This window comes from Microbacterium sp. Z11_20 (assembly GCF_057197605.1).
The window spans coordinates 223,598-278,740 of sequence record NZ_JBXVOQ010000002.1; the positions used below are offsets into that span (position 1 = coordinate 223,598).

General features: G+C 70.5%; 55 protein-coding genes, 1 tRNA gene and 1 pseudogene (2 of these 57 only partly in view). 36 read left to right on the forward strand and 21 right to left on the reverse strand.

Annotated features, from left to right (window positions below; all coding sequences use genetic code 11):
- Window positions 1-138, reverse strand: the 5' end (the start) of a protein-coding gene (locus AC2DFQ_RS06045) for a TrkH family potassium uptake protein (RefSeq protein ID WP_484509969.1). The gene continues 1,257 nt to the left of window position 1, outside the view; the window shows 138 of its 1,395 coding nt (coding positions 1-138); the start codon lies at window positions 136-138; its stop codon lies off the left edge, out of view.
- 117 nt (window positions 139-255) lie between these two features.
- On the opposite strand from AC2DFQ_RS06045, the gene AC2DFQ_RS06050 reads away from it, so the two are divergent.
- Window positions 256-651 carry an ArsR/SmtB family transcription factor gene (locus AC2DFQ_RS06050; protein WP_484533266.1) on the forward strand — a complete coding sequence of 132 codons (396 nt, stop codon included), beginning with the start codon at window positions 256-258 and terminating at the stop codon, window positions 649-651.
- Window positions 652-655: 4 nt separating this feature from the next.
- Here the strand turns inward: AC2DFQ_RS06050 and AC2DFQ_RS06055 are convergent, their stop codons facing one another.
- Entirely contained in the window at window positions 656-1,252 is a 597-nt protein-coding gene (locus AC2DFQ_RS06055) for a hypothetical protein (RefSeq protein ID WP_484533267.1), read from the reverse strand.
- Window positions 1,253-1,449: 197 nt separating this feature from the next.
- On the opposite strand from AC2DFQ_RS06055, the gene AC2DFQ_RS06060 reads away from it, so the two are divergent.
- The 5 genes from AC2DFQ_RS06060 to AC2DFQ_RS06080 all read left to right on the forward strand — a co-directional run bounded on the left by AC2DFQ_RS06060 (window position 1,450) and on the right by AC2DFQ_RS06080 (window position 3,415).
- Window positions 1,450-1,641 carry a helix-turn-helix domain-containing protein gene (locus AC2DFQ_RS06060; protein ID WP_484508295.1) on the forward strand — a complete coding sequence of 64 codons (192 nt, stop codon included), beginning with the start codon at window positions 1,450-1,452 and terminating at the stop codon, window positions 1,639-1,641.
- An 83-nt stretch (window positions 1,642-1,724) separates the two neighbouring features.
- Window positions 1,725-1,823 carry a 30S ribosomal protein bS22 gene (locus tag AC2DFQ_RS06065; RefSeq protein WP_003792170.1) on the forward strand — a complete coding sequence of 33 codons (99 nt, stop codon included), beginning with the start codon at window positions 1,725-1,727 and terminating at the stop codon, window positions 1,821-1,823.
- An 87-nt stretch (window positions 1,824-1,910) separates the two neighbouring features.
- A complete protein-coding gene (locus tag AC2DFQ_RS06070; RefSeq protein ID WP_484508296.1) occupies window positions 1,911-2,204 on the forward strand; it encodes a rhodanese-like domain-containing protein in 294 nt (97 codons plus the stop codon).
- Window positions 2,205-2,255: 51 nt separating this feature from the next.
- Window positions 2,256-2,537, forward strand: coding sequence for a glutaredoxin family protein (locus AC2DFQ_RS06075; RefSeq protein ID WP_484508297.1), 282 nt, complete (start codon window positions 2,256-2,258; stop codon window positions 2,535-2,537).
- Between the two features lie 191 nt (window positions 2,538-2,728).
- Window positions 2,729-3,415 (forward strand): YoaK family protein, encoded by a 687-nt coding sequence (locus tag AC2DFQ_RS06080; protein ID WP_484533268.1) that lies wholly within the window; start codon window positions 2,729-2,731, stop codon window positions 3,413-3,415.
- 39 nt (window positions 3,416-3,454) lie between these two features.
- Here the strand turns inward: AC2DFQ_RS06080 and AC2DFQ_RS06085 are convergent, their stop codons facing one another.
- The 6 genes and pseudogenes from AC2DFQ_RS06085 to AC2DFQ_RS06110 form a co-directional block, all read right to left on the reverse strand.
- The gene (locus AC2DFQ_RS06085; protein ID WP_484533269.1) at window positions 3,455-4,642 is read right to left on the reverse strand and encodes a mechanosensitive ion channel family protein; all 1,188 of its coding nucleotides are present in this window, start codon (window positions 4,640-4,642) and stop codon (window positions 3,455-3,457) included.
- Between the two features lie 252 nt (window positions 4,643-4,894).
- Window positions 4,895-5,761 (reverse strand): annotated as a pseudogene (locus tag AC2DFQ_RS06090) (ABC transporter substrate-binding protein); the annotation flags it as partial.
- 141 nt (window positions 5,762-5,902) lie between these two features.
- On the reverse strand, window positions 5,903-6,697 hold the full coding sequence (locus tag AC2DFQ_RS06095) for a tyrosine-protein phosphatase (protein WP_484533270.1): 795 nt from the start codon (window positions 6,695-6,697) through the stop codon (window positions 5,903-5,905).
- 130 nt (window positions 6,698-6,827) lie between these two features.
- Window positions 6,828-8,186 (reverse strand): aspartate--tRNA(Asn) ligase, encoded by a 1,359-nt coding sequence (gene aspS, locus AC2DFQ_RS06100; protein WP_484533271.1) that lies wholly within the window; start codon window positions 8,184-8,186, stop codon window positions 6,828-6,830.
- An 11-nt stretch (window positions 8,187-8,197) separates the two neighbouring features.
- Entirely contained in the window at window positions 8,198-8,830 is a 633-nt protein-coding gene (locus AC2DFQ_RS06105; protein WP_484533272.1) for a YdcF family protein, read from the reverse strand.
- Between the two features lie 110 nt (window positions 8,831-8,940).
- Complete coding sequence (locus tag AC2DFQ_RS06110) at window positions 8,941-10,371, reverse strand: HNH endonuclease signature motif containing protein (protein ID WP_484508305.1); 1,431 nt, start codon at window positions 10,369-10,371, stop codon at window positions 8,941-8,943.
- A gap of 101 nt (window positions 10,372-10,472) precedes the next feature.
- Between AC2DFQ_RS06110 and AC2DFQ_RS06115 the strand changes: the two genes are divergently transcribed.
- The 10 genes from AC2DFQ_RS06115 (at window position 10,473) to ccsB (ending at window position 20,865) form a co-directional block, all read left to right on the forward strand.
- Complete coding sequence (locus tag AC2DFQ_RS06115; RefSeq protein ID WP_484533273.1) at window positions 10,473-10,856, forward strand: DUF6264 family protein; 384 nt, start codon at window positions 10,473-10,475, stop codon at window positions 10,854-10,856.
- 109 nt (window positions 10,857-10,965) lie between these two features.
- Window positions 10,966-12,105 (forward strand): alanine racemase, encoded by a 1,140-nt coding sequence (gene alr, locus AC2DFQ_RS06120; RefSeq protein WP_484508307.1) that lies wholly within the window; start codon window positions 10,966-10,968, stop codon window positions 12,103-12,105.
- Window positions 12,102-13,085, forward strand: a complete 984-nt coding sequence (locus tag AC2DFQ_RS06125) for a D-alanine--D-alanine ligase family protein (RefSeq protein ID WP_484533274.1) — start codon at window positions 12,102-12,104, stop codon at window positions 13,083-13,085. Before alr ends, AC2DFQ_RS06125 begins: the two co-directional genes overlap by 4 nt.
- Window positions 13,082-15,250 (forward strand): CapA family protein, encoded by a 2,169-nt coding sequence (locus AC2DFQ_RS06130; protein ID WP_484533275.1) that lies wholly within the window; start codon window positions 13,082-13,084, stop codon window positions 15,248-15,250. The genes AC2DFQ_RS06125 and AC2DFQ_RS06130 overlap by 4 nt, the downstream gene beginning before the upstream one ends.
- A 136-nt stretch (window positions 15,251-15,386) precedes the next feature.
- Entirely contained in the window at window positions 15,387-16,067 is a 681-nt protein-coding gene (locus AC2DFQ_RS06135; protein WP_484508310.1) for a DedA family protein, read from the forward strand.
- Between the two features lie 52 nt (window positions 16,068-16,119).
- A complete protein-coding gene (locus AC2DFQ_RS06140; protein ID WP_484508311.1) occupies window positions 16,120-16,764 on the forward strand; it encodes a histidine phosphatase family protein in 645 nt (214 codons plus the stop codon).
- The gene (locus AC2DFQ_RS06145) at window positions 16,764-17,375 is read left to right on the forward strand and encodes a TlpA family protein disulfide reductase (protein ID WP_484533276.1); all 612 of its coding nucleotides are present in this window, start codon (window positions 16,764-16,766) and stop codon (window positions 17,373-17,375) included. The genes AC2DFQ_RS06140 and AC2DFQ_RS06145 overlap by 1 nt, the downstream gene beginning before the upstream one ends.
- Complete coding sequence (locus tag AC2DFQ_RS06150; protein ID WP_484508313.1) at window positions 17,372-18,121, forward strand: cytochrome c biogenesis CcdA family protein; 750 nt, start codon at window positions 17,372-17,374, stop codon at window positions 18,119-18,121. Before AC2DFQ_RS06145 ends, AC2DFQ_RS06150 begins: the two co-directional genes overlap by 4 nt.
- Entirely contained in the window at window positions 18,102-19,829 is a 1,728-nt protein-coding gene (resB, locus tag AC2DFQ_RS06155; protein WP_484533277.1) for a cytochrome c biogenesis protein ResB, read from the forward strand. Before AC2DFQ_RS06150 ends, resB begins: the two co-directional genes overlap by 20 nt.
- Window positions 19,830-19,833: 4 nt before the next feature.
- A complete protein-coding gene (ccsB, locus tag AC2DFQ_RS06160; RefSeq protein WP_484508315.1) occupies window positions 19,834-20,865 on the forward strand; it encodes a c-type cytochrome biogenesis protein CcsB in 1,032 nt (343 codons plus the stop codon).
- A 122-nt stretch (window positions 20,866-20,987) separates the two neighbouring features.
- Here ccsB and AC2DFQ_RS06165 read toward each other — a convergent pair whose 3' ends face one another.
- The gene (locus AC2DFQ_RS06165) at window positions 20,988-23,042 is read right to left on the reverse strand and encodes a YhgE/Pip family protein (protein ID WP_484533278.1); all 2,055 of its coding nucleotides are present in this window, start codon (window positions 23,040-23,042) and stop codon (window positions 20,988-20,990) included.
- A complete protein-coding gene (locus tag AC2DFQ_RS06170) occupies window positions 23,039-25,858 on the reverse strand; it encodes an MMPL family transporter (protein WP_484533279.1) in 2,820 nt (939 codons plus the stop codon). Before AC2DFQ_RS06170 ends, AC2DFQ_RS06165 begins: the two co-directional genes overlap by 4 nt.
- Before the next feature lie 113 nt (window positions 25,859-25,971).
- Here AC2DFQ_RS06170 and AC2DFQ_RS06175 point away from each other — a divergent pair, with 113 nt between their 5' ends.
- Window positions 25,972-26,610, forward strand: coding sequence for a TetR/AcrR family transcriptional regulator (locus AC2DFQ_RS06175; protein WP_484508318.1), 639 nt, complete (start codon window positions 25,972-25,974; stop codon window positions 26,608-26,610).
- A 6-nt stretch (window positions 26,611-26,616) separates the two neighbouring features.
- On the opposite strand, the gene AC2DFQ_RS06180 is transcribed toward AC2DFQ_RS06175, so the two are convergent.
- Window positions 26,617-27,609: an o-succinylbenzoate synthase gene (locus AC2DFQ_RS06180; RefSeq protein WP_484533280.1), complete on the reverse strand. Its 993-nt coding sequence runs from the start codon at window positions 27,607-27,609 to the stop codon at window positions 26,617-26,619.
- Window positions 27,610-27,642: 33 nt separating this feature from the next.
- On the opposite strand from AC2DFQ_RS06180, the gene AC2DFQ_RS06185 reads away from it, so the two are divergent.
- From AC2DFQ_RS06185 to AC2DFQ_RS06195, 3 genes are read left to right on the forward strand one after another with little or no spacing between them, the layout of a single operon-like run.
- A complete protein-coding gene (locus AC2DFQ_RS06185) occupies window positions 27,643-28,428 on the forward strand; it encodes an LLM class F420-dependent oxidoreductase (RefSeq protein WP_484533281.1) in 786 nt (261 codons plus the stop codon).
- Window positions 28,428-29,342, forward strand: a complete 915-nt coding sequence (locus AC2DFQ_RS06190; protein WP_484509970.1) for a 1,4-dihydroxy-2-naphthoyl-CoA synthase — start codon at window positions 28,428-28,430, stop codon at window positions 29,340-29,342. Before AC2DFQ_RS06185 ends, AC2DFQ_RS06190 begins: the two co-directional genes overlap by 1 nt.
- Window positions 29,343-29,387: 45 nt before the next feature.
- A complete protein-coding gene (locus AC2DFQ_RS06195) occupies window positions 29,388-30,560 on the forward strand; it encodes an AMP-binding protein (RefSeq protein ID WP_484533282.1) in 1,173 nt (390 codons plus the stop codon).
- On the opposite strand, the gene AC2DFQ_RS06200 is transcribed toward AC2DFQ_RS06195, so the two are convergent.
- Window positions 30,557-30,940: a VOC family protein gene (locus tag AC2DFQ_RS06200; RefSeq protein ID WP_484533283.1), complete on the reverse strand. Its 384-nt coding sequence runs from the start codon at window positions 30,938-30,940 to the stop codon at window positions 30,557-30,559. The two genes, AC2DFQ_RS06195 and AC2DFQ_RS06200, sit on opposite strands and share 4 nt — an antisense overlap.
- Before the next feature lie 66 nt (window positions 30,941-31,006).
- Between AC2DFQ_RS06200 and AC2DFQ_RS06205 the strand changes: the two genes are divergently transcribed.
- Window positions 31,007-31,981 carry a 1,4-dihydroxy-2-naphthoate polyprenyltransferase gene (locus tag AC2DFQ_RS06205; protein WP_484533284.1) on the forward strand — a complete coding sequence of 325 codons (975 nt, stop codon included), beginning with the start codon at window positions 31,007-31,009 and terminating at the stop codon, window positions 31,979-31,981.
- A gap of 65 nt (window positions 31,982-32,046) precedes the next feature.
- Here the strand turns inward: AC2DFQ_RS06205 and AC2DFQ_RS06210 are convergent, their stop codons facing one another.
- Window positions 32,047-32,322, reverse strand: a complete 276-nt coding sequence (locus AC2DFQ_RS06210) for a DUF4229 domain-containing protein (protein ID WP_484533285.1) — start codon at window positions 32,320-32,322, stop codon at window positions 32,047-32,049.
- Between the two features lie 76 nt (window positions 32,323-32,398).
- On the opposite strand from AC2DFQ_RS06210, the gene AC2DFQ_RS06215 reads away from it, so the two are divergent.
- From AC2DFQ_RS06215 to AC2DFQ_RS06225, 3 genes are all read left to right on the forward strand, one after another.
- Window positions 32,399-32,836: a PLDc N-terminal domain-containing protein gene (locus tag AC2DFQ_RS06215; RefSeq protein WP_484508324.1), complete on the forward strand. Its 438-nt coding sequence runs from the start codon at window positions 32,399-32,401 to the stop codon at window positions 32,834-32,836.
- 2 nt (window positions 32,837-32,838) lie between these two features.
- Window positions 32,839-34,674 (forward strand): 2-succinyl-5-enolpyruvyl-6-hydroxy-3-cyclohexene-1-carboxylic-acid synthase, encoded by a 1,836-nt coding sequence (gene menD / locus AC2DFQ_RS06220; RefSeq protein ID WP_484533286.1) that lies wholly within the window; start codon window positions 32,839-32,841, stop codon window positions 34,672-34,674.
- 61 nt (window positions 34,675-34,735) lie between these two features.
- Complete coding sequence (locus tag AC2DFQ_RS06225; protein ID WP_484533287.1) at window positions 34,736-35,593, forward strand: PPK2 family polyphosphate kinase; 858 nt, start codon at window positions 34,736-34,738, stop codon at window positions 35,591-35,593.
- Window positions 35,594-35,612: 19 nt separating this feature from the next.
- On the opposite strand, the gene AC2DFQ_RS06230 is transcribed toward AC2DFQ_RS06225, so the two are convergent.
- Entirely contained in the window at window positions 35,613-36,926 is a 1,314-nt protein-coding gene (locus tag AC2DFQ_RS06230; RefSeq protein ID WP_484533288.1) for an isochorismate synthase, read from the reverse strand.
- 41 nt (window positions 36,927-36,967) lie between these two features.
- Between AC2DFQ_RS06230 and AC2DFQ_RS06235 the strand changes: the two genes are divergently transcribed.
- The 5 genes from AC2DFQ_RS06235 to AC2DFQ_RS06255 all read left to right on the forward strand — a co-directional run bounded on the left by AC2DFQ_RS06235 (window position 36,968) and on the right by AC2DFQ_RS06255 (window position 42,317).
- On the forward strand, window positions 36,968-37,498 hold the full coding sequence (locus tag AC2DFQ_RS06235) for a DUF402 domain-containing protein (protein ID WP_484533289.1): 531 nt from the start codon (window positions 36,968-36,970) through the stop codon (window positions 37,496-37,498).
- Window positions 37,499-37,583: 85 nt separating this feature from the next.
- Entirely contained in the window at window positions 37,584-38,324 is a 741-nt protein-coding gene (locus AC2DFQ_RS06240) for a demethylmenaquinone methyltransferase (RefSeq protein WP_484533290.1), read from the forward strand.
- Window positions 38,325-38,333: 9 nt separating this feature from the next.
- The gene (locus AC2DFQ_RS06245; RefSeq protein WP_484533291.1) at window positions 38,334-39,395 is read left to right on the forward strand and encodes a polyprenyl synthetase family protein; all 1,062 of its coding nucleotides are present in this window, start codon (window positions 38,334-38,336) and stop codon (window positions 39,393-39,395) included.
- 64 nt (window positions 39,396-39,459) lie between these two features.
- Window positions 39,460-40,833, forward strand: coding sequence for an FAD-dependent oxidoreductase (locus AC2DFQ_RS06250; RefSeq protein WP_484508335.1), 1,374 nt, complete (start codon window positions 39,460-39,462; stop codon window positions 40,831-40,833).
- A gap of 515 nt (window positions 40,834-41,348) precedes the next feature.
- The gene (locus AC2DFQ_RS06255; protein WP_484533292.1) at window positions 41,349-42,317 is read left to right on the forward strand and encodes an alpha/beta hydrolase; all 969 of its coding nucleotides are present in this window, start codon (window positions 41,349-41,351) and stop codon (window positions 42,315-42,317) included.
- Between the two features lie 31 nt (window positions 42,318-42,348).
- Here AC2DFQ_RS06255 and AC2DFQ_RS06260 read toward each other — a convergent pair whose 3' ends face one another.
- Window positions 42,349-43,437, reverse strand: a complete 1,089-nt coding sequence (locus AC2DFQ_RS06260) for a fatty acid desaturase family protein (RefSeq protein ID WP_484533293.1) — start codon at window positions 43,435-43,437, stop codon at window positions 42,349-42,351.
- A gap of 142 nt (window positions 43,438-43,579) precedes the next feature.
- On the reverse strand, window positions 43,580-44,068 hold the full coding sequence (locus AC2DFQ_RS06265) for a YajQ family cyclic di-GMP-binding protein (RefSeq protein WP_484508338.1): 489 nt from the start codon (window positions 44,066-44,068) through the stop codon (window positions 43,580-43,582).
- A gap of 226 nt (window positions 44,069-44,294) precedes the next feature.
- On the opposite strand from AC2DFQ_RS06265, the gene AC2DFQ_RS06270 reads away from it, so the two are divergent.
- From AC2DFQ_RS06270 to AC2DFQ_RS06300, 7 genes are all read left to right on the forward strand, one after another.
- A complete protein-coding gene (locus tag AC2DFQ_RS06270; protein ID WP_484508339.1) occupies window positions 44,295-45,533 on the forward strand; it encodes a sugar ABC transporter substrate-binding protein in 1,239 nt (412 codons plus the stop codon).
- Window positions 45,534-45,622: 89 nt separating this feature from the next.
- Window positions 45,623-47,251, forward strand: coding sequence for an ABC transporter permease subunit (locus tag AC2DFQ_RS06275; protein ID WP_484533294.1), 1,629 nt, complete (start codon window positions 45,623-45,625; stop codon window positions 47,249-47,251).
- Window position 47,252: 1 nt separating this feature from the next.
- A complete protein-coding gene (locus tag AC2DFQ_RS06280) occupies window positions 47,253-48,170 on the forward strand; it encodes a sugar ABC transporter permease (RefSeq protein WP_484533295.1) in 918 nt (305 codons plus the stop codon).
- A gap of 51 nt (window positions 48,171-48,221) precedes the next feature.
- Entirely contained in the window at window positions 48,222-48,716 is a 495-nt protein-coding gene (locus tag AC2DFQ_RS06285) for an FBP domain-containing protein (protein WP_484508342.1), read from the forward strand.
- The gene (locus tag AC2DFQ_RS06290; RefSeq protein WP_484533296.1) at window positions 48,713-49,630 is read left to right on the forward strand and encodes a PfkB family carbohydrate kinase; all 918 of its coding nucleotides are present in this window, start codon (window positions 48,713-48,715) and stop codon (window positions 49,628-49,630) included. Before AC2DFQ_RS06285 ends, AC2DFQ_RS06290 begins: the two co-directional genes overlap by 4 nt.
- A gap of 111 nt (window positions 49,631-49,741) precedes the next feature.
- Complete coding sequence (locus tag AC2DFQ_RS06295) at window positions 49,742-50,140, forward strand: GlcG/HbpS family heme-binding protein (protein ID WP_484508344.1); 399 nt, start codon at window positions 49,742-49,744, stop codon at window positions 50,138-50,140.
- Window positions 50,141-50,248: 108 nt separating this feature from the next.
- Window positions 50,249-50,333 (forward strand) — tRNA-Tyr (locus tag AC2DFQ_RS06300).
- Window positions 50,334-50,388: 55 nt separating this feature from the next.
- On the opposite strand, the gene AC2DFQ_RS06305 is transcribed toward AC2DFQ_RS06300, so the two are convergent.
- The 5 genes in view from AC2DFQ_RS06305 to AC2DFQ_RS06325 are tightly spaced (at most 45 nt apart) and all read right to left on the reverse strand, a layout consistent with a single transcriptional unit that may run on beyond the window.
- Window positions 50,389-51,252: an alpha/beta fold hydrolase gene (locus tag AC2DFQ_RS06305; protein ID WP_484508345.1), complete on the reverse strand. Its 864-nt coding sequence runs from the start codon at window positions 51,250-51,252 to the stop codon at window positions 50,389-50,391.
- Window positions 51,253-51,297: 45 nt separating this feature from the next.
- Window positions 51,298-52,446 (reverse strand): N-methyl-L-tryptophan oxidase, encoded by a 1,149-nt coding sequence (gene solA, locus AC2DFQ_RS06310; protein WP_484533297.1) that lies wholly within the window; start codon window positions 52,444-52,446, stop codon window positions 51,298-51,300.
- Between the two features lie 34 nt (window positions 52,447-52,480).
- Window positions 52,481-53,257, reverse strand: coding sequence for an amino acid ABC transporter ATP-binding protein (locus tag AC2DFQ_RS06315; RefSeq protein WP_484508347.1), 777 nt, complete (start codon window positions 53,255-53,257; stop codon window positions 52,481-52,483).
- Window positions 53,254-54,252, reverse strand: a complete 999-nt coding sequence (locus AC2DFQ_RS06320; RefSeq protein ID WP_484508348.1) for an amino acid ABC transporter permease — start codon at window positions 54,250-54,252, stop codon at window positions 53,254-53,256. The genes AC2DFQ_RS06315 and AC2DFQ_RS06320 overlap by 4 nt, the downstream gene beginning before the upstream one ends.
- Window positions 54,239-55,143, reverse strand: the 3' portion of a protein-coding gene (locus AC2DFQ_RS06325; RefSeq protein WP_484533298.1) for an ABC transporter substrate-binding protein. 43 nt of this gene lie beyond the right edge of the window; only the last 905 of its 948 coding nucleotides appear in the window; its start codon lies off the right edge, out of view — the gene reads right to left on this strand; it ends in the stop codon at window positions 54,239-54,241. Before AC2DFQ_RS06325 ends, AC2DFQ_RS06320 begins: the two co-directional genes overlap by 14 nt.

Here is a 55,143-nt window from a genome sequence, read left to right on the forward strand (position 1 = left end):
CCGCCCGTCCGCGGCGGCTGCCGGCAGGGAGAGCATGAGCGTGAACAGGAGGATCAGGATCGCGAACACCACGACGGCGAATCGCGCGGGCGACGACGTCGTGATGTTGCGCAGGCGATCCCAGCCCTGTTCGAGCATCGGGAGCCATCCGCGGCGTCCGCGAGACCGCGCCAGCGCTGACGCCATCACGTCGCCCCCTTCGCTCCGTGGACCTCGCTCATGGTACTCCGGCGCGAGCGCGACTAATCTGAAGCCATGGTGGACATCTTCGACGTGATCGCAGACCGCACGCGTCGCGACATCCTCCAGCTTCTCCTCGACCGATCACTGGCCGGTGAGGACGGCACCAGCGTGTCGCACATCGTGCAGGCGCTCGGGGTGAGCCAGCCCACGGTCTCCAAGCACCTGAAGGTGCTGCGCGATGTCGAGCTCGTGTCGGTGCGCGAGGAAGGGCAGCACCGCTACTACAGCATCCAGACTGCGCCGCTGGATGAGATCGACGATTGGCTCGTGCCTTTCTTCACGATCGACCCGCCGGCCGCCGTGGCACTGCCGGAGACGGCGGCGTACGCGGCCGACGTGGTCGGGCGCGCCGCCGCCTCGGCGAAACACGCGGTGGCTGCGGCCCTGCGCAAGCTGCCGGGCCGCTGACGCCTCAGGCGGCCGCGTCGGTGGAGTCGCCCTCGTCGTCCGGGTCGGTTCCGTCCTGCTCGTCCGTGGGAGCGTCCTCGTGCGAGTCGGTCCCGTCGCGCGGGCCGTCGCCGTCGCGCGGGCCGTCGCCGTCGCGCGGGCCGTCGCCGTCGCGCGGACCGGACCCGTCACGCGGTCCTGGGCCGTCGCCTCGTCCGCCACCGTCGCGCGGGCCCGGCCGGGAGTCGTTCCCCTCATCGGATTCGCCGGAGCGGGGACCGGCCTCCTGATCGCTCGGGCCCTCCTGGCCGGGGCCGGGTCGCTGCTCGGTGTCGGCGCCGCCGTCGCTGAGTTCGAAGCCGGAGGTCTGGGCCGGGCCGAGATTCCACCCGGTCGCGACGCCGCCGCCGAAGGCGAGTCCGGCGACGACCAGACCGCCCGCGACCGCGGCGGTGATGACGGGCCACGAACGGCTCTTGGCCTCGCGGTTCTCCTCGGCGCGTCCCTCAGCGCGCCCTTCGGCGCGTTCTTCGGCGAGGAAAGCGGCCGGGGGGGTGGGGGTGCTGTCTTCGGGGGTGCGGGAAGGGGCCGGATTGTGTCCGGCTGCATTCTTGTCGTTCATGCCGCCACTATGCCGGGGCGGATTATGCGCACGGCATGACACCGTTCAGCGTCCGCTGAGAATGGTTCAGCATCCGCTGAGAACGCCGGCGTGCCTTCGCGCGCGCAATCCCAGCGGCCACAGCAGCCCCGCCGGTTTACACGCGTCGCGCCGACGCCCTAGAGTGTCGTCAGCACACCGCGAAGGAAGGAACGGCCATGGCCGAGTTGCCGGACGTCCGCTTCCTCACCGTCGCCGAGGTCGCCGAGCTGATGCGCGTGTCCAAGATGACGGTGTACCGGCTCGTCCACGCGGGGGAGCTCCCCGCGGTGCGTTTCGGTCGCAGCTATCGCGTGCCGGAGTCGGCAGTGATCGCCGCCATGCAACGGCCGGTCTCGGACGTCGGCTAGACTGATCCGAGGCCTTTTTCTGCGCCTCGTATACCCGGGAGCCGGCGAACGGCACCCAGACCCCTGACATTGTGAGGTTTCCCGTGGGTTCTGTCATCAAGAAGCGCCGTAAGCGCATGGCGAAGAAGAAGCACCGCAAGCTGCTTCGCAAGACACGTCACCAGCGCCGTAACAAGAAGTAGACGGCCACAGCACCGAGCGCCTGTCCTCCGTGACGGGCGTTTCGTGTTGGCCGCGCCCGATCCGCGATCGTCCTTCTAGGAGCCGCCATGCAGTCGATCTCTGTCCAGCAGCTACGCGAACGTGAGGGCGTCCCGCTCATCGACGTGCGCGAGGCCGACGAGTTCGCGTCGGGGCACGTTCCCGGAGCCGTCAATGTGCCGATGTCCACCCTGGGCGAGCATCTCGACGAGTTGCCCGAGGGGCCCTTCGACGTCATCTGCCAGCTGGGCGGGCGTTCGGCGCGCGTCGTGGAGGCGCTCACCGCGCGCGGCATGGATGCGACGAACGTCGAGGGCGGCACCACCGCGTGGGCTGACGCCGGTTACGACGTCGAGCGCTGACCTTCGGCGCGGGTCGCGCTCGGAGCATCCTCTCCTGCATAGGATCGAAGGATGACCACCCTGACCGTTATCGGCAAGCCCGGCTGCCACTTGTGCGACGTCGCCGAGGAGATCGTCGACGCGGTCGTGGCCGACCTGCCGACCGCAGTTGCCGATGATGTCGTGGTGGAACGAGTCTCGATCCTGGATGACCGCGCACTCTACGAGCTGTGGGCGGAGAAGATCCCCGTGGTGCTGATCGACGGCGCGCTCCACGCGCACTGGCGCGTCTCGGCCGACCGGTTGCGCGCCGCGCTCCTCCCGGTGGAGCAACGCCAGGACGCGTCCGCCTGACGGCAGCCCCCTTCGGCGCCCCGGCCGACGCGGCACGGGACGCTTCCGCTCGGGGCTAAGGCCCCTACTGCCGCCCGGGGTTCATTCATACGATTCGGGCATGACAGTCGGGCGTTTCTCGGTGCCGACGCCGGGGGTCGTCGTCCGCGCCACGCCGACCCCCGGCGATTCCGACCGGAACGATCGCCCGAGTGCCTGATGCGGCATACCGTGCCCCCGCGCGCGTGGACGTGGCCTGTCTGCTCGCCCTGACGTTCGCGACGGGGATCGTCGACGCGCTGAGCTGGATCGGGCTCAGCCGGGTCTTCACCGCGAACATGACGGGCAACGTGCTGATGATCGGCATGGGGCTCGCCGGTGCGGGCCAGGTGAACCCGTACCCGCCGCTGTGCATCCTCGCGGCCTTTCTGATCGGCGCTGCCCTCGTGGGGCGGGACGCGGGCCTCGCGACGGGGGGCTGGAACGTCCGCACGACGCGGGTGTTCTCCCTTGTGGCGGCGACCCTGCTGATCCTCTCGGCGGTGAGCGCCGTCTGGCCGCCGCACCGCTTCGCGCCCTCCGCCCTCGTCATCAGTGCGGTGCTGGCCGCCGCGATGGGCGCCCAGGGAGCCGAGGCGACGCGCTTGGCCGTTCCGCAGCTCACCACCGTGGCCGTCAGCAGCGCCGCGATCGGCGTCGGGATGAGCCTCCTCCTCGGCCCGTCCCGGGCGGCGGGCTCCGGCGTGCTCCGGCGCCTGCTCGCCATCGTCCTGCTCGCGGCGGGGGCGTGCGTCGGTGCCGTGCTGATCGATGGCGCTTTCAGCCTCGGACTCCTGGTGGCCGCCGTCGTCGGTGCCGCGGCGACGGCGATCGGGCACCGGCACCGCGTTCGGGATTAGGCCACGACCGCGCCCGAGGACGAGCTCGAGGGGCTGTCCTCAGCGGTTCCGCGAGTCACCCCGCTGGTCATCGGGTCTCATCACGGGGATGGCGTTGGTGAACACCGAGGCGCGTTCCTCCGCCTCCGTGCTCCCGGTGAACAGGCCCGCGCCGGGGTCGGGTGCGGGTTCTTCCACCGACGTGGCCTCAGGGTCGGCGGGCTCGCTCAGCACAACGCGCTGGACGGGGAGGGCCGTGGGCATCGTGTGCTGCATCCACGTCACCATCCCCTCGCGCACGTAGCAGCGGAGGTCGAACAGCGTCGGTGCGTCGGCGGCCGAGACGAGAACGCGGACGCGGACGAATCCGCCCGTGGCCTCCGTCACCTGCAGCACGGACGTGCGGGTGTCCCACAGGTGGGTGCGCAGGAGGATGTGGTCCAGATGCTCGCGCATGCGCGCCGGCGAGACCCGCCAGTCGAGGTCGAATTCGACCGAACCCAGCAGCTCACTGCCGCGACGCGTCCAGTTCTCGAACGGCTGCGTCGTGAAGTAGGTGCACGGGAGCACCAGGCGCCGGTCGTCCCACAGGTCCAGCACGACGTAGCTCAGCGTGATCTCGCCCACGCGACCCCATTCGCCCTCCACAACGACGACGTCGTCGACGCGCAGCGCGTCGCTGAATGCCAACTGGAGACCGGCGAACATGTTGGCGAGCACCGACTGCGCAGCCAGGCCCGCAACGATCGACGCGATGCCCGCCGACGCGAGGACGCTCGCGCCCACGGCCTGCACCGCCGGGAAGGTCAGCAGGATCGCGCCGATGGCGATCACGACGATCAGCGCGATCGCCAGGCGCCGCACGATGAGGGTCTGGGTGCGGATGCGGCGGGCCACCCGGTTGTCGGGGACGTCGATGCGATATCGACCCAGGGTCACGTCGGTTGCGAAGGTCACCAGGGCGCTCAGGAGCCACGCCGATGCGCCGATCACCAGGATGGTGAAGACCTGGGTGAGCACCGGCATCCACGTCGCCTCGGGAAAGGCCATGCCGACGGCCGTCCAGATCGCGGACACCGTCACCACCGTGCGGAAGGGCGCTCGCGCGTGGTGCATCAGCCGGCGCGGCCACGCGCGCCGGCGCGCGATGAGCCGGGCCGCCACCGTGACGACGACGATGAAGACGGCCGCGGCGAGAAGACAGACGATCAGGATGAACGCGAAGTTCAGCCAGGGGTTTTCCAGCATGAGGCTCCTCGAGAAGATCGCCGGACGGCTCGACGGCCGGGGCATCCACCCTACGAGAGCGACCGCCGCGGCGCTGCCCTCCGCCGGTGCGGGGCGGTCGGCGACTCAGACCACGGCGCGCGCCGGCACCGGGGCAGGCGTCACCGCGATCCGGACGGCCTGGTCGTACTCGACCCGCTCGTCGGCGGCGTGCTGGAGGCGCACGAGCGCACCCTCGGCCGTGCGGACGAGGGTGCGCCGGAAGCTTCCGAGGAAGACGGCCGCGTCCCATTTCTCGCCGAGCAGCGTGCCGCCGACCGAGGACTGCTCCTCGGTCGGCACGACAATCTCCTCGGGCGCCGCCGGCAGCGACGCGGCGAGGTCGTCATCGATCGTTCCCTGCGCGATCATGGCCTCCATGCGCGCCGGGCGGGCGCCCCCCTTCAGCCACAGGTTCTGCACCTCGTCGCTGTAGAGGAACTCCTGCCCGGTCGCCAGGCCCACCGCCGCGAATGCTGAGCCGGCCTGCGTCGGGTCGCCGTTGATCGCGACGGCGCCGCGGAAGTCGTCGCTCAGCAGATCGTCCAGCTCTTCGGGAGCGTGCAAGCGCGCCGAGTCGTAGCCGATGGACAGGTAGCCGCCGTAGCCGCCGACGAACAGGCCCGAGGGCTCCTTGAGCGCATCGGGGATGTCGCCCCACGTCTGCACCTTGTACGGCGCGAACCCGTCGGTGTTGTCCAGCGCGACGGTCAGGCCCAGGTCGAAGACATCGGGGGCCGTGTCCAGCCCCTCGTTGGTCTCGGCGGCCTGGATCTCCTCGGCGCTGGAGATGTCGGGCGACTGCTCGGTGACGATGATGTCGGGGTAACGCTCGGCGAACAGATCGAGGATCTCTCCGTAGTTCGCCCAGTCGCGCGGAAGCGCGATGACGTTGAGCTGACCTTCGGCGGCCGCTGCGGCCTCGAGCTCTTCGAGCGTGCCGAAAGCGGCGAGGCTCGTCGCTGACGCCGCGTCGATGCCCGACGCGGCGTCGTCGGTGGCGTCGGCCGCGCCGCCGCAGCCGCTCAGCCCCAGCGCCGCGACGGCTGCGAGTGCGATGGCCGCGACCGTGCGACGGGAGCGGACAAGCGTGGATGACATGCGATTCCTCTCGGGGGGCACCGCCGCATCCGCAAGCGTCCGCGATGCAGCCGGATGAGAGGACGCTACGGCGCTCGGGTGACCGGCCGGTCCGACCCCCGGGACGCCTCGGTGTCCGGCGCGGGAAAGGAAGGAGGAGGCTCAGGCCGTGAGGCGGCGCGTGAGGCGGTCGAGGTCGTCGTCGGTCGCGCCGCCGGAGCGCAGGTACGCGCGGGAGCCGCCATGGTCATCGAGCCAGGCGAGCGCCGCCTCGATCGCGGCCGGCGGGCTGCCGGCGATCAGTTCCGCGAGCGCCGGTGTCACCTCGACGCCCATCATCGTCACCATGCCGCGCATCCGGTCGAACCACGCGCCGGCCAGCTGCTCCTGCGAACGGGCGTAGTCGGCCACGATCGCGTCTCGCGTGACACCCACCGCATCCAGGATCGCCGCCGTCGCGACTCCGGTGCGGTCCTTGCCCGCCGTGCAGTGGATGAGGACGCCACCCTCCTCCTGGGCGACGAGGCAGGCGACGTCGGCGAACACGGACGCGCCGTGCTCCAGCATCCCGCGGTAGATGTCGGCCAGCGTGGGAAGGTCGCGCAACGCCTGCTCGACCGCCCGGCCGGCGGCCGCGTGGTCGCCGAGTGCGCGCGCGGCGAGCGACTTCTCCAGGAGCTGCGCTATCGCTCCCTCCAGGAGCGGCAGATGCCGTTCGCTCAGGGGGCGGGCGGAGGGAAGCCGGTCACGAGCGGTGTCGCGTTCCACGCCCGTCCGGAAGTCGACCACGGTGTCGATGGGGGATGCCGCGAGCTGCTCGACCCCGCGCGGGGTCAGCGCCTGCAGCGCATCGGATCGGAAGAGAACCCCGGATGCGGTCACCCCGCCCCCGGCGAGGGGGAGCGCACCGAGATCGCGGAAGTTGTAGGTGCCCTCGAGCCCGTCCGAATCCGTCACGCCCTCAGGCTACGCGCCGCCGTGCCCCACTGCCGCAGCCGCGAGAATCCAGGCCCCCGGCGAGAAATGCGGGTGAGCGCGGGATTCTCGCCGCGCGATCGGATTCTCGTCGCGTGGACGGCGCGTACGGTCAGGGAGCGAGGCGGGTGGGGCCGCGGAAGAGGAACGTGACCTCCCGGATGGAGGACTCGCCCAGGAGCAGCATGAGCAGGCGAGCCAGACCCATCCCGAATCCGCCGTGCGGAGGGGTGCCGTACCGGAAGAAGTCGAGGTAATCCGAGATACCGGCCAGGTCGAGGCCCTTCTCCACCGCCTGCTCCTCCAGCACGCGCACACGGTGCTCGCGCTGCGCGCCGGTGGTGATCTCCACGCCCTTGAAGAGCAGGTCGTAGGACTTCGTCATCCCCGTCTCCGGGTCGCGCATGTGGTAGTATGGCCGGATTTCGGGGTGGTAGTCGGTGACGAACACGAACTGGTGGCCGTACGTCTCCTCGATGTACGCGGCCACCTGGCGCTCGCCCTCCGGGTCGAGGTCGCCGTCGGTGCGCGGAATCTCGTAGCCGCGCTGCGCGACCGCCTCACGGGCCTGGGCCAGCGGGATGCGGGGGAAGGGCACGGTCGGGACGACCACCTCGATGCCGAACAGCTCCTCGATCTCGGCGCCGTGCTTGTCCTTGACCGCCTGGATGGCGAACTGCAGGAGTTCTTCCTGCATCCGCGCGACGTCTTCGTGCGAGTCGATCCAGCTGATCTCCGCATCGATCGAGGTGAACTCGGTCGCGTGACGGCTGGTGAACGACGGGTCTGCGCGGAAGACGTCGCCGATCTCGAAGATCTTGCCGAAGCCGGCCGACTGGGCCATCTGCTTGAAGTGCTGCGGGCTCTGCGCGAGGTAGGCGGTCTTGTCTTCGAAGTAGTCCATGCTGAACAGCTCGGCGTTGGACTCCGAGGGGCTCGACATCAGCTTGGGGGAGTGGACCTCGATGTAGTCGCGCTCGATCCAGTACGTGCGCATGGCGTGCTCGAGCGTCGTCTGGACGCGGAAGATGAGGTTGTTGCGGGCCTGGCGGAGGTCGAGGAAGCGCCAGTCCATGCGCTTGTCCATGCCGCTGTCGGCAGCGATGGGCGTCTCGGGGAGCGCCTCGCCGGCGATCTCGAGGGCATGGAGCTTGATCTCGACGCCACCGAGCTTGACGCGCTCATCGTGCTTGAGCTCGCCCGTCGCCGTGAGGAACGTGCCGGTGGCCAGGGCCGAGATCGCCTCGGTGAGCGCGAAGGCGGCGGATGCCTCGGAGTCGGCGCCCTCGGCCGCTGAGCCTGTCGCAGCGTCGCGCGTCGCGGGGTTCACCAGCTGCACGGCGCCGGTCTCATCGCGCAGGATGACGAACTGCACCTTCTTCTGGTCGCGCACCGTCTCGACCCATCCCGACACCGAAACCGGGCCGTCGGGGAGGGACTGCAGCTGCTTGACCAGAACGCGTTGACTCACGAGGGTTCAGTCTACGTGGGGTGGTCCCGCTGCTGGAGCGGGCCGGCATCCCTGTGCCGTTCGGCCCGCAGCTGGGCGAGCTTGCACAATCCGATGATCGCCGCGAGCGGCTTCACGGCGGCGATCTCGCCCCAGCGATGCTCGTTGGCGCGCTGGAGTCGCCGGGCAAGATCGGGTCGGAGCATCCACAGGTACGCCCGCGCTTTCTCCGCGTGCAGGGAGTTGGACACGATCTTGATCGCGTCCACGTGCTCGACCAGCGGGATGGCGTGGGCGATGTTCTCCCGCGTGGTGGTGCTCGTGCGATCGAGGCCGACCGGGCCGGTGAAGCCGCGCTCGCGGGCGTACTGTGCCATGAGATCGGCCTCCGGGAGGTCTCCCGCGACGTCGCCCCCGCAGAGGACGAGCAGGCTTTCCGTCGCGTCCGGTCGCAGCGACCGGAGCCCCGCGCGCACCCGGTAGCGGCTGAGATAGTTGATCCGTCGTCCTCTGTTCCGGAAACCCAGGACGATCACGGCCTCCGAGCCTGCAGCGGGCGCTGCGACGTTTCCGAGTCGGCGACGCGACGCCCGCCAGTGGACCACCTCCGCCCACGCCAGAACACCGGCCACCAGTGCGGCCAGAACCACGAGGAGGCGCCGCATTGGGCGAGTGTACTCACGCGGGGCCCTCCGGACGCGAGCGCGAGGGGCCTGACCGGTCGATGGAGAAGCGCTCGTCGCCGGCGGGGATATCCCGGCCGCCCAGAGGCGGTCTAGGTCCGGCGGCCGACGAGATCGAGAAGCCGGGTTCGAGATCGGGTGACCGCTCTCCACCGGCGGTGCGGGTCGTGCCATCCCGGCGCGCGCACCTCCGGAACGCCGCGATTCATCCGGATGCCCCATCCGCTCCGGTCGAGGAACCGGTGGTGGAACCAGCACAGAAGCACCCCGTTGTCCGTGTGGGTGGGACCGCCGCGCGCGTGCTCGGTGACGTGGTGGATCTCGCACCATCCGGCCGGCACGCCGCACGCGGGGATGATGCAGCCGCCGTCCCGCAGGGAGATCCCGCGTCGCTGGTAGCGGTTGAACACGCGCTCTTCGGTGCCGAGCCGGGTGATGCGTCCGCTCTCGTCGAGTCGGATGCGCTGGATGCTGCCACTGCAGGCGACGTGGCGGGCGAGCGCGGGTGACAGCGGCTCGTCGGTTCCCTCCGCGGATGCCCAGCCGCGCCCGGCGCGGAAATCCTCTTCGCGGATGGAGACCACCAGGGTGGGGGCGGCGCCTCCGATCGTGGGCAGCTCGCCGCCGGCGGCGGCCGCGCCCAGGGCGGTGGCGAGAGCGTCGTGCTGCCGCTGGGCATGCCGGCGGTCATCGACGGGCGGTCGTTCGTCGAGCTCGTCGTAGGAGCCGGACGGGGACTCCTCGCGAAAGGCGACGCCGGCGTCGTCGGCTCGCGGCGACAGCACCGCGTCGAAGATGCGCTGCAGCTGCGCGGCGACCTCCGGCAGCAGTCGTCCGCGGAGCGGCACGAGACCCTCGTGCGGCGCACCGAGGGTCACGCCGCGTCGATGAGCGGCGGCGCGATCCGCCGGTTCCGCACCGTCCTGGTCGAGGGCCGCCGACCAGGCCAGAGCCTGCACTCGGAGGAGATCGGCGCAGGCCGGCGGCGCGGCATCCGGGCCGGCTCCGCGCGCCTCGGCGGCGAGGATCTCGTCGGCGACCAGGACGCCCTCGCGCGCCACGCGCCGGTCGAGCGCCGACAGCGGCGTGCTCACCGCCAGCACGCCGTCGACACCGACGTCTCCGGCGGTCATCGCGGAGCGGAGGGCCGGGAGGAACGGGGGGAGCACTTCGCCGGACGAGGGCGAGACCTGCCCCCGCACGGCGCGGGCTGCGCGCTGCCACTTCGCCGCCGTCTGCGGGGCGACCCGGGTGGTGCGCTGCAGCAGCTCCGACACGTCGTGGCAGCCCGCGCGAGAGCTGAGCCGGGCATCGCGGTCAGGAGAGCCGGATCGCCCGGCGACCTCGCCGGCCAGTTCCACCAGGAGCGACTCTGCGCGGCGCTCCAGGCGGCCCGCGAGCGCGAGGGCCTCGAGCAACCCGTCGTCGCGAGCGGCGCCGACCGCGTCGGCGGCGAAGAGGTCATCGACGGCGGCGTCCACGCGATCGACCAGATCGCGGAGGGTGCCGGCGAGCTCTTTCATACCTCGATTCTGCCGAGGGCCACCGACATCCTCGGGGTGAGATTCCCTGGTCAGCGAGGATTCTGTGGATAACTCATGCGCGGCAATGCCAGGATGATCCCATGAGCCATCCGATGCCTGCCGCGTCGTCGTCCACCGGGCAAACCACGCGACCGCGCCGGCCCGTGCGCGTGTGGGACATCGTCGTCACCGCGGTGCTGCTCGTCCTCCTGGGGATTGCCGCGGCGATCGCGTCCTACTTCGGCCTCTTCCTCGCGATGGCCTCGGATGGATGCTTCGACAGCTGCAACGAGGGGATGCTGAGCTTCGGCGTCTGGTTCGCGGTGATCTCGCCGTGGGTGGTGCTCCTCCTGGCCCTCGCCGCCGCCGTCGCGCTCCTCATCCTGCGGCGGCTGGCCTTCTGGGTGCCGCTGACGGGTGCCGCACTCACGGTGGCGACCTTCTTCGTGGCGGTCGGGATCGTGGGCGCCGCCGTCGGCACGTAGCCCGCTCGCCCGCCGGATGACCGGATTCGCAGCGACAGAAGCTCTCCTCCCGTCGCCGTAGCCGAAAACGCATACGCTGCGGAAACATCCCGCGCGTTTGGCTGGGGTAATGCCTTCGCCCGCCACGGAACTCGTCGTGCACGATGAAGCGATCCGCGCGAACACCGCGCAGTTCGCCGCGCTCACCGGCGGGCGGCTGATGGCCGTCCTGAAGGCCGACGCGTTCGGCCACGGCGCCATCGCGCGCTCGGTTCTCGACGCCGGTGCGATGTCCATCGGCGTCACCTCCATCGCGGAGGCGCTCGCCCTGCGGGCGACGGGCATCGCCGCACCGGTCCTCAGCTGGCTGAACCCCGTCGACTCCGACTTCGAAGCCGCGGTGCGCGCTGACATCGATCTCGCGGTGCCCAGCGCGGAGCTGCTCCACGCGGTCGGGCGGGCGGCGCTGGCGGTCGGCAAGACCGCCCGGGTGCACCTGCACATCGACGTCGGTATGGCTCGCGACGGGTGTCCCCCTCACGATTGGCCGACGCTGTGCGCGCTCGCGCGGGAGGCGCAGGCGAACGGGTCGGTCCGGGTCGTGGGGATCATGGGGCACATGTCCTGCGCCGACGATCCGGACAATCCTCAGAACATCCGCGAGCGCCTGACCTTCGAAAGCGCCGTACGAACCGGCCGGCGCCGCGGCCTGGCGCCCGAGGTGCTCCACCTCGCAGCCACGGCCGCGACGCTCACCGGGGTCGGTCGCGGCTTCGGTCTGCACCGCATCGGCGCCGGGCTGTTCGGCATCGACCCGTCGCGGACTTCGCGCACGCTGCGTCCGGCCCTGTCGTTGACCTCGTACGTCGTGTCGTCGCGGGATGTGCGCCCCGGAACCGGGGTCGGGTACGGGCTCGCCCACGTGGTCGACCGCCGCACGAACCTCGCCCTGCTCCCCGTCGGCTACGGCGACGGCCTCCCGCGCGGGGCGTCCGGTCGCGCCGAGGTCATGGCGAGGGGACGGCGTCGGCCGCTCATCGGCCGGTTCTCGATGGACATGGTCGTCGTCGACACCGGCGATGACCACCTCGCCCCCGGCGAGCCGGTGATGCTCTTCGGGCCCGGCTCGCACGGCGAACCCACCGTCGCGGACTGGGCGGGGTGGGCCGACACGATCGAACACGAGATCGTCACGCGTCTCGGAAGCCGAGTCGCTCGCATCCACCGGACCATGAGCGGCCGCATGGCGGTCGCGGAGGCAACGTCATGAACCAGCACACATCTCCCCGCGTCGCCGTCATCGGGGGTGGGGCGAACGACGAGCACGAGGTGTCCCTGGCATCAGCGGCCGCTGTCGTGCGAGCCGTCCGTGCCCTCGGGCTCGACGTCGTGCCGATGACGATCGGCCGGGACGGCACGTGGCACCACGGCGGCGGGGCCGTGTCGGCGGCTGCAGCGGTCGCCCTGCTCACGACGTGCGACGTGGCCTTCCCCGTACTGCACGGGGTCAATGGTGAGGACGGCTCGGCCGCGGGCCTCCTGGGAATGACCGGGCTGCCCTATGTCGGCTCTTCCGTGCGGGCCGGAGCGCTCGGCATCGACAAGTGGGTCACGAAGCTCGTCGCCAGCGCGCTCGGCATCCCCACGGCGCCGGGCGCGCTCGTGCGGGACCGATCCGAATCCGCCGCGGTCACCCTCCCGCCGCCCTACGTGGTCAAGCCGACGACCGGCGGGTCGAGCAACGGGGTATCGGTCGTGCGTGATCGCGGCGACCTGGCCGCTGCCATCGGGCGAGCACGGAGCCTGGGCGACGCCGTGCTCGTCGAGCAGTACGTGAGCGGCCGCGAAGTCGACATCGCCCTGTTCCGCGACCGCGACGGCCGCCTGCGCGCCGGTGCGACGCTGGAGATCGGCGTCGCCGCCGGCGGGGTGTTCGGCCGGGAGGAGAAGTACGACGGGACCGCGTCCTTCACCGTTCCCGCGCCGGTCAGCGCCAACGAGGAGAGGATGATCGCCCGCGCGGCGGCGGCCCTCTACGAGGCCCTCGGATGCGGCGGCGTGGCGCGGTTCGACTTCTTCCTCACCGCGGCGGGCATCGTCCTCAACGAGGTGAACACGGCGCCGGGCCTGACCGAGCAGTCGCAGGTTCCGCGCATGTACGCGGCGACCGGGCTCGGGTACGTCGAACTGATCCGTGAACTCCTCGAGACCGTTGTGGGAGCGCCCATCGGGGCGGAGGTGCGCCGATGAGCGCGCCCGCGGGCGCCCGGCTGGAGTGGGGGGATGGTCTCAAGGGGCTGCTGATCGTCCTCGTTGTCTTCTGGCACGTCGTGATGAAGTCGTATCTTCAGGTCGACTGGCAACTCGGCGTCCCCCTCCCCGGGGTCTGGGGTCTCGCCGCCGACGCGATCTGGCCGTTCCTGATGCCGCTGTTCCTCCTGGTGTCGGGGTACTTCGCGGCGAACGCCTACACGCGGCCCTGGTCGGTGGTGTTCCGATCGCGCGTCGTCCGCTTCCTCTACCTGTACCTGCTGTGGACGCTCATCCACATGGCGGCGATGTGGGCGTTCCCCGATTTCCCCACCCTGGTGCCGCGCAGCGTCGCCGGGTTCATCGAGGCCATCACCATCAGCCCGCCCAACACCTGGTATCTCTACGCGCTGGCCCTGTACTTCCTCGTCGCCAAAGGGCTCCAGCGCGTGCCGCCGTGGGTCGTGATCGCCGGCGCCGCCGCTCTTTCCGTCGTCGTCTCGGCGGGTCTCATCGAAGTGGTGAGCAACCGGGGATCGCTGCTGTACAACCTGCTGTTCTTCCTCCTGGGTCTTCATCTCGCCCCGCAGATCCGGAGCCTCATCGGCCGGGCCACACCGGTCTGGGCGGCCATCGCCGTCGCCGTCTACGCGCTCGCGTTCACCGCGATGCGCGTCACCGATTCGGAGACCGTCCCGGGCGTCTGGCCGGTGGTGTCGCTCATCGGAGTCACGATGGGGCTGCTGGCAGCGCCCCTCCTCGTGCGGTTACCGCTCGTCGGACGGGGAATGACGTGGCTCGGGTCGCGCACCCTGGCGATCTACGTCATCCACATGCCGCTGCTGGCGCTGGCCGATCTCCTCCTCGTGGGGTGGCTGTCGGGAGCAAGGATCTCCGTCCAGTTCGTCGCCGCCCTCCTGCTGCCGCCGTTGCTCACGGCGGCCGTCGTCGCCGCGAGCGTCGCGCTCGGCGCGCTGATCGTGCGGGATCGCCTGTACTGGTTGTTCGACCTGCCGATGCGCCGCTCGCCGGGGGAACCGACGCCGGACGGCGCGCCGGTCGGCGTGGGTCGTCGCATCCCGTGGCGTTTCGCCGTCGCCGTCCTGCTGCTGATCGTGACGGGGGCGGTCGCGTTCCGTGGCCCCGGCATCCCGGGATGCCCGCCCGACGCGTCGTTCCAGGCCGCCTCCCGGCCGGGGCAGGTGAGCATCGGCGGCACGGGCGACGTGCTGCTCCACGACGTCGGTCACGAGGTTCCCGCAGACGGCGGCGCGGATCATTTCGACGAGGTGCGTCCGTGGTTCACGCAGGACATCGTGACCGGCAACCTCGAGCAGGTCGTCTCGGCCGACACGGGATACGACAAATGCGGTTCGGGAGCGCAGTGCCTGGCGTTCCGCAGCGACGCGGAGGCCGCTGCGCATTTCGCAGGGTTCGATCTGCTGAATCTCGCCAACAACCACACGAGCGACTTCGGCCGCGAGGGATACGAGAACACCCGGCGGCACCTCGCCGCCGTCGGCATCAGAACCGTGGGGGAGCGCGAGGAGATCGCCTGCACGCGCGTCGGCGACGTCACGGTGGCCGTGCTCGGGTTCGCGCCGTACGGCGACGCCAACCGGCTGACGGACCTGCGCCATGTGCGCCAGGTCGTGGACGCTGCGGCCGCCACGGCGGACATCGTCGTCGTGCACGCGCACATGGGAGCCGAGGGCGCCGGCGCCGATGTGGTGGCCGGCGGGATGGAGAGGATGTACGGCGAGAAGCGGGGCGACGTCATCGCCTTCTCGCACGCCGCGATCGATGCCGGCGCCGATCTCGTGCTCGGCCACGGGCCGCACGTGCTGCGCGGCATGGAGTTCTACCGGAACAGGCTCATCGCCTACAGCCTCGGGAACTTCGGCGGCGGAGGGGTCTTCGGTGCGGAGGAGGCCACCAGGTACGGCGCGTATGTCGAGGTCAGCCTCCGGGAGGACGGGAGCGTGATCGACGGGCGGTTGCGCTCCGTCCGCTTCGAGCACGACGGGGGCAGACCCGTTCCCGACCCCGACGGGCGGGCGGCGCAACTGGTCGACGAGCGCGGTCGACGCGACTTCCCCGATACCGCGGCGCGGATCGACGCCGACGGGAGGATCGCCCCGCCGGCGGCCGGCGAGTCCCCGTAGCCCCACCGCCCGGCTCGCTCACGCCTCCGGATGACCGGAGCGCAGACGGGGGGCACCCCCCAGGAAGTCGTCACCTGCCGCGCATAGGCTGGATGGCGGCATCCCCATCTCTGCCGATCACCGAGACGAAGGCCCGATGACCGACATGCACTTCGCAGCGAATTCCTCCGGCGCCGACGGCTCGTGGCTCACCGCCCTCGTCGACTGGACGGTCTCGCTCATGGAGGTGATCGGTCCGGTCGGTGCCGGAGTAGCCATCGCGCTGGAGAATCTCTTCCCGCCGATCCCCAGCGAGGTCGTGCTGCCCGTCGCCGGCCTCACGGCGAGCCGCGGGTCGTTCACGCTCGCCGAGGCGCTCATCTGGACCACCGCGGGCTCGATCGTGGGGGCACTCGTCCTCTACGGCCTCGGCCGCTTGCTGGGCGCCGACCGGCTGCGCCGCGTCGCCGACAAGATTCCCCTCGTCAAAGCCGAGGACGTCGACAAGACCGTCGCGTGGTTCCAGCGCCACGGCGGCAAAGCGGTGTTCTTCGGGCGGATGCTCCCGATCTTCCGCAGCCTGATCTCCATCCCCGCCGGCGTCGCGAAGATGCCGGTGTGGAAGTTCGTGCTGCTGACGGCGGCGGGGAGCCTCATTTGGAACACGATCTTCGTCCTGGCCGGATTCTTCCTCGGTGAGCAGTGGCACATCGTCGAGCAGTACGCCGAGATCCTTCAGTACATCGTCATCGCGGCGCTCGTGGTCGCCGTCGCGTGGTTCGTCTTCACGCGGGTGCGCTCTGCCCGGCGGTCGCGGCAGGGGCAGGGCGGCGCCTGAGGGGCGCGTCCGCTCAGCGCGTCCACAGAGGGCCCCGGCCTACACTGGGAGGGTGCCCGCCGACCGACTCCACCTCGTCCGCCATGGCGAGGTCCACAACCCGGGGCGCGTCCTGTACGGCCGTCTCCCCGGCTTCGGGCTGAGCTCCGACGGCCGGCGGATGGCGCGGCAGGCCGCCGAGTACGTCCGGTCCCTGGAGCGTCCTCTCGGCGCCCTCGTCGCCTCGCCCCTCCAGCGCACGCGCGAGTCGGCCGAGCCGTTCGAGGAACTCTTCGGCATCGAGCCGTTCATCGACGAGCGCGTCATCGAGCCGACCAACGTCTTCGAGGGGCGCCGGATGAAGCGGGTCTTCTACAACCCGCTCAATTGGCGTCATCTCGCCCAGCCCGCGCTCCCCAGCTGGGGGGAGCCGTACGAGCGGATCGTCGAGCGCATGCGGGCCGCGATGGATGATGCGTGGGACCGCCCGGAGGGCGGCGACGTCGTCATCGTCTCGCACCAGCTGCCGATCTGGATCGCGCACCTCTCCATCGCGGGCGGGGCCCTCCGCCACGACCCACGTCGCCGTCGGTGCGCGCTGTCGAGCGTCACCAGCTTCGAGCGACGCGGCGACTCCCTGACGGGGGAGCGCTGGGTCGAAGTCGCGTACGCGGAGCCGGCGTCCACCGCCGGTGCCGTCGACGTGGGGGCCGTGTGATGCGGCGCTCGGCCGCGCGTCGTGGGGCGCTCGCCGTGGCCCTCGCCGCCGCCCTGTCGCTGGGGCTCGCCGCCTGCACCGCCGACCCGCTCGCCGATCAGTACCGCGCCGGAGACAACAAGGGTTACATCGCGGCCAACGGGTTCGCGGCCGAGGAGATCCCCACCGCCGAGCGCGGCGAACCGGTCGAGTTCTCCGGTGTCACGGACTCGGGCGACGACGTGTCCCACGCCGACTACGCCGGACAGGTCCTCGTCGTCAACTTCTGGTACGCCGCGTGCGGTCCCTGCATCGTCGAGGCCCCGCGCCTCGAGGAGGCGTACGAGAGCGTCAAGGATGAGGGCGTGGCCTTCCTCGGCGTGAACACGTACGACCAGCCCGCCACCGCGGCATCCTTCGCCCGTGACAACGGCGTGAGCTATCCGAGCGTCATCGCCGTCAATGATGGCGCCGTCAAGCTCGCCTTCGCCGAGCACGCGCCGCTGAGCGCCACCCCGGTCACCCTCGTCGTCGACACCGAGGGGCGCGTGGCGGCCCGCATCATCGGCGAGCTCCCCGAAGCATCCATTCTCGAGTCGATCGTGCAGTCCGTACTGGCGGAGGCCGCGTGAACCCTGGAGCCATCGTCTTCGATGGCACGCTGTGGCTCGCCGTGCCGATCGCACTGGCGGCCGGGCTCGTGTCGTTCCTCTCGCCGTGCGTGCTGCCGCTCGTCCCGGGGTACCTCGGGTTCATCGGCGGCACCGTCGCGCCGCGGCGGAGCTCGTCATCCACCCCGGGCCGGGGCAGGCTGCTGGGCGGGGTGCTCCTGTTCATCGCCGGCTTCACGCTCGTGTTCATGACGGTCAACGTGCTGGGGGGCACGGTCGGTCGCTTCTTCGTGGAGTTCGCCGACCCCATCACGCGCGTCATGGGCGTGGTCGTCATCCTCCTGGGCCTGGTGTTCATCGGGCTGTTCGGCGTCGCCCAGCGCACCGTGCGGCCGCAGGCCCGCAGCAGCGTTGGCCTGATCGGCGCCCCTCTCCTCGGCATCGCGATGGGAATCGGCTGGACCCCGTGCATCGGCCCCACCCTCACCGCGATCTTCTCGGTGTCGTGGAACCTGGGCGACCCCGGCCGCGCCGCGCTCCTGGGCCTGGCGTACTCCCTCGGCCTCGGCATCCCGTTCGTGCTCCTGGCGCTCGGCTTCGGCTGGGCGACCCGGTCGGTGGCGTTCCTCCGTCGCCACATCCGCGTCATCAACCTCCTCGGCGGCGCCCTCCTGATCCTCCTGGGCCTGGCGATGGTCACGGGACTCTGGGGGATGCTGATGGCTCAGCTCACGGGGGTGATCGCCAGTGTCCCGCTCCCTCTTTGACGAGACCTCCGCCGCGGCGGACGGGCCCCTCCGGCCCTCCGACCACCACGGCTCCGCCCCGGACGAGGCCCACGGGGCGAACGGCGACATCATCTCGCCCGCGCTGGGCCCCGTCGGGTGGCTCCGCTGGGGATGGCGCCAGCTCACCAGCATGCGCACGGCGCTCGTACTCCTCCTCCTCCTCGCGATCGCCGCGGTGCCGGGGTCGATCGTGCCGCAGCGCAGCGCCGACCCCAACGGGGTCACCCAGTACTTCACCGACAACCCCGAGCTCGCTCCCGTCCTCGACAACCTGAGCCTGTTCGACGTCTACTCCTCGCCGTGGTTCTCGGCGATCTACCTGCTCCTGTTCGTCTCGCTCATCGGCTGCGTCATCCCGCGCACCCGGCATCACTGGAAGGCGCTCCGCTCCCGGCCGCCGCGGACCCCAGCCCGGCTGTCACGCCTGGGCGACGTGCGTGCCGCCGAACTGGATGCCGCGTCCCCCGAGGACGCCGAACGACGGGCCGCCGACGCGGTCGGCTCCGCGACCGAGCAGTTGCGCAAAGCCGGGTACCGGGTCGAGCGCTACGACGGACGCGGCGCGTTCTCGGTCTCGGCCGAGCGCGGTTACCTCCGCGAGAGCGGGAACCTCGTCTTCCACGGTGCGCTGGTGGGCGTCCTCGTCGTCGTCGGCATCGGGGGTGGATTCACCTATACCGGGCAGCGGGTGATCGTGGAGGGGACGACCTTCGTCAACTCGCTGCTGGACTACTCCTCCTTCAACCCTGGACGGTTCGTCAGTCCCGACGACCTGACCCCCTACGCCCTGACGCTCGACGAGTTCGAGGTGTCGTACGTGCCGCTGGGCGAACAGGGCGCTGGACAGGCGGGAGACTTCGTCGCGAACCTCACGACGCAGCTGGGCGGTGAGGTGGCCGAGGGCGAGGTGCGGGTCAACCACCCGCTGGACGTCGCCGGTGACCGCGTGTACCTCATGGGCAACGGCTACGCCCCCACGATCACGATCCGCGACGCCGAGGGCGAGGAGATCTTCTCCGACTCGGTGCCGTTCCTTCCCCAGGACACCAACATGACCTCCCTCGGCGTGGTCAAGGTCGCCGATGGTCTCCCCGAGCAGATGGGGCTCGTCGGATTCTTCTACCCGACGCAGGCGGCGCTGGAGTCCGGAGCCTTCACGTCGGCCTACCCCGACCTCATCAGCCCCGTCGTCACGTTCAACGTGTTCGTCGGCGACCTCGGCATCGACGGGGGTCAGCCCCGTTCGGTCTACACGCTTGACACGAGTGAGATGGAACAGCTCAGCGGTGGCGACACGGGCACCGAATCGATCGAGCTCGCCCCCGGCCAGACCGCCGAGCTGCCGGACGGCCTGGGGTCGATCACCTTCGAGGACGAATCGCCGGAGGGGGCCACCGGATACGCCGAGTCGGTCAAGCGGTTCGCGTCGCTGTCGATCCACCGCGACATCGCCGCCCCGTGGGTGCTCCTCTTCGCCGTGCTGGCGACCCTGGGCCTTCTCGCAGCGCTGTTCGTCCCCCGCCGGCGCATGTGGGTCAAGGCCACCACCCGGGGGAGCACCGTGCACCTGGAATACGCCGGTCTCGCCCGCGGAGAAGACCCCACGCTGGCCTCGGCCGTGGAGCAGTTCGCCGACCGTCACGGCCAATCGCTCGAGGGGTGGCGCCGGGCCCCCGACGTAGACTGACACCATGCCCGGAACCGAAACGCTCTCGCTCGACGCCGTCTCCGTGCTGCTGGTGTGGACCGCGATCGCGATCTACGTCCTGGCGTTCCTCGCCTATGCCGTCGACCTCGCCCGGCGCTCCGATGTCGCCGTCCGGGCGCAGGATGCGGCGCGCGAACGCGAGCTCGTGGCCGCGGGCGGAGCATCCGTCTCGGCGGGGTCGCGCTCCGGTTCCTCGACCGGGGACGGCGGGGCCTCAGCGACCAAGCCGCGCTTCGTGTGGGGGCGCATCGGCACGTCGCTGACGGTGCTGGCGTTCCTCTTCCACGTCGCCGCCGACGTCACCCGCGGCATCGCGGCCGAGCGGGTTCCGTGGTCGAACATGTACGAGTTCGCCCTCACCGGAACGATGCTCATCGTCGCGGTGTACCTCGCGGTGCTCTTCCGGTACGACCTGCGCTTCCTCGGCTCCTTCATCACCGGGCTGACGGTCGTGCTCCTGGGCGGTGCGACGCTGGGCTTCTTCGTCGAGGTCGTGCCGCTGGCCGACCCGCTGAAGTCGGTGTGGCTCGTCATCCACGTCTTCGTGGCCTCGCTCGCCACCGCCCTGTTCGCCCTCGCGTTCGGGCTGTCGGTGCTGCAGCTGATGCAGTCGCGCCGCGAGCAGCGGGTGGCCGCGGCCGCGGCATCCGGTGACGACTCCGGTAAGACGGGCCTCCGGTTCCTGCGCACGGTGCCGTCGGCGGAGACCCTGGAGTCCCTCGCCTACCGGTTCGCGATCGTCGGGTTCATCTTCTGGACCTTCACTCTCATCGCCGGGTCGATCTGGGCCAACGACGCGTGGGGACGCTACTGGGGCTTCGACACCAAGGAAGTGTGGACCTTCGTCATCTGGGTGCTCTACGCCGGCTACATCCACGCCCGCGCGACCCGCGGATGGCGCGGCACCCGTTCGGCGTGGCTGTCGATCATCGGCTTCACCGCCGTGATGTTCAACTTCACCATCGTGAACATGTTCTTCAAGGGCCTGCACGCCTACTCCGGCCTGACCAGCTGACGCCCCCGGCGCCCGCTCCACCCCCACCCCACTGCCGCCGAGAAACGACATTCCGGCCGAGACACCACGCGCCGCGTTGTGTCTCGCCGGGAACGTCGTTTCTCGCGTGGGGGGACGGGGGGTCAGGCGGGGGATGCGGCCAGCAGCGCGCGGGCGGGGACCGAACGCCGCCGGGCCACCGCCACCGTCGTGGCGATGAACGCGAGGACCGCCCAGATGAGGAGACCGACGACGGCCGCGCCCAAGCCGTCGGCGGCGGTGAGGGCGGCGAGCATCCCGTCATACGCGGGCGCGGTCGGGAGGAGCCCGGCGATCGCCGAGATGACGCCCGGGACGGTCGAGACCACGCCGGTCGCGACCGCCAGCGCGCCGATGACGGCGGAGATCCACCGCCCGGCGCCGCCGAAGACGGCGACGAGCGCCTGGTTCACCGCGGCGAAGGCGATCCCGGCGACGACGGCGACGGCGGCGAACAGCCACCAGTCGGCCCAGTCGTAACCGGCCGCCAGCTGCACGACGCCGGCAACGAGCACGCCCTGCACCGCGCCGATGGCCGCGGCCGGCGCGAGCCCGCGCAGGGCCAGGAGCGCCGACGGCCGGCGCGAGGAGAGCGTCCGCGCCGTCACTGCGCGGAGCGCCACGAACGTCGCCAGGCCGCCGAACCACAGCGCGACCATCACCACGAGCGGTACCGCGGACGCGCCGAACAGGTTGGTCCCGACGCCCTCGGCTGCCACCGGCTCGGCCACGACGGACGCGAGGTCCTGCGCTTCGCCGTCGGTGTACGACGGCAGCTCCTCTACGGCGCTCGACAGGCCGGCGCCGAGGTCGGCGGTGCCGTCGGCGACCTGTCGCACGCCGCCGGAGAGCTCGCCCGCCCCGGTCGCGGCCTGACCGGCTCCCTCAGCCAGCGCGGCGGCGCCGGTGGCGAGTTCGGATGCTCCGCCGGAGAGCTGCGCGGCGCCGTCGGAGAGCTGCCGTACGCCGCCGGCGGCGGTGGTGGCGCCACCGGCGAGCTCGTCGATGCCTCCGGACAGCTGCGTGAGGTTCGCGGCCAGGGACTGCAGCCCCGGGCCGAGCTGCTGCAGGCCGTTGACCCCTGCGGCGATCGTGCCCGACTGGCCGATCAGCTCGCTGACGGGCGGCACGGCCGCCTGGGCCTGTGCCGAGATCTGAGCGAGCGTCGCGCAGAGCTCGCTCGACCCGCCCTGGTCGGCACACGTCGCGGCGGCCTGCGCGAGCCCGTCGGCCGCGGCCGTCACCTGCGACTGGATCGTGGCGCTGTTGGCGGCGAGGGAATCGGCTGCCGCCACCATGTCGGAGGGCAGCGCGGGAATCGCATCGGCGGTCTGCTGCAGACCGCCGGCCAGCGCGCGGCCGTTCTCTGCGATCGTGCCCGCGCCCGCAGCCCACGCGTCCAGTCCGTTCGCGGCCTGCCCGGCGCCGGAGGCGAGTTCGGAGGCGCCGGCGGAGAGCTGTGAGGCGCCACCGGCCAGGGCGGAGGCGCCCTCGGAGAGCTGCCCCACGCCGTCGGCGAGGTCGGCTGCGCCGTCGGCGGCCTGTCCGGCACCGTCGGCGAGCTGGGCGGCACCGTCCGCGGCCGTGCCGAGCTGGTCGCCCAGGGTCGTGAAACCGAGGAACACGTTCTCCAGGTACACCTCCGACAGCGACGTGCCCAGCAGGGATGCTGCCGCCTGCGTCACCTGTGCGGAGATCGCGTCATCCACCACGAGGCTGTCCGGGGGCGTGCTGACCTCGATCGTGGCCTGCTCGGGCGTCCCGCCGGGCGCGGTGGAGGTGGCCGCCGCGGAGAAGTTCTCGGGGATGGTGATGACCGCCGCGTACGAGCCGTCGGCCAGGCCTGCGCGGGCGTCGTCGTCGTTCGTGATCGTCCAGTCGAGGTTGCTCGGAATGTCGTCCGAGCCCTCGATGAGGCCCGCCGTCAGCTGGCGTCCGAGGGGCACGGTCTGCCCGTCGATCGTGACCGGCTCGTCGTCGTTCACGATCGCTGCGCTCATCGCGTCGAGGCGTTCGACGGGGTTGTACAGCGCGCCGACGAGCACGCCGCCGACGATCACCGGCAGCAGCAGAGCGCCGACGATCGTGAGCCAGGTCACCGGCCGCCGGGAGCCCGCGCGTTCGACGGGCAGCGCCAGGGGGGATGCGGAACGGGTCATGCGGTCACCTCGGACAGATCGGTGGGGAAGGGGGATGCGGTGCGCACCCGCGTGACGGATGCTTCGGGCCAGCCCGCCTCGGACAGCACGCGGCGGGCAGCGCCGGTGTCGGCGGAGGTGACCAGGAGGGTCCACTCGCCGGCGGCGGCAGCATCCCGCAGGGTCGCCGCGGCCTGATCGCGCAGAGCCCCGTGTGCGACGACGTCGATGCCCTGGACGGCGAGGACGCCGGGGCGACCGGTGAGTGCGTCGCGGAGTTCTGCCAGCGGATCTTCGGCCTCATCGAGCTGGGCGATGCCGACATGGCTGCGCACCCACGACTCTCGGCCGGGCAGCAGGTGCCCCGCGACCCGCAGGCGCCCCGCGGTCAGGGAGACGCGCCCGGCCAGTGCGTAGAGCGCCGCGCGCGCTCGCCGTGGATCGTCGGACGTGAGGATCGCGGCGTGGCCGGGTTCGACCTCGAGCGACAGACCGTCGAACAATTCGACGTCGCGCGCCACAAGGCCGATGTCGTCGGCCACGACGATCGCGCGGGATGCGGGTCCGGGCCACTCCTGCAGCGCCATCTCGCGTTCGACGGCTTCGCCTTCCACGTCGAGGCGGGGGAGGAGCCGGTCCAGCCACTGCGGGATCCACCACGCCCTGTCGCCGAGCAGGGCCATGAGCGCCGGGATGAGCGTCATCCGCACGAGGAACGCGTCGACGGCGATGCCGACGGCCAGGCCCAGGGCGATGGGCTTGATGGAGGAGTCGCCCTCGGGCACGAACGCGGCGAAGACGCCGAACATGATGAGCGCCGCCGCCGTGACCACGCGGGCGGTGGCCGAGAATCCCGAGCGCACCGCCGCCAGCGCGATCTCCCGGGCGTCGGCGCGTGCACGGGCTCTCGCGCGGGCGTGCACGTAGTCCTCACGCATGCGCGTCACGAGGAACACCTGGTAGTCCATCGCGAGCCCGAAGAGCACGCCCATCAGCACGATCGGCATGAAGCTGATGACCGGTCCCACGCGTGTGACGTGGAGGAGATCCGCGAACCAGCCCCACTCGAACACGGCGGCGACCACGCCGAACGCGGCGGCCACGGAGAGGAGATAGCCGAGCGCTGCGGTGAGCGGGACCGCGATGGATCGGAAGACGACCATCAGCAGCAAAAAGGACAGCCCGACGACGAAGATGCCGAACGGCACGAGAGCGGCTCCGAGGCGATCGGAGATGTCGATGGCGACCGCGGTGAAACCGGTGACCTTCAGGTCGATGCCGTACTCGTCGAGCCACTCGTCGTGGTGCGCGCGCAGCTCGCGGACGAGGTCGGCCGTCGCCGGGTCATCGGGCGCCGTCTCCGGCACGATCTGCACGATGCCGGTGTCGGCGGTCTCGTTCGGGGTGGCCAGAGCCACCTCCTTCACGCCGGGCAGCTGCTCGACCTCGGCGGCGATGTCCGCCATGAGGCCGACCGGGTCGTCCGAGGTCACGATCGTGCCGGTGAGTACGAGCGGACCGTTGAAACCGGGCCCGAAGTTCTCCGCGGCGAGGTCGTAGCTCTGCCGCGCCGAGTTCGCCTCGGGGAGGACGCCGGCGTTCGGAAGCGCGAGGGCGAGGCTTCCCGCCGGGATCGCGAGGGTCCCGAGCCCCACCACGACGGCGACAGCGCTGACGAGCGGATGCCGCGTGACCAGCGCCACCCAGCGGTTCGTGCGCTGGGGCGCGGTCGCCGGCTGCGGTGCAGGGGAGGCGCTGTCGGCCGGCTCGTCCGCATCCGCGCTCTTCCGCGCCGAACGGCGGGACGGCCGGACACGGCCCGCGGCCCGGCGGCCTGCGAAGCCGAGGAGGGCGGGGGTGAGGGTGACCGACACCACCACTGCGAGCGCGACGGCCACGGATGCGGCGATGCCCATCGTCGTGAGGAACGGGATGTTCGCGAACGACAGCCCGATGAGGGCGATGAGCACCGTGATGCCCGCGAAGGTCACCGCCGACCCTGCCGTGCCGGTGGCGCGTGCCGCGGACTCCTCGGGGTCCATGCCCTCGCGCACCTGGTCCTGATGTCGGGCGGCGATGAACAGCGCGTAGTCGATGCCGACTGCGAGGCCGAGCATGAGCGCGAGGAGCGGCGTCGTGGAGGAGATGGGGGCGAACGCCGTCGCGAGCAGGATGAGCGCCATGGACAGTCCCACCCCGAGGATCGCGGTCAGGAGCGGAACGCCGGCCATGACGAAGGAGCGGAAAGTCACGATGAGGACGAGGAGCGCGATGATCAGGCCCACGGCCTCGGTGATGGTCACGCCGGGAACGGAGTTCGCGAACAGGTCGCCGCCGAGTGCGGCCTGGGCGCCCTCCGGAAGATCCGCGGCGAACGCGTCGGTGGCATCCCGCAGCTCCTCCTTGGCCGTGGGCGACACGCTCGTTCCCTGCCCGTCGAACTGCAGGCGCACGATGGCCGCCTCGGCGTCGTCGTTGATCAGCCCGGTGACGGCCTCGTCGAACGGGTCGGTGACGGCGAGTACTCCGTCGACATCCTCGAGCTCGGAGACGAGGGACGAGATGCCCGCGGCATACGGGTCTTCGTCGACGCGCTCGCCGGGTGCGGCGACCACGACGATCTGTGCGCTCGTCCCGCTGACCTGCGGGAAGGTGCGGGAGAGCTGCTCGAGTCCCTCTTCGGATTCGGTGCCCGGGATCGAGAAGGAGTTGTCCGTGCCCTGGTTGAACAGCAGCGCCCCGCCGCCGGCGGCGAGGAGCACCACGATCCACGCGGCCAGGACCCGCCAGCCGTGGCGGTACGACCAGCGTCCCAGCGAGGACAGGAGAGTGGACACGGCGACTCCGATGGATCAGCGGACGATACAGGGACGTATCGGATACACAGATGTATCGTAATCGGCGGGAGCTTGGTTAGGCTGGACGGTCCGTGTGAAACGGAGGGAACCATATGAGCGAAACGCTCTCCACCACGCCGCGCCGTGAGGCGACCCGGCAACGACTGCTGGATGCTGCCGCCGAGGTCTTCGCCGAGGCGGGTCTGGACGGTACCTCCGTGGAGGCCGTCTGCGAACGGGCCGGCTTCACCCGCGGGGCGTTCTACTCCAACTTCGCCTCGAAGGAGGAGATGTTCCTGGAGCTCGCCGCCGCCGTCGCCGAGGCGCGCGTGGCGGAGTTCGAGGAGCGCGTGGCGCAGCTGAAGGGCGAAGGTGCGCTGGAGGTGACACCGGAGACGGCGGTGACGCTGGTCGAGCGGGTGCTGGATCTTCCGGGTGATGACCGCCTCGGTGTACTCCTCATGAGCGAGATCCGGATGCGGGCGCTGCGGAGCCCGGCCATGGCGCAGGCGTTCCTCGCGCAGGACGCCGACATGCGGCGCAACATCGCCGGCACGATCGCCGGCATCGTGCGGGGAACGGGCCTGAGTCTCGCCGTGCCGCCCGACGAGGCGGCTCGCCTGCTTCTCCTCGTGTGGGAGGGGACCATGACGCGCGCCATGATCGCGGGGCTCGACCGACGCGCGGCCCAGCGCGAGGTGCAGAAGAGCATCGGGGACATGATCCCGCTGATGGTGTCCGGGATCGGCTGACCGCCTCTACCGCGCCGCCAGGAGAGCGTGGCAGCGCGTCAGCCGGGCGATCCACCACTCGCGGCGTTCGGGCGGCGCGGCCAGCTCCCGCAGCCGGTGGGGGGAGGGCGCGGCCGGCCCGACCGGCAGCATCCCCGCACGCGGGACGAGCGGCGGGTCGGCGACATCGGTGCGGAACAGCGACGAGGTTCCCAGGCCGCAGTCGTAGTCGAGGTCGGGCAGCGCTGCGGCCAACGCCACACCCATCGCCAACCCGACCGACGTGTCCAGAGCGCTCGAGACGACGGCGGGGAGTCCGGATGCCGCGACGATCTCCAGTGCGCGGTGGACGCCTCCCAGCGGTTGCGCCTTGACCACGAGCAGGTCGGCCGCACCGGCGCGCGCCACGCGCAGCGGGTCGTCGGCCTTGCGCACGCTCTCGTCCGCTGCCACCGGAACGTCGAGGTAGGAGATCCGTTCGCGCAGCTCGGCGAGTTCGTCCACCTCCGCACACGGCTGCTCGACGTACTCGAGGTCGAACGGCGCGAGAGCGTGGATGGCGTGCTCCGCCTCGTCGACGTTCCACCCGCCGTTCGCATCGATGCGGATGCGGCCCTCCGGACCCATCGCTGCGCGAACGGCACGGACACGGGCGATGTCGTCGGCGAGCACCTGCCCGGGCTCGGCCACCTTCACCTTGGCCGTTCGGCATCCGTCGAAGCGCGCGAGCACGGCCGGGACGTCCGCCGCCGGGACGGCGGGGATCGTGGCATTCACCGGGACCGTGTCACGCAACGCGTTGGGTCGTTCACGCCATCCGAAGTCGATGGCTCCGGCTAGCCACGTGGCCGCTTCGGCGTCGGCGTACTCCGGGAACGGTGAGAATTCCGTCCACCCCGCAGGGCCCTCGAACAGCACGGCTTCTCGCACGTCCACCCCCCGGAAGCGCGTCGCCATGGGGACCGAGACGACGTGAATACTCGCGAGGAGCTCATCGAGGGAGGGCGATGGTGCGGTCATGTCTTCCATCCTCCCGCGCAATAGGCTGACGACATGCTCCTGGACACCCCCGTTCGCATCGGCGTGCAGCTCGAACCGCAGCACGCCGGCTACGCGCAGATTCGCGACGCGGTGCGGCGACTGGAAGACATGGGCGTGGACATCCTGTTCAACTGGGACCATTTCTTCCCGCTCTTCGGAGAGCGCGACGGCGCGCATTTCGAGGCGTGGACCATGCTCGGCGCGTGGGCCGAGCAGACCGAGCGGGTCGAGTTCGGCCCCCTCGTCAACTGCAACGGCTACCGCAACCCCGACCTGCAGGCCGATATGGCCCGCACGATCGACCACATGAGCGGCGGCCGGTTCATCTTCGGCACGGGGGCGGGGTGGTTCGCCCGCGACTACGACGAGTACGGCTACGAGTTCGGCACGCCGGGTGCCCGACTGACTGACCTCGCGGAGGGCCTTGACCGGGTCGTGGCGCGATGGGACCGGCTCAACCCGCCGCCCACCCGCCGCATCCCGATCCTCATCGGCGGCAAAGGCGAGCAGAAGACGCTGCGGATCGTGGCCCGTCACGCCGACATCTGGCACAGCTACGTGGCGCCCGACGAACTCGCCCACAAGATCTCCGTGATCGAGAAGTGGGGCGAGACGGAGGGGCGCGACGTGTCGGGCATGATCGTCTCGAACGAGCTGAAGGGTCGCGATTCCTCCGACGCGGACGCGCTGTTCGATGCGGGCGTGCGCCTGTACACGATCGGGTGGGCTCCCCACCTGCCCGATTACGAGACGGTGTCGTCGTGGCTGCGGTGGCGCGACGCCAGGAACGGGATCTGATGGTCTCCGAGCTGTTCGACCCGGCGGAGTGGATGCCGGCCCCCGCGAGCGAGCGGTACACCGACATCACGGCGCACGTGTCGCACGACGGGCGGATCGCGCGCATCGCGTTCGACCGCCCCGAAGTGCGCAACGCCTTCCGCCCGCACACGGTGGATGAGCTCTACACCGCGCTGGACATCGCGCGGCAGAATCCGAGGATCGGTGTCGTGCTCCTCACAGGCAACGGGCCGAGCCCGAAGGACGGGGGATGGGCGTTCTGCTCCGGCGGAGATCAGCGCATCCGCGGCCGCGACGGGTACACGTACGCCGACCCTTCGACAGGCTCAGGGACCCCTTCGACAGGCTCAGGGACCGCGACGGGACGGCTGCACATCCTCGAGGTCCAGCGCCTCATCCGGTTCATGCCGAAGGTCGTGATCGCCGTGGTCCCGGGCTGGGCAGCCGGCGGCGGGCACTCGCTGAACGTCGTGTGCGACCTGTCGATCGCGAGCGCCGAGCACGGCCGGTTCAAGCAGACCGACGCCGACGTGGGGTCGTTCGACGCCGGGTACGGGTCCGCGTACTTCGCCAGGCAGATCGGGCAGAAGCTCGCGCGCGAGGTGTTCTTCCTCGCCGAGGAGTACTCCGCGCAGCGCGCGTACGAGATCGGTGCGGTCAATCGCGTCGTCCCGCACGCCGACCTCGAGCGCGAGGCCATCGCGATGGCTCGGGTGATCCTGGGCAAGTCGCCGACGGCCATCCGGATGCTGAAGTTCGCGTTCAACGCCGTCGATGACGGCCTCGTGGGACAGCAGGTCTTCGCCGGCGAGGCCACGCGGCTCGCGTACGGAACGGATGAGGCGGTCGAGGGCCGCGACGCCTTCCTGGAAAAGCGCGACCCCGACTGGACCGGGTTCCCATGGCACTACTGACGCGGCGCCCCGCAGCCTCGCGCGCAACGGGCCGGTGAGGGCTGGGTGAGGCTCGAGCCGGTCGACGGGGGAGAGCCGCGCGATGTGCTCCGGGCGCTGCGGGCAGCGCTGGGCGCCGGCCCCGCCGTCGGGCTCGGGTCGCCCCGCGCGCCGCTTCCCACCGAGGTGCCCGCGGGGACGGCGGTGGTGGTGACCACCTCCGGCTCGACCGGGGTGCCCAAGGCGGTGGCCCTCAGCCGCAACGCCCTGATCTCCAGCGCGCTGGCCACCACCGCGCGCATCGGCGAGGGCGCGTGGCTGCTCGCACTGCCCGCGGCCTATATCGCGGGCGCGCAGGTGCTCGTCCGCTCGCTCGTGGCCGGCCGCGAACCGGCGATCCTCGCCGGATCGTTCTCCCCGAGCTCATTCGCCGCCGCCGCGCGGCTGATGGCCTCCAGCGAACACGGTGCCCGGGTGCCCACGTTCACCTCGCTGGTGCCCGCGCAGTTGCAGCGCCTCGTGGATGCGGCCGACTCCGACCCCGACGTCGCGGGTGCGCTCCGCTCGTTCGAGGCGATCCTCGTGGGCGGTCAGGCGCTCCCCGAACGGCTGCGAGAGCGCGCGGCCGCGGCCGGAGCACGGGTCGTGCGGACCTACGGCTCGACCGAGACCAGCGGCGGATGCGTCTACGACGGGATTCCGCTGGACGGTGTGCGCCTTCGCATCGTCGACGGCGAGGTGCGCGTGGCCGGGCCCGTGCTCGCCGACGGATACCTCGGGGAGCCCGAACGATCCGACGCGGCGTTCCCCCGCGACGCCGACGGCACCCGCTGGTACCGCACGGGTGACGCCGGTCTCGTCGATGACGCCGGCGTGCTCCGCCTCCACGGGCGTATCGACAACGTGATCGTGTCGGGCGGGATCAACATCTCCCTCGACCGCGTCGAGAGGGTGGTGCGCAGCATCCCCGGTCTCGAGTCGGCCGTCGTGGTCGGGGTCGACGACGCCCGGTGGGGTCAGGCGTCGGTGATCGTCGCGCCGCGTCGCGACGCACTCACGCGCAGCGAGTCGGCACAGCTGGAGGAGGCGCGCGCAGCCGTCGCCGCCGAGCTCGGCGCGCCCGCGCGGCCGTCGCGCCTCGTGCTGGTCGATGAGATCGCGCACCTGTTCACCGGCAAGCCCGACCGCGCAGCGATCAGTCGCTTCGTCTCCTCGCTCCCGGAGACCGGGCGCAGTTAGCCGGCGGGGCGCTCACCGGTGTCGACCACGCAGAAGCGGTTCCCCTCGGTGTCTTCGAGCACGATCCAGTCGGCGTCGGCGGGATACCCGTGCCAGTCGACCTCCCGCGCACCCAGCTCCAGGAGACGCTGCACTTCGGCCGATTGGTCATCGGCGTAGAGGTCGAGGTGGATGCGGGGCGGATAGTGCTGCGGGTACCCCGTCACCGACAGGGCGAGGCTCGTGCCAGGGCCGTCCCAGCCCCCTTTGTCCGGCGGGTCGAGGAGGACCCAGTCGTCGCCGGGTTCGGCGCGGTTGACGAAACCCAGCGCCCCGCGCCAGAAGTCCCCCGCGCGGGTGATGTCTTCAACGGTCAACACGATGGTGGCCATGGTCAGCATCCCGTCAGCCTGTCCCGTCCACAGGTCGATCGGGAGGGCTTGCCAACGCGCTTAGGATGGCACACCGTGGCCGCACAATCTCGCAAACGTCCCGCTCCCAGCAGCACTGCCCGGCGCCGTCCGGGCGGTAACCCGCGGAAGCGCACCGCGCCCGCTCCGGCGCCGAGCCCGGCGACGCCCGCCGACTGGGTCGGCGCGGCGCGGCTGCGCACCCTGCCTCTGGCCGTAAGCCCGGTGCTGGTGGGCACCGGGGCGGCGAACCTCGGCGCCGAGCCGTTCCACTGGGTCATCGCGCTGTTCTGCCTTCTCGTGGCCGTGAGCCTGCAGATCGGGGTGAACTTCGCCAACGACTACAGCGACGGCATCCGGGGCACCGACGATCACCGCGTGGGCCCGGCCCGCCTGACCGCGTCGCGGAAGGTGAAGCCGCGGAGCGTGCTCATCGTCGCGCTCGTCTTCTTCGGTATCGCTGCCCTTGCCGGTCTCGCGCTGGTGATCCGCACGCAGCAGTGGTGGATGCTGGCGGTGGGAGCCGCGTGCATCGTCGCGGCCTGGTTCTACACCGGTGGCAAGCGCCCGTACGGGTACGCGGGGCTGGGCGAGCTGTTCGTGTTCATCTTCTTCGGGCTGGTGGCCACCCTCGGCACCACCTGGGTGCAGGCCTTCACCCTCCCGCAGGAGGCGTGGTTCGGAGCGGTCGCGGTCGGGTTCCTCGCGTGCGCCGTGCTGCTGGCGAACAATCTCCGCGACATCGACCAGGACCGTGCCGCCGGCAAGCGCACCCTCACCGTTCGCATCGGCAAGCGCGCCACCCAGGTGCTGTACACCGTCCTGGTCCTCGCTCCGTTCGGGATCGCGGCGTACCTCGCGCTGTTCTACCCCGTCGCATGGCTGACGCTCCTGGCGCTTCTCGCGGCCATCCCGGCGATCCTCATCGTGTGGACCTACCGCGTCCCGCGGGAGCTGGTGATCGCGCTCGCGTTGACGTCGTTGACGTCTCTCGCCTACGGCGGATTCCTCTTCTGGGCGTTCTCCGGCTGACCCTCGCGGTCACGCCGGTGCGGGCCGGTGGCTGCGGTCGGGTGCGTACCGCGCCCGCCCGCGTGTCAGTGGTGCGAGCCCGGCTCCGCGTCGCTGCCGGCGTCCTCGGCGGCAGCGTCGTCTGCGGCTGTGGAGCGGCGGCGCTGGGCGAGGCCCGAGGTCACTTCGTCCAGCGGGCGGCGCAGGAACAGCAGCGACAGGCTCAGGCCGATGAGAGCGGCGAAGACGGCGGCCAGCCACGGCAGTTCCCGGAAGATGGGGAACAGGAGCAGAAGGGCGAACGGCACCACGAACGCCAGCAGCCGCAGCACCGTGTACACCAGGGCCGAGCGCGCAATCATCCGCCCAGTCTAGGTTGCGCTCACTACTGTGCCCACCGCCCGGCCCACGTCCAGGCATCGCGCCTAGGATGAGGGGATGACGAGGCTGTTGCTCATCCTGGCGCTCGTGGGCACCGCGTTCTGGGTGTACTCGATCGTCGACTGCGCACTGCAGCCCGCGACCCGTCACCGCGGCGTGAGCAAGGGTGCCTGGATTGCCATCGTGGTTCTGTTGCCGGTGCTGGGCGGCCTGCTGTGGTTCGTCGTCGGACGAGGCCGCGGTGCCGCCGCCGCCACGCGACGCGCTCCGGATGACGACCCGGAGTTCCTCGGCAGCATCGGCTCCATCGCCGACCAGGACGAGCGCATCCGCCGCCTGGAGGAGGAGCTCGCCCAGCTCGACGCGGAGGCTGACGACGAGCACTTCCGCACCGCGCCGCCCGCCGAGACACCCGACGCCGATCCGGACGCGACACCGCCGACGGGGACAGACGGCGACGACGACGCCCGCGGTCAGCGCGGCGCCGTCGGCTGAGCGTGACCGCTGCCGACGCGCGCGTGGGCGCGTCTCCCGCCACGGATGCCGCCGCCGCGCTGCTGACCGCTCTCGTCCACCGCGGCGTCGAGCACGTCGTCCTCAGCCCGGGCTCGCGCTCGCAAGCTCTGGCCCTCGTCGCGGCACACCTCGAGCGGGCGGGGCGCCTGCGCCTGCATGTCCGCATCGACGAGCGCGTCGCGGGGTTCACCGCGCTGGGCATCGGCCGCGAGACCGGCACGCCGGCGGTGGTGGTGTGCACCTCCGGTACCGCCGTGGCGAACCTCCTTCCGGCCGTTCTCGAAGCCCATCACGCCGGGGTCCCGCTGGTGCTCCTGACCGCCGATCGTCCGCCCGAACTCCGCGGCGTCGGCGCCAATCAGACCACCCGTCAGCCGGGGCTGTTCGCTCCGCACATACGCTTCGACGCCGACCTGCCGGTGCCGGATGCTCTCGATCACGACGGCACGGCGGAGGCCTCCGCGATGCTGCGCGCCGTCGCGGCAGACGCGATGGTCGCCGCCGGCGGCGGTGCCGGCCGACCGGCGGGCCCCGTCCACCTGAACCTGCCCTACCGGGAGCCGCTGGCCGGACCCCCGCCGGCGTGGCTGCCCGCCCCTGCGGCCGGTGACGCACGGAACAACGCCGGGGCGGCGCGGAACGACGCCGGTGAGGCCCGGGACGACGCCCGTGAGGCGAGCCCACACGGCGAGGCCGAATCGGGGGCGCTCTACCAGGGCGGCGGTGGCATCGGGGGCGCCGACGCGGTGCCGGCCGAGACGGCCCCGTATGCGCTCGTGCGCGGTCCTCGCACGCTCGTCGTGGCCGGGGCGGACGCCGGAACGGCCGCCGAGGAGCTCGCGCACGCCGGCGGGTGGCCCCTCGTCGCGGAGATCGTCAGCGGCGCGCGCTTCGGGCGGCACCTCGTGCACGGCTACCGCGGCCTGCTGCGCGAGCCCGAGCTCGGCGGCGCCGTGCAGCGCGCGGTGGTGTTCGGCCATCCCACTCTCAGCCGCGAGGTCGCGATGCTGCTGGCGCGCGACGACGTCGAGGTGATCGCCGTGCGCGGTCCGGGTGAGGCGCTGAACCTCAACGGCTCCACGGTCGCCGTCGATGCCGTCCGCGTCGAGGACGGGCCGCCTGACCGGGAGTGGCTGGGTCGATGGATGAGGGCGTCCGCCGCCGCATCCGTCGACCTTTCGCCGCCCGCCCCCGACGCCGAGGCCCTCTCTTCGGCGGAGCCGCAGCAGCGGCGGGGGGCCCTTGCGGCCGAGGTCGCGGTGCTGCGCGCGCCGCTTGACCGCGCCGGCCTCGTCGACGCCGCTTGGCGCGCCACCTGGCCGCACGACCGGCTCGTCTTCGGCTCGTCGCGGCTCGTGCGCGTCGCCGATGAACTCCTGGGCGGGAAGAAGGTGCCGGTCCACGCCAACCGTGGCCTCGCCGGCATCGACGGCACGGTCGCCACCGCCATGGGCATCGCCCTCGCCAGTCAGGCCGGCGGACGCGCCGGCGTGACGCGTGTCGTGCTGGGCGACCTTGCGTTCCTTCATGACGTGGGGGCGCTGCTGCTCCCGGGAGCCGAAGTCGAGCCACGCGTGCAGGTGGTCGTCGGCAACGACGGAGGCGGCACGATCTTCGACGGGCTGGAGGTGGCCGGCGTCGCCGAAGCCGAGGCGATGGACCGCGTGCTGTACACGCCGCATTCCGTGCGCAACGAGCACCTCGCCCTCGCCTATGGGTGGGAGTATCACCGCGTCACCACGCGCAGCGCGCTGGATCAACTGCTCACCTCTCCCGCCGGAGGGCGGCAACTCATCGAGGTGCCGCTGCCGCGCTGAACACGATGCGCACGACTCCGCGAGGGGCACCTTCCCCGGGCCGAGCGAGCATGATGAGGACATGACGACCTCGCCGCTCTGGACCGTCCCCGCCGCCGACGCCCTGCGTGCGGGGCCCGGATTCCGCCTGACCGACATCGATGCGCGTGCCACGCCCGGCTACGCCGGCGCGAAAGCCGACGGCGCCGCCGAGCTCGACGACGGCGGACACCTCCTCGGCGAGCTTCAGGAGCGCCTCTTCGCCCAGAGCGTCGCGGGCACCGCTACCGGGTCGGTCCTGATCCTCCTGCAGGCGATGGACACCGCCGGCAAGGGCGGCGTGGTGCGGCATGTGGTGGGTGCCGTCGATCCCCAGGGCGTGGAGCTCGTGGCATTCAAGAAGCCCACCGACGAGGAGCTGGCGCACGACTTCCTGTGGCGCATCGAGAAGCGCCTTCCCCCGCTCGGCCGGATCGGCGTGTTCGATCGGTCGCAGTACGAGGACGTTCTCATCGGCCACGTCCGCGGGCTCGCTCCAGCGGACGAGATCGAGCGGCGCTACGACGCCATCGTGCAGTTCGAGGCGGATGCCGCGGCCCGCGGCATCCGGTGGGTGAAGGTGATGTTGCACATCTCCCGCGATGAGCAGAAGGAGCGGCTGACCGAACGCCTCGAACGGCCCGACAAGCAGTGGAAGTACAACCCCGGCGACGTGGATGACCGCCAGCGGTGGGACGAGTACATGGCCGCCTATCAGGTGGCGATCGAACGCACCTCGACGGAGGCCGCCCCGTGGCATGTGGTGCCGGCCGACCGCAAGTGGTACGCGCGCCTGGCCGTTCAGCAGCTGCTCCTCGATGCGCTCGCCGCGCTCGACCCGCAGTGGCCGGCGGCGGACTACGACGTCGACGCGGAAAAGGCACGGCTGGCGGCGACCTGAGGCGCCGCTCGCGCGGGGCTCAGGTCAGCGCTTCGACGATGGGGCGGAACTTCACCCGTGTCTCGAGCAACTCCGCCTCCGGTTCGCTGCCGGCCACGATCCCCGCGCCGGCGTACGCGGTGATGGGCAGGGCGCCGTTGGCCAGGGGCAGGTCGAACTGCGCGCACCGCAGCGCGATGGCCCACTCGCCGTCGCCGGAGGCCCCGGTCCACCCGACCGCGCCGGCGTACCGCCCGCGGTCGAACGGCTCCAGTCGTCGGATCAGCTCCATCGCGACCGGGGTGGGGGTTCCCGCCACCGCCGCGGTGGGATGGAGCGCTGCGACGAGATCGAGCGACGATGAACCGTCGTCCAACACTCCCTCGACGTCGGTGGCGAGGTGCCACACGTTCGGCAGCCGCAGCGTGAAGGGCTGCTCGGCCGCGGCCAGGGCGCTGGTGTGGGGGCGCAGGGAGGCCAGGACGCTCTGCACGGCGAAGCGGTGCTCGTCCTGGTCTTTCGAGCTGTCGGTGAGGGCGAGGGATGCCGCCGCATCCGCGTCGACCTCCGCGCCGCGGGCGATCGTGCCGGCCAGCACGCGTGCGGTGACCGTGCGCTCCGACACCGTGACGAGGGTCTCGGGGCTCGCCCCGATGAGACCGTCGACGGCGAAGACCCAGCAATCGGGGTATCCGGTCAGGAGAGCACGGACCAGCCGGCGCAGATCCGCTCCGGAGGGGACGGTGCCGACGACGTCGCGTGCGAGCACGACCTTGTCGACCTCGTGCCGCGCGATCGCGCCGAGCGCGGAGCGCACGGCGTCCTGGTAGCCGCCCGCGGTCATCCGCCCCGGGCCCATCGTGGCCGACCAGTGCGGGCCGAACGGCGTGGCAGGGGGCAGCGCCGGAGAGGTGGTGTCCGCCACGGCGGGATCGCCGGCGGGCGGGGCCTCATCGCCCGCGTCGCCGAGCGTGATCCGGGTGACCCACGAACGTCCGCCACGCCGCCCGACGAGGGTCGCCGGAACGGTGAGGACACTCCCGCGCGGGGAGTCCGGATCGAAGGCGAAGGAACCGAGCGCGACCAGGCCGCTGCCGGGAAGCTCGACCGGGTCGTCGATGTCGGCGGCGGCAGCGACCGCTCGCCAGCGCGCCGCGAGGTCGGCCGCGGGGGCAGGCGTCCCCGCGTCGGCCTCGAGGCGAAGGGCGACGCCGTACGCGGCCAGCGCATCGCCCCGGCGGCTCCAGAAGAGCGGATCTCCGGCGGCCGTATGGGCGAGGACCTCCTCCACGCCGTCGATCTCCCGGGTGACGGCGCGCAGTCGCGGAGGGCCGGACGACGCGGGATGTTGCACCTTGCCAGCCTAGTTCGGTGGCAGGTCCATAGAATGCGGGCGTGAGCCATCGCCCCGAACCCGGTACGCAGGTCGACTTCCGCTGGCGGAAATGGGACGGTTCGCCGCACTGGGAGCATGACTGCGTCGTCCTCGGCAGCGACGAGCACGGCGACTGGGTGGGGCAGCAGGCCGGATGGCGCAGCGCTCGCCCGGGCCGCGAGATCTCGGCGCCGCAGCCCAACGTGACCCTCATCCCGCCCGGCGGCGAATGGGCCTTCACCTCGAACGCGGCCCCGCACCCGACGCGCGTGTACATCGACCTGGCCTGGGACGTGCAGTGGAACGAGGCCGGCGAGCCCACGGGCATCGACATGGACCTGGACGTGGTCGACGACGCGCGCCACGGCATCTGGATCGACGATCGCGACGAGTGGGACGAGCACCGCGTGCACTACGGATACCCGCTCGACATCGTGGAGCGCCTGGAGTCGGTGGCCGTGGATCTCGAGCAGCGCGTGCGGCGGCGGGACGCACCGTTCGACGACGCGACGATCGCCTTCTGGCTGGCGCGGCTCGCCTCGTTCGAGTGAACCTCCGCGGCACCGCGTCGCTGCGCCCCACGGCCTCCGGGTTCTCGGACACGGAACGGGCAGGTGCGGCTCGTAGACTCGATGGATGACCCCTGAGCCGAACCGTGCCGACCTCGGCAAAGACCCGGCCCGCGTCTCCGGGATGTTCGACCAGGTCGCAGCCGCCTACGACCGCACCAACACCGTGCTGAGCCTGGGCAACGACCGGTTCTGGCGGGTCGCCACCACGCGGGCCGTCGCTCCCCGGCCGGGGCAGCGCATCCTGGATCTCGCCGCCGGCACGGGCGCGAGCTCCGTGTCGCTCGCCCGCAGCGGCGCGGAGGTCGTCGCCGCCGACTTCTCCCCGGGGATGATCGCGGAGGGCCGGCGCCGGCACGCAGGGCTGCCGAACCTGTCGTTCGTGCAAGCCGATGCCACCGCGCTTCCCTTCGCCGACGCCGAGTTCGACGCCGTGACGATGTCGTTCGGGCTGCGGAACGTCAACGACCCGAAGAAGGCGCTGCGCGAGCTCCGTCGGGTCACCAAGCCCGGTGGCCGCATCGTCGTGTGCGAGTTCTCGCATCCGCCCTCGCGCGCGTTCTCCGGGCTGTATCGCTTCTACAACGGCCGGGTGCTCCCGGTGGTGGCCAAGGCGGTGAGCTCGAACGCGGAGGCCTACGAATACCTCAACGAGTCCATCCGCGACTGGCCCGACCAGCGCACCCTGTCGGCCTGGCTCCGGGAGGCGGGATGGGCCGACGTGGCGTACCGCAACCTCTCCTTCGGCATCGTTGCGCTGCACCGGGGCACCGCTGCGTCATCGGGACCGTCCCCCGCGGGGCGGTAGGCTGGGATGGTGACCCCCAGACCTTCCGCTGCGGGCTCGCAGATGGCGGGCAAGCTGGGCCTCACCGACCGCGTCTTCGCGGGCGTCCGTTCCCGCAGACTGCTCGCCACCGTTGAGGCGGGGCTCGAGCGGGTCGAGCAGAGCCTGGCCGCGGAGCTGCGGATGACCGATTCGCTCGCCGATGCGACCAGCCGGTACCTGTACGAAGCCGGCGGCAAGCGGGTGCGCCCGATGCTGGTGATCCTCACCTCGCAGCTGGGGGAGGGGGCCACCGACGACGTCGTCGACGGCGCCACGGCCCTGGAGATGACGCACCTCGGGTCGCTCTACCACGACGACGTCATGGATGGCGCCGATGTGCGCCGCGGAGTTCCCAGCGCCCAGACGGTGTGGGGCAACAACATCGCCATCCTCACCGGAGACCTCCTCTTCTCGCGGGCGAGCCAGATCATGGCACGGCACGGCAACCGCGCCATCCGGCTGCAGGCCGACACGTTCGAACGTCTCGTTCTCGGTCAGATGCACGAGACCGTGGGTCCGCAGCCGGGCGATGACCCCGTGGAGTTCTACCTGCGCGTGCTCTCGGACAAGACCGGATCGCTCATCGCCGCCGCCGCCGAGGCGGGCGTCGTCTTCTCCCACGGACCCGAGGAGCTCGAGGAGCCGATGCGGGTCTTCGGGGAGAAGGCCGGCGTCGCCTTCCAGCTCCTCGACGACGTGCTCGACCTCTCCGATGACGCGGACGAGACCGGCAAGGTTCCCGGAACCGACCTGCGCGCGGGCGTGCCCACCATGCCGTATCTGCTCCTCGGGCAGCGCGAGGATGCGGCATCCCGCGACCTGCACGCGCGCATCGACGACGGAGTCTCCCGCATCGTCGACGGCGGCGAGGCCGCCCTGCTGGACGATCCCCTGGCCGAGCTGCGCGAGCACGAGGCCACCCGAGCGACCCTCGACCTGGCCCATGCGTGGTCGGCCGAGGCGATCGCCGCGCTCGACCCCCTCCCGGACGGCGCCGTGCGTGAAGCCCTCACGCGGTTCGCGCAGGCCGTCTCCAACCGCTCCCGTTGACGCCCGTGCCGGCTCAGCGCACCACGCTGCGGCTGCGGCCGCAACCGAATCCGAGAGGATCCTCATGACTCAGCTCAGGCTGGCCATCGTCGGCGCAGGGCCGGCGGGCATCTACGCCGCCGACATCCTGCTGAAGGCGGAGCGCAGGTTCGACGTGTCGATCGACCTGTTCGAGCAGCTCCCCGCCCCCTACGGTCTGGTGCGCTACGGCGTCGCCCCCGACCATCCCCGCATCAAGGGCATCGTCACGGCTCTTCGCGAGGTGCTCGACCGCGGCGACATCCGCCTGTTCGGCAACGTCCGCTTCGGTGAAGACATCACCCTCGACGACCTCAAGCGCCACTACCACGCGGTGATCTTCGCCACGGGTGCCATCCGCGACACGAGCCTCGACATCCCCGGCATCGACGCCGCCGGGTCGTACGGCGCGGCGGAGTTCGTCAGCTGGTTCGACGGGCACCCCGACGTCCCGCGCACGTGGCCGCTGGATGCGACATCCATCGCCGTGATCGGAAACGGCAACGTCGCCCTCGACGTCTCCCGGATGCTCGTCAAGCACGCCGACGATCTGCTGCCCACCGAGGTGCCGGCGAACGTGTACGAGGGGCTCAAGGCCTCGCCGGTGACCGACGTGCACGTCTTCGGCCGCCGCGGGCCGGCGCAGGTGAAGTTCACGCCGCTGGAACTGCGCGAGCTCGGCGAGCTGCGTGACGTCGACACGGTCGTCTACGACGAGGACTTCGACTACGACGAGGCATCCAAAGCCGCCATCGCCAGCAACAAGCAGGTCATGGTGATCGACCGGGTCCTGCAGTCGTGGCGGAAGCGGCCGAGCGTCAACAATGCGGGCGGGGAGGCCTCGCGGCGCGTGCACCTGCACTTCTGGGCCCGCCCGGTCGAGCTGAAGACGGATGAGGCGGGCCACGTGTCGGCGTTCGTCTACGAGCGCACGCGCCCGGACGGCGAGGGCGGCGTGATGGGCACCGGCGAGCTGCGGGAAGTGCCGATCCAGGCGCTGTACCGTGCGGTCGGGTACTTCGGTTCGCCCCTTCCCGGCGTGCCGTTCGACACGCGGCACGGGGTCATCCCGAACCGCGAGGGCCAGGTGCTGCACGGGGACTCCAACGAGCCCGTGCCCGGTGTGTACGCGACGGGCTGGATCAAACGCGGCCCGGTCGGGCTCATCGGTCACACCAAGTCGGACGCCATGGAGACCGTGCGTCACCTCATCAACGACCAGGGGTCGTGGTGGCAGCCGGAGGATCCGTCCGAAGAGGCGATCCCCGCGCTGCTCGCCTCCCGCGGGGTGCAGTGGACCGACCTGGAGGGGTGGCACCGCCTCGATGAGCACGAGGTCGCCCTGGGGCTTCCGCACGAGCGCGCCCGGATCAAGGTCGTGCCGCGCGAGGAGATGGTCGCGATCTCGCGCGGCGAGTAGCAGCCCTCGCGCGGTATCTCGCGCATCGAGGGGGCGCCTCTCGCGCGCAATCTCGCGCGCACCGAGGGGGGCCTCTCGCGCGCAATCTCGCGCGGATCGAGGGTGCGCCTCTCGCGTGGAATCGAGGAGATCTCGCGCATCGAGGGGGCGTGTGCCCGATCCGTTCCTCGATTCCCGAGATCTCCGCTGTTTCCGCGACCGCGGCCGCGACCGCGACCGCGACGGTGGCCGAAGCCGCACGCGCTCGTCCTGCACAGGCCTGCGATCTGCGCACTATTCCACAGGTCATGCACACCGGCCGACCGCGGCGTGCTCTTCGGCCAGGCTGGGCCGGTGCTGCCCGACGTGTGCGGGCGGTTCGGAACCCGGTGTCCAGGCGTGCGTCCGCACCGGATCCGGGCGGCTCGGGAGGAGACCGTACGCGCGGTCCGGGATGTTGGGGACTCCTGTGCGCGAGCGGTCCTCCTTCCGCGCTGCCCGTTCGGTATCCCGACCCACCCGCCTAGGCTGACGTCATGAGTGAGGGGTGGGAGCCGGACCTGCTCGGGCCGCCGTTCGAGCGCCTGATGCTGCCTCTCGGTGAGGACGACGGCGACGAGGTCGTCGCGACCCTCGTGCGCAGCATCCCCGCCGCCGGTCTCCGTTTGTTCGGGCCGCTCCGGGATGTCGACGTGCTCTACGTGCACGGCTGGTCGGACTACTTCTTCCAGTCCGAGCTCGCGGAATTCTGGACCGCTCGAGGGGCGAGGTTCTACGCACTGGACCTGCGCCGCTACGGGCGGAGCCTCCGTCCCGGTCAAAGCCACGGCGACGTGCACTCGCTCGATGACTACGACGCCGACATCGAGGCGGCCCTGGCCGCGATGGCCGCGGGTGAGCGAGGCGCGCGCCAGCTCGTGCTGCTCGGACACTCCACCGGGGGCCTCACGCTGACGCTGTGGGCTGCGCGTCATCCGGGCCGCGCTGCGGCCCTCGTGCTGAACAGCCCGTGGCTGGAGTTGCAGCTCGGTCCCGTCGGTCGACAGGCCCTCACGCCGCTGATCAACGCCCGGGCACGCATCGACCCGCTGGGCCCGCAGCCCGTGGTGGATCTCGGCTTCTACACCCGCGCTCAGCGGGAGATCGGCTCGTTGCCCTCCTCCCCGCCGGGATGGCGGCCCGAACGCGGGTTCCCGACCCATCCCCGCTGGCTCGCGGCGGTCGTGGCAGGCCATCGACACATCGCGGACGGCGTCGACGTCGGATGCCCCGTCCTCGTGCTGCTTTCCACGCGCTCGACGCCGCCGATCCGCTGGCTCGACGATATGACGAGCACCGACTCGGTGCTCGTGGTCGACGACATCGCCCGCGCCGCCGCCCGCATCGGCATGCTCGTGACGATCGCCCGCATCGACGCGGCCATCCACGACGTCTTCCTCTCGCGCTGGCAACCGCGCACCGCCGCGTACGAGACGCTGGATCGCTGGGCGCGGGCTCTTCTCTGAGAGCACGGTCCGGGTGAAGCGGGAGCGGGTGTCAGACCGTCTGCCGCTGCTGGAGCAGAGGGCATTCGAACGGGTCGCGGTCACCGAGCCCGACGCGGTTGATGTAGCGGACGATGATGGCGTACGACTCCCACAACCCCGTCTGCGTGTACGTGACACCCTTCTCGCGGCAGTACGCCGCGATCATCGCGGAGGCCTTCCGCAGGTGCGGACGCGGCATCGACGGGAAGAGGTGATGCTCGATCTGGTAGTTGAGCCCGCCCATCGCGGTATCCAGCAGGCGGCTGCCGCGGATGTTGCGGCTCATCAGCACCTGGCGACGCAGGAAGTCCCCCTTCACGTCGGCCGGGACGATCGGCATCCCCTTGTGGTTCGGCGCGAACGACATGCCCATGAAGACCCCGAACAGCCCGAGCTGCACTCCGAGGAACGCGAACGCGATCCCCGGCGAGAGCACGAGGAATACCAGGACGAGGTAGCCGATGAGGCGTATCGCGAGGAACGTGATCTCCACGGGCCGGCGACGCAGCGGCTCCTTCGAGAACACCCGCTGAAGGCCGGCGGCGTGCAGGGATAGCCCCTCCAGCAGGAGGATCGGGAAGAAGAAGATCCCCTGATGGGCCATCAACCAGCCCAACGGCCCCTTGCGACGTTGGGCGGCCTGATCCGCGGTGAAGGAGATCACGGGCAGCTCGATGTCGGGGTCGGAGCCGATCTTGTTGGGGTTGGCGTGATGCTTGGTGTGCTTGTGCTGCCACCAGCCGTAGCTCATCCCGACGAAGAGGTTGCCGATGATCAGCGACGTCCAGTCGTTCCATTTCCCCGAGCGGAAGATCTGCCGGTGGGCGGCATCGTGCCCGAGCATCGCGATCTGGGTGAACACGACCGCCAGGACGGCGGCGGTACCCAGCTGCCACCACGAATCACCGATCCAGAGGAAGACGAGCACCATCCCCGCCACGACGACGGGAACGGCGAGCAGCTTCGTCCAGTAGTAGCCGTACCTGCGCCGCATCAGCCCGCTGGAGGTGACCAGGTGCGACAGCTCAGTGAAGTCGTTCGCGAGCTTGGGCGTCGTCGACCGGACGGATGCGGCGGCTGGTGGGACAACGTCGGTCATGGCAGACCCCTTGTCGACGTGAGTATGCAGGCGATGCTGCGGCGAACGACGCGGTCCGGGCCATTCACGCTCAGCATAAGTGCGCCCGCCACGCGCGGGAAGCCCCCGACGGGGATTGGTCGACGGCGGGGCGGGGGAGGGGCTACCGGTAGTTGACGAACTGGAGGTCGACGTCGAGGTCGGCGGACTTCAGCAGGCGGATGACCTCCTGAAGGTCGTCGCGGTTCTTCGACTGGACGCGCAACTCATCGCCCTGGATCTGCGACTTGACGGACTTGGGGCCCTCGTCGCGGATGATCTTGCCGATCTTCTTGGCATCCTCCTGCGAGATGCCCTCCTTCAGCGTGGAGACGATGCGGAATTCCTTGCCGCTGGGCGTCGGCTCGCCCGACTCGAGGCTCTTGAGCGAGATGCTGCGCTTGATGAGCTTGCTCTGGAAGACATCGAGCACCGCCTTGGCACGCTCTTCGCTGTTGGCCTTGATCAGGATGGACTCGCCGCTCCACTCGATGGACGCGCCGGTGCCCTTGAAGTCGTAGCGCTGCTCGACCTCTTTGCGGGCCTGGTTGAGGGCGTTGTCGGCTTCCTGCCGGTCGATCTTGGAAACGATGTCGAATGAGCTGTCGGCCATGACGCGAGTGTAGCCGCGACGGCTTGGGTGAGCACGGAGGGGGCTGCGGGAGTGCAAACGCTTCCGGCTCGGGTGACGGGATCACGTCTTCATATCGGATGAGCTCTCGGTTTGCACGCCATCTGGCGCTCGCTCAGACTGTAAACGCTTGCATATCGAGCCGGGGCCGAAGATGTCCGCCACAACGCGCTGACGAAGGCCCTTTCTTACAGAGAGGTACACACCGATGAAGGTGAACACCAAGGGCGCGCTGGGCTTCAGCGTCCTGATCGCCACGAGCGCGCTGGTCCTCGCCGGATGCGCCGGAAACGGCGGAGACGACGAGGGTTCGGGCGGCGGCGACGCGTCGGCGAAGCTGACCGTGTGGGTCGACGCCAACCGCGTCGACGCGCTGAAGGACGTCGCGGCCACTTTCGAGGAGGAGAAGGGCATCGAGGTCGAACTCGTCCAGCGCGACTTCACCAAGATCCAGGCCGACTTCGCTTCACAGGTGCCCACGGGTAAGGGCCCCGACATCACCGTCGGCGCGCACGACTGGCTGGGCGGCTTCGTCCAGGACGGTCTGGTCGCCCCGATCGAGCTCGGCGACAAGGCCGCGGAGTTCCAGGAAGTCGCCATCCAGGCCTTCACCAACGACGGCAACGTCTACGGCCTGCCGTACGCGACCGAGAACCTCGCGCTCATGCGCAACGTCGACCTGGCCCCCGAGGCTCCCACGTCCTTCGACGACATGATCGCCAAGGGCACCGCCGCGGGTGTGCAGTACCCGTTCGTCGTCGGCCTCGACCCCGCCAACGCCGACCCGTACCACCTGTACCCCTTCGAGACGTCGTTCGGCAACTCGGTCTTCGCACAGAACACCGACGGCAGCTACGACGGCTCCCAGCTGACCATCGGCGACGAGAGCGGACTCGCCTTCGCGTCGTGGCTGGGCCAGCAGGGCGCCGCCGGCACGATCAACCTCAACCTCACGCAGGACCTGTCCAAGGAGGCCTTCAACTCGGGCCAGACGCCGTTCATCCTCACCGGTCCGTGGAACGTCGCCGACGCCGAGGCGAAGGGCATCAACGTCGCCATCGACCCGATCCCCTCCGCCGGCGGCCAGACGGCCAAGCCGTTCGTGGGCGTGCAGGGCTTCTACCTCAACGCGAAGTCGGACAACGCGCTCGCAGCCAACGAGTTCCTCGTGAACTACCTGGCCACCGAGCCGGTCCAGACGGCGCTGTACGAGGCGGGCGACCGCCCGCCGGCCCTCACCGCGGCGTACGAGAAGGCCGCGAGCGACCCGATCATCGCCGGGTTCGGTGCTGTGGGTGCCGAAGGTGCGCCGATGCCGAGCATCCCCGAGATGGGCGCCGTGTGGGAGTTCTGGGGCGTCGCCGAGGTCGCGATCCTCAAGGGTGAAGATCCCGCCGCCGCCTGGACGAAGATGGCGGAGGACATCCAGGGCAACATCGGCGGCTGAGACCACGCGTCTCTTCCGCCAACGGATGGGGCGGTCTCCGGGCCGCCCCATCCTCACTCCCCGTTCCGACGAATGAGAAGGCCCCGAGGATGACCCTTCCCCCGGTCGAGACCGACCTGCCCACCGCGCGCCGAGACCCGGCCGCCGACAAGCGCCGCCGTCGCGCCGAGCGCTACGCCGAAGCGGCATCGGCGGGGTGGAAGGTGTGGCTGGTGAAGATCGCCGCGCTGGCGATCATCGACGCTGCGGCGGTCTACGCCACGATGGTGCTGGCCGCATCCGATCAGTGGGTGATCGCGGGCATCGTGGCGCTCGTGACCGTCGCCGTCAACGTCGTCTACCTGACGCCGGGCCTGCTTCCGGCGAAGTACCTGACGCCCGGGCTGATCTTCCTCCTGATCTTCCAGATCTTCGTCATCGGGTACACCGTGTACATCGCCTTCACCAACTACGGGTCGGGGCACAACTCGTCCAAGGATGACGCGGTCAACGCGCTCCTCCTGCAGTCGCAATCGCGGCTGGAGGACTCCGCGACGTACCCCATCACGGTGGTCGAGCAGAACGGCGTGTTCTCGCTGCTGGTGACCGACCCCGAGACCGGCGACGCCGAGGTCGGCAACAGCGACGCACCCCTCGAGCCGGTCGACGCCGAGTTCACCGGCGGGAAGGCGACCGAGGCCGACGGGTACACCACCCTCCCGTTCGCCGAGGTGATCGCGAATCAGCGGGAGATCGGCGCCATCGCGGTGCCGGTGTCCGACGATCCCAACGACGGGTACCTCCGGACGACCGACGGCTCCAGCGCCTACCTCTTCACGTCGAGCCTCCAGTGGGATGCCGACGCCGACACGATGACCGACACGCGCACCGGCGTGGTCTACCGCGACATCGGGACGGGTGCCTTCACCGCCGATGACGGCACCGAGCTCCTCCCGGGGTGGGTCGTCACGGTGGGCGTGGACAACTTCGTGCGCGCCTTCACCGAGGAGTCCATCCGGGGACCGTTCATCGCCGTGGCGATCTGGACCTTCGTCTTCGCGTTCCTCTCGGTCGCGACGACGTTCGTCCTCGGGCTCTTCCTCGCGGTGGTGTTCAACGATCCGCGCATGAAGAGCCGGAAGTACTACCGCGTCATCATGATCCTGCCGTACGCCTTCCCGGCGTTCCTGTCGGCGTTGGTGTGGGCGGGGCTGTTCAACCAGGACTTCGGCTTCATCAACCAGGTGCTGCTCGGTGGCGCCTCCATCCCGTGGCTGCAGGATGCGTGGCTCGCCAAGATCGCGATTCTCATCGTGAATCTCTGGCTCGGCTTCCCGTACATGTTCCTGGTGACCACCGGCGCCCTGCAGTCCATCCCCGACGACGTCACCGAGGCGGGGAGGGTCGACGGTGCGAGCGTGTGGCAGATCTTCCGCTACATCAAGTTCCCGCTGCTCCTGGTGTCGGTGGCGCCCCTGCTGATCTCGTCGTTCGCCTTCAACTTCAACAACTTCAACCTGATCTACATGCTCACCGGCGGCGGCCCGCGCTTCCCGGACGCGTCGATCAATGCGGGAGCCACCGACATCCTGATCTCGATGGTCTACAAGGTCGCCTTCGTGGGGCAGCTGCGCGACTTCGGGCTGGCGAGCGCGTTCTCGATCATCATCTTCGTTCTGGTGGGAGTCATCTCCTACATCTCATTCCGCCAGACCAAGGCCCTCGAGGAGCTGAACTGACATGGCGCTGGATTCGACTGCGTTGACCGGCGGCACCGGACCCGAGGTGGCCCGCGCGCCGCGACGTCCGTTCGGCGTGTGGTTCCGTCAGACCGGATGGCGCCACCTGATCGGCATCGTGATGCTGGTGTTCTGCTCCTTCCCGCTGCTCTACGTCCTGTCGGCGGCGCTGAACCCGGGTGGAACCCTGCTGACGGCGAACGGGCTGTTCCGCACGTTCAGCGTGGAGAGCTTCACGCGCCTGTTCGAAAACCCCACGCAGCCGTTCGCGGCCTGGTTCGTGAACTCGATGGTGATCGGGCTGACCACCGCGATCGGCACGGTGTTCCTCGGCGCACTGGCGGCGTACTCGTTCTCGCGGATGCGGTTCGCCGGTCGTCGCATCGGATTGCTCAGCCTGCTCCTCGTGCAGATGTTCCCGCAGCTGCTCGCCTTCGTCGCGATCTTCCTGCTGATGTCGACGATCGCCGACATCTTCCCGGCGATCGGCCTGAACACGCAGATCGGCCTCATCATGGTCTACCTCGGCGGCGCACTGGGGGTGAACACGTACCTCATGTACGGGTTCTTCAACACCGTCCCGATGTCGATCGACGAGGCGGCGAAGATCGACGGAGCGGGGCACGCCCGCATCTTCTTCACGATCATCCTGCGCCTGGTGGCGCCGATCCTCGCCGTCGTCGGGCTGCTGTCGTTCATCGCCACGCTCAACGACTTCGTGATCGCATCCGTCGTCCTCGTCGACACCGACAAGCAGACCCTGGCCGTCGGCCTGTACCGGATGGTGTCGGAGGAGACCGCGGCCAACTGGAGCCTCTTCGCCGCCGGCGCCGTCCTCGCCGCGATCCTGCCGATGGCGCTCTTCCTCGCGCTGCAGCGCTATATCGTCGGCGGGCTCACGGCGGGAAGCGTGAAGTAGGGCGTCCGCCGCCGGCCCTGCGGGGAGAGAGGCCTTCGTAGACTGGTCGCCATGCGTGCTCTGACCGAGGATGAAGTGCGGGAGTCGTTCGTGAACGCCGCCGACGACGAACGGCGGATCGTTGCCATGCCGGTGGACTTCGTTCTGACCGACTGGGACCACCTCGACTTCCTCGCGTGGCGCGACCCTCGCACCCGCGGCCGCGGCTACCTGGTCACCGAGCGCGACGGCCGGCCGATGGGCGTCGTCCTGCGCTCCTCGGAGGGATCGTCGCGTGCGCGCTCGGCGATGTGCAACCTGTGTCACACGATGCAGCCGGCCGATCAGGTGGCGCTGTTCACCGCGCGCAAGGCCGGCCCCGCCGGTTCGGCCGGTGACAGCGTGGGCACCTACATGTGCGCCGACCTGTCATGCCACGAGAACGTGCGGCTCGCGATGCCCCTCGCGCCGAGCGAGGTGCGCGCGAGCGTCGACCTGAAGATCGACGGCACCCGGCGTCGCACGGAAGCGTTCGTCGAGCGCGTGCGGGAAACCGCCGACGCATGAGCGAGCGGGTGGTCGTCGTCGGTGACGCCCTCATCGATGAACTCCGCGACGAAGCCGGCGTGCGGGAGTTCGTCGGCGGCGCGGCCCTCAACGTCGCGGTCGGCCTCGCGCGCCTGGGAAGGCCCACGACGCTGCTGGCGATGGTGGGGGATGACGAGCCGGGCGCGCGCATCCGCACGTACCTCGACGACTTCGGCGTCGAGCTGATCGCCACGCCCTCACCCCTGGGTACCTCGCGCGCCGTGAGCACCCGCTCCCGGTCGGGCGAGCCGGAGTACGTCTTCAATGAGGCGGCGCAGAATCGCCGCATCCGGTTCGGTGAGGCCGAACGTGCCGCGCTCGCCGAGGCGGCGATGGTCGTGGTCAGCTGCTTCCCGTTCGACGATGCGGAACAGACGGCGGAGTTCGCGGGGGCGGTGGATGCCGCATCCATGGCTCTGGCGATCGACCCGAACCCGCGGGCGGGGATGCTGCGCGACCGCGAGGAGTTCCTCCGCGGCTTCGAGCGACTGGCCGCCGGTGCGATCCTCGTGAAGATCGGCGAGGACGACGCGAGGCTGCTGTATCGCGAGGCGCTCGACCGCGTGCGCCCGCGGATCGCCGACCTCGGTGTCGCCGCCGTGCTGGCCACGTACGGCGCCGATGGCGCCGCGATCGACGCCGAGGGGGTGGCCGTCGCGCGCCCGATCTCCGTGCTGCCGGGGCGGATCGTGGACACGATGGGCGCCGGAGACGCCGTGCTGGCCGCGACGGTCGCGCTCTTGTACGACGGCTTTCCCGCCGGAGTCGACGAGTGGGATGCCGTGCTCGGACGGGCGATGGATGTGGCGGCCGCCACATGCCGCTTCGAAGGTGCGCTGCTCCGGCTGCCGAGCGCGCTCGAGGGGGCGGATGTCGACCGTCTCGGGACCTGACGCCGAGCGCACAGCGCAATCCGCCCCGGTGCGGATCCCCGGCGGCACGCTGCGCGGCGGCGGGCGGTGCGATGGTGTCTAGGGTGGGGGAAACGAACCCCTGGAGGACACGTGTCGGACATCACCCTTGAGCAGGCGCAAGCCGTCGTCGACGCCGCGCTGGCGGAATCGACCGAGATCGGCACCCTGATGAACGTCGCGGTCGTCGATGCCGGCGGCAACCTGAAGGCGTTCGTGCGCCAGGACGGGGCGTGGCTCGGCTCGATCGACATCGCCGTCAAGAAGGCCCGCACCGCGCGCCTGTTCGACATGAACAGCGGCTCGATCGGCGAGCTGTCGCAGCCCGGCGGCCCGCTGTACCAGATCGAGCACTCCAACGGCGGACTCATCACCTTCCCCGGCGGCGTGCCGCTCTCGCTCGACGGCGTCATCGTCGGCGCGGTCGGCGTCTCGGGCAGCACCGTGGAAGACGACCACCGGGTCGCCGCCGCAGGCGCCGCGGCGCTCTGACACGCGGATCACCGGTGTGATGCCCCTGGTTCGAGTTGCGTCGCCCAGGGGAGTAATATCGGTGATCGCGCCTCTGGTCGACTGACAAAGCCGGGCGGATGCGCACCTGGCGAGTTACCCAAGCGGCCAAAGGGATCTGACTGTAAATCAGACTGCTCAGCATTCGGGGGTTCGAATCCCTCACTCGCCACCACATGACAAAGCCCCCGCATGCGGGGGCTTTGTCGTTGCCGGGTGGTCCCCGAGGCTCACGGCGCCACGGACGCTGCCAGCTCCTCGCCGTATCGCGCGGTCCGGACGATGCCGTCCGCGAGCACGGGCCACAGGCCTGGGGGGATGAGGTGTCCCATGCCGGCGTGCACCTGGAGTTCGGCGTGGGGGAGCGCAGCGGCGATATCGGCGGCCGCGCTCCAGTGCAGCACGTCGTCGTCGCGGCCGTGGAACACCAGTGCTGGTGCGGCCACGCCACGCAGGCGATCGAGCCGTTCGGGTGCTCGCATGAGTGCGGCCCACTGGCGCGAGAAACCCTCGGGGAAGTAGCCCCGATCGAACGCTTCGCCGGCCGCCTGCTCCATCCAGGCGACGTCGATGGGGTAACGGATGCTGCCGGCCGCGCGCGCGAATTCGCCGGCACCCGCGACGAGCACGTCGCGCGGAAACCGCTGGACCGCGGCGGTCAGATCGGCGCGGTCGCCGTGAAGGACGTACCGCGGATCGCGTCCGGGGATGGTGGAGAGGAGGCCGAGACTGCGGACCCGCGCGGGATGGTCGAGTGCGACCATCTGGGCCATCATCCCGCCCATGGAATGACCCACCAGGTGCGCGGCCGCGACGCCCAGGGAGTCCAGGACGCGGACCACGTCGTCGCCCAGGTCGCTCAACCCGTACCCGCCGTCGATGGCGTCGGGCCCTCCGAACCGGCGCGATGCGCCCGTGTCGCGATTGTCGAAGCGCACGACGCGGAATCCTTCGCGCACGAGGAGATCGATGAACTCCACCGGCCAGGAGATCATCTGCGCACCCCCGCCGGAGATGAGCACGATCAGCGGCGCGGTGCCGTCGCCGAAGACCTCGTAGAAGATCTCGACGTCGTCGGCGTCGGTGTACGGCATCCCCTCATCCTTCCTCGTGCAGAGATGGTCGATACGGCGAGCCGGTCACGCCGCCGGAAAGGGCGACGATGCGCTGGAGAGCGCCGCGACCGAGAACGCCGAGATGTCGTCGGTGGTCGCACCGTCCACCGCGAGCTCGGCGAGGACGCGCCCGATGGCCGGCGTGAATTTGAACGCGTGACCGGCACCCAGCGCCACGATGATGTCGGGATGCTCGTCCAGCGGTCCGATCACGAACCGGCGGTCCGGCGTGATCGCGTACTGGCACGTGACCGTGCGCAGCACCTCGCCGCTTCCGGGGATCGTGGTCCCCATGAACGACGTCAGCTGCTGGACGAGCTCGGGCGAGGGGACGAACGTGCGCTCGGTCGGCGTCATGACGTTTCCGGAGAGGTCGCGCGCGGCCTTGATCGTGGGCTCCCCGTAGGTGGGGAACCCGTAGAAGCAGTACTCGTCCTCCCAGATCCACACCGGGAAGCGGTCGCGGTCGTACCCGTCAGGATCGATCGGCTTGAAGTAGCTGACCTGCTCCTGCATGACCACGAGCGGGATGCTGGCACCCAGGGGCTCGAGGAGGGTGTTGGTCCACGCATCCGTGGCGAGGATCACCTTTCCCGCGTGCACGTCGCCCTTCGGGGTGTGCACCGTCACGCCGCCCGCCCCCGGAGTGACCCGCTCGACCGGTGTGCGGTCGCGGAGCACGGCGCCGTGCGCCCTGGCCTGCATCTGAAGGGCCGCGACCGAGCGGGCGGCGTGCACGATGCCGGAGTCGGGTGTGTACACCGTCTCGACGTTGTCGGGGAGGGAGAACTGCGGCCACCTCTCGCTCACCTCGGCCGGGGCCAGCAGTTCGTAAGCGACGCCCGCGTCACCGAGGCTCGCGGTGAAATCGGCCGCGGCGTAGGGGCCGTCGGTGGGGATGAAGATGAGCCCCCCGGTGATGTCGACGAACCGCTCTCCCGAGACCTCCTCGAACTCCGCCCAGTCACGGTAGGCGGATTGGGCGAGGCGCACGTACTCCGGTGCCCCGTAGGAGGTGCGCAGGATGCGGGAGGTGTCATGGGAGGCGCCGCGCACGTGGCCGAGTTCGAACTGCTCGAACGCGACGACCTTCACCCCCTTGCGTGCCAGGTGGTAGGCGGCAGCGCTTCCGAGGGCGCCCAGACCGACGACGGCGACGTCGAACTTCTCCATGTGGTGCTTCTCTTCCGATCGATGCGCGGGCGGATTAGAGGACTTTGGCCAGGAACGAGCGGGTGCGCTGATGCTTCGGATCGCCGAGCACCTGCTCGGGCGGGCCGGTTTCGACGACCACGCCGCCGTCCATGAACGTGACGGTGTCGGCGACCTCCCGGGCGAACCCGATCTCGTGGGTGACCACGATCATCGTCATCCCGTCGGCGGCGAGGCCCCGCATGACGTCGAGCACCTCGCCGACGAGCTCGGGGTCGAGGGCCGAGGTGGGCTCATCGAACAGCATCAGCTTGGGTCGCATGTTCAGCGCACGCGCGATGGCCACGCGCTGCTGCTGACCGCCCGAAAGCGAGCGCGGGTATGCGGTGGCCTTGTCGGCCAGACCCACCCGATCCAGGAGCCCGAGCGCGCGCTGAGTGGCGACCTTGGGCTTCTCGTGGCGCACCTGCACGGGCGCCTCGATGAGGTTTTCCAGCACCGTCATGTGCGGGAACAGGTTGAACTGCTGGAACACCATCCCGATCTCGCTCCGCCGCGTGGCGATCTCCGCGTCGCGCAATTCGTACAGGCGCCCGTTGTGCCGTCGGTAGCCGACCAGTTCGCCGGCCACGCTGATGGTTCCCGCGTTGATCTTCTCGAGGTGGTTGATGCAGCGCAGGAATGTGCTCTTCCCCGACCCCGAGGGGCCGAGCAGGCACATGACCTCGCCCTGGGCGACGGCGAGGTCGATGCCGCGCACGACCAGGTTGCTGCCGTAGTACTTGTGCACGCCCTTGGCTTCGACCATGGGCGCGGTCGAGGTCTCGGTCATGAGCGGTTCCCTTCGGTGGGGACGGGTCCGGTCGCATCCGCGGGCGGCGCCGGCCGCGAATGCCGGGGGATGAGCCCACGGATGACCGCGGTGAGGGCGGAGTGCTCGTGCACGCGAAGGTCGCCGCGCTTGAAATACCGTTCGATGTAGTACTGCCCGATGCTCAGCACGGTCGTCAGGATCAGGTACCAGAGGCTCACGGTGATCAGGAGCGGGATCACCTGATACGTGCGCGAGTAGATCGCCTGCACCTGCCACAGGAGTTCCGGGATGGCGATGACGCTCACCAGCGAGGTCGTCTTGAGCATCGAGATCGTCTCGTTGCCGGTGGGCGGGATGATGACGCGCATGGCCTGCGGCAGCACGATGCGGCGGAACACCTGCGCCTTCCGCATCCCGAGCGCCTGAGCCGCGTGATTCTGGCCCGGGTCGACCGACTGCAGGCCGGCGCGGACGATCTCGGACATGTACGCGCCCTCGTTCAGCCCCAGTCCGAGCACCGCGGCGATGAACGGGGTGATGAGCGCGTTCGTGTCGAAGGAGACGAACGACGGGCCGAACGGGATACCGAACGCCAGCACCGGGTACAGGGCGGCGAGGTTGAACCAGAAGATGAGCTGCACGAGCAGCGGCGTGCCGCGGAAGAACCCGATGTACAGCCCGGCCGCACCGGCGACGACGGGGTTGCGGGATTCTCGTCCGAGGGCCATGACGACGCCGATCGCGATGCCGACCAGCATCGCGATCACGGTGAGCACGATCGTCACCACCAGGCCGTTGAGCACCTGGCCGTTGAGGAAATACCCGAAGACGATGTCCCACTGGAACCGCGGATTCGTCAGCAACGACTGCACGAGCAGCGCCGCGAGAACGAGCATGATCACCGTGATGATCCACCGCCCGTACCGGCGGACCGGGACGACTTTGGGCGGCGCCTCGCCGCCGGCTGCCGTCGGCGGCGAGGCGGTCACCACCGTCTGGTCAGCTCGGGGCATCCGTGAACACTTCCGACTCGGTGATCGCGCCGCTTTCCACGCCCCACTTCGACAGGATCTGCTCGTACGTGCCGTCCTCGATCAGCTTGTTCATGGCAGCGGCCACGGCGGGGGCGAACGGCGAACCCTGGGGGAGGGCGAAGCCCCACGTGCTGGGGTCGTAGTTCTCCTGCAGCACTTCGAGCTGACCGCCCGAGAGTTCGGCGACATAGGCCAGCGGCCCGTAGTCCGACATGCTGGCGTCGGCGCGACCGGTGGTCAGGGCGAGCGTCGCATCGGGCTGCGTGGGGAACACCTGGACGTCGATCGGCTCCTCACCCGCGGCGGTGCACTCCTCGGTGAAGATCGGCATGTAGTTGTCGGCGTAGACGGTGCCCTTCTGCACCGCGATGACCCGGCCGCACATCGACTCGAGGTCGATGTCCTTGGGGTTTCCGGTCGGGACGATCAGCGACGTGCCGCCGGAGAAGTTGCTCACGAAGTCGACGACCTTCTGGCGGTCGGGGGTGATGCTGAACCCGCCTGCGGCCATGGGGACGCGGTTGGTCTGCAGCGCGGGGATCATGGCGTCGAACTTGATGTCTTCGAACACCGTCTCCAGCCCCAGCACGTCGCCGAGAGCGTGGACCGTCTCGATGTCGGCGCCGATGAGGGTGGAGCCGTCCTCGGACAGGAGATAGAACGGGGCGTATCCCGGTCCGCCGGCGACGTGAAGCTCCCCGGTGTCGGCGATTTCGGCCGGCACGAGGTCGGCGATGCTCTGGTCGAAGGTGCCGGGAATGAAGTCCGTCGGCAGCGCCGATGCGCTCGGGGCGGCGGATGCGTCGGGGGCGGTGCTCCCCGAGGCGCAGCCGGCGAGCAGGGCGACAGTGCCGAGGGCTGCGACGGCCG

Bases quoted from the DNA above. Each gene is read 5' to 3' on its own strand.
- AC2DFQ_RS06050 (WP_484533266.1), top strand. From the start codon at position 256: ATGGTGGACATCTTCGACGTGATCGCAGACCGCACGCGTCGCGACATC.
- AC2DFQ_RS06055 (WP_484533267.1), bottom strand. From the start codon at position 1,252: ATGAACGACAAGAATGCAGCCGGACACAATCCGGCCCCTTCCCGCACC.
- AC2DFQ_RS06060 (WP_484508295.1), top strand. From the start codon at position 1,450: ATGGCCGAGTTGCCGGACGTCCGCTTCCTCACCGTCGCCGAGGTCGCC.
- AC2DFQ_RS06070 (WP_484508296.1), top strand. From the start codon at position 1,911: ATGCAGTCGATCTCTGTCCAGCAGCTACGCGAACGTGAGGGCGTCCCG.
- AC2DFQ_RS06075 (WP_484508297.1), top strand. From the start codon at position 2,256: ATGACCACCCTGACCGTTATCGGCAAGCCCGGCTGCCACTTGTGCGAC.
- AC2DFQ_RS06085 (WP_484533269.1), bottom strand. From the start codon at position 4,642: ATGCTGGAAAACCCCTGGCTGAACTTCGCGTTCATCCTGATCGTCTGT.
- AC2DFQ_RS06105 (WP_484533272.1), bottom strand. From the start codon at position 8,830: ATGCGGCGCCTCCTCGTGGTTCTGGCCGCACTGGTGGCCGGTGTTCTG.
- AC2DFQ_RS06110 (WP_484508305.1), bottom strand. From the start codon at position 10,371: ATGAAAGAGCTCGCCGGCACCCTCCGCGATCTGGTCGATCGCGTGGAC.
- AC2DFQ_RS06115 (WP_484533273.1), top strand. From the start codon at position 10,473: ATGAGCCATCCGATGCCTGCCGCGTCGTCGTCCACCGGGCAAACCACG.
- alr (WP_484508307.1), top strand. From the start codon at position 10,966: ATGCCTTCGCCCGCCACGGAACTCGTCGTGCACGATGAAGCGATCCGC.
- AC2DFQ_RS06125 (WP_484533274.1), top strand. From the start codon at position 12,102: ATGAACCAGCACACATCTCCCCGCGTCGCCGTCATCGGGGGTGGGGCG.
- AC2DFQ_RS06130 (WP_484533275.1), top strand. From the start codon at position 13,082: ATGAGCGCGCCCGCGGGCGCCCGGCTGGAGTGGGGGGATGGTCTCAAG.
- AC2DFQ_RS06135 (WP_484508310.1), top strand. From the start codon at position 15,387: ATGACCGACATGCACTTCGCAGCGAATTCCTCCGGCGCCGACGGCTCG.
- AC2DFQ_RS06145 (WP_484533276.1), top strand. From the start codon at position 16,764: ATGCGGCGCTCGGCCGCGCGTCGTGGGGCGCTCGCCGTGGCCCTCGCC.
- ccsB (WP_484508315.1), top strand. From the start codon at position 19,834: ATGCCCGGAACCGAAACGCTCTCGCTCGACGCCGTCTCCGTGCTGCTG.
- AC2DFQ_RS06165 (WP_484533278.1), bottom strand. From the start codon at position 23,042: ATGACCCGTTCCGCATCCCCCCTGGCGCTGCCCGTCGAACGCGCGGGC.
- AC2DFQ_RS06175 (WP_484508318.1), top strand. From the start codon at position 25,972: ATGAGCGAAACGCTCTCCACCACGCCGCGCCGTGAGGCGACCCGGCAA.
- AC2DFQ_RS06180 (WP_484533280.1), bottom strand. From the start codon at position 27,609: ATGACCGCACCATCGCCCTCCCTCGATGAGCTCCTCGCGAGTATTCAC.
- AC2DFQ_RS06185 (WP_484533281.1), top strand. From the start codon at position 27,643: ATGCTCCTGGACACCCCCGTTCGCATCGGCGTGCAGCTCGAACCGCAG.
- AC2DFQ_RS06190 (WP_484509970.1), top strand. From the start codon at position 28,428: ATGGTCTCCGAGCTGTTCGACCCGGCGGAGTGGATGCCGGCCCCCGCG.
- AC2DFQ_RS06200 (WP_484533283.1), bottom strand. From the start codon at position 30,940: ATGCTGACCATGGCCACCATCGTGTTGACCGTTGAAGACATCACCCGC.
- AC2DFQ_RS06210 (WP_484533285.1), bottom strand. From the start codon at position 32,322: ATGATTGCGCGCTCGGCCCTGGTGTACACGGTGCTGCGGCTGCTGGCG.
- AC2DFQ_RS06215 (WP_484508324.1), top strand. From the start codon at position 32,399: ATGACGAGGCTGTTGCTCATCCTGGCGCTCGTGGGCACCGCGTTCTGG.
- AC2DFQ_RS06225 (WP_484533287.1), top strand. From the start codon at position 34,736: ATGACGACCTCGCCGCTCTGGACCGTCCCCGCCGCCGACGCCCTGCGT.
- AC2DFQ_RS06240 (WP_484533290.1), top strand. From the start codon at position 37,584: ATGACCCCTGAGCCGAACCGTGCCGACCTCGGCAAAGACCCGGCCCGC.
- AC2DFQ_RS06250 (WP_484508335.1), top strand. From the start codon at position 39,460: ATGACTCAGCTCAGGCTGGCCATCGTCGGCGCAGGGCCGGCGGGCATC.
- AC2DFQ_RS06255 (WP_484533292.1), top strand. From the start codon at position 41,349: ATGAGTGAGGGGTGGGAGCCGGACCTGCTCGGGCCGCCGTTCGAGCGC.
- AC2DFQ_RS06260 (WP_484533293.1), bottom strand. From the start codon at position 43,437: ATGACCGACGTTGTCCCACCAGCCGCCGCATCCGTCCGGTCGACGACG.
- AC2DFQ_RS06265 (WP_484508338.1), bottom strand. From the start codon at position 44,068: ATGGCCGACAGCTCATTCGACATCGTTTCCAAGATCGACCGGCAGGAA.
- AC2DFQ_RS06270 (WP_484508339.1), top strand. From the start codon at position 44,295: ATGAAGGTGAACACCAAGGGCGCGCTGGGCTTCAGCGTCCTGATCGCC.
- AC2DFQ_RS06275 (WP_484533294.1), top strand. From the start codon at position 45,623: ATGACCCTTCCCCCGGTCGAGACCGACCTGCCCACCGCGCGCCGAGAC.
- AC2DFQ_RS06280 (WP_484533295.1), top strand. From the start codon at position 47,253: ATGGCGCTGGATTCGACTGCGTTGACCGGCGGCACCGGACCCGAGGTG.
- AC2DFQ_RS06285 (WP_484508342.1), top strand. From the start codon at position 48,222: ATGCGTGCTCTGACCGAGGATGAAGTGCGGGAGTCGTTCGTGAACGCC.
- AC2DFQ_RS06290 (WP_484533296.1), top strand. From the start codon at position 48,713: ATGAGCGAGCGGGTGGTCGTCGTCGGTGACGCCCTCATCGATGAACTC.
- AC2DFQ_RS06305 (WP_484508345.1), bottom strand. From the start codon at position 51,252: ATGCCGTACACCGACGCCGACGACGTCGAGATCTTCTACGAGGTCTTC.
- solA (WP_484533297.1), bottom strand. From the start codon at position 52,446: ATGGAGAAGTTCGACGTCGCCGTCGTCGGTCTGGGCGCCCTCGGAAGC.
- AC2DFQ_RS06315 (WP_484508347.1), bottom strand. From the start codon at position 53,257: ATGACCGAGACCTCGACCGCGCCCATGGTCGAAGCCAAGGGCGTGCAC.
- AC2DFQ_RS06320 (WP_484508348.1), bottom strand. From the start codon at position 54,252: ATGCCCCGAGCTGACCAGACGGTGGTGACCGCCTCGCCGCCGACGGCA.